The organism is Streptomyces sp. NPDC093984, assembly GCF_044764595.1.
Lineage (GTDB): Bacteria > Actinomycetota > Actinomycetes > Streptomycetales > Streptomycetaceae > Streptomyces > Streptomyces cynarae.
The window spans coordinates 169,815-227,045 of record NZ_JBIWIM010000004.1 but is presented as its reverse complement, the minus strand read 5'-3'; the positions used below and the strand labels follow the sequence as shown (position 1 = coordinate 227,045).

50 protein-coding genes and 1 pseudogene (2 of these 51 running past the window's edge) are annotated in these 57,231 nt (G+C 69.6%); 25 read left to right on the top strand and 26 right to left on the bottom strand.

The window, feature by feature from the left end:
- On the top strand, positions 1-159 hold the final stretch of the coding sequence (locus ACIRC0_RS17060; protein ID WP_403616952.1) for a sigma-70 family RNA polymerase sigma factor. It extends 726 nt beyond the left edge of the window; the window shows 159 of its 885 coding nt (coding positions 727-885); its start codon lies beyond the left edge, outside the window; it ends in the stop codon at positions 157-159.
- On the opposite strand, the gene ACIRC0_RS17055 is transcribed toward ACIRC0_RS17060, so the two are convergent.
- The 6 genes from ACIRC0_RS17055 to ACIRC0_RS17030 all read right to left on the bottom strand — a co-directional run bounded on the left by ACIRC0_RS17055 (position 152) and on the right by ACIRC0_RS17030 (position 3,309).
- Positions 152-817: a TetR/AcrR family transcriptional regulator gene (locus ACIRC0_RS17055; protein ID WP_403616951.1), complete on the bottom strand. Its 666-nt coding sequence runs from the start codon at positions 815-817 to the stop codon at positions 152-154. The two genes, ACIRC0_RS17060 and ACIRC0_RS17055, sit on opposite strands and share 8 nt — an antisense overlap.
- Positions 818-931: 114 nt before the next feature.
- Positions 932-1,306, bottom strand: coding sequence for a peptidase inhibitor family I36 protein (locus tag ACIRC0_RS17050; RefSeq protein WP_403616950.1), 375 nt, complete (start codon positions 1,304-1,306; stop codon positions 932-934).
- A 2-nt stretch (positions 1,307-1,308) separates the two neighbouring features.
- Complete coding sequence (locus ACIRC0_RS17045) at positions 1,309-1,758, bottom strand: hypothetical protein (protein WP_403616949.1); 450 nt, start codon at positions 1,756-1,758, stop codon at positions 1,309-1,311.
- A 77-nt stretch (positions 1,759-1,835) separates the two neighbouring features.
- Positions 1,836-2,195 carry a hypothetical protein gene (locus ACIRC0_RS17040; RefSeq protein WP_403616948.1) on the bottom strand — a complete coding sequence of 120 codons (360 nt, stop codon included), beginning with the start codon at positions 2,193-2,195 and terminating at the stop codon, positions 1,836-1,838.
- A 68-nt stretch (positions 2,196-2,263) separates the two neighbouring features.
- On the bottom strand, positions 2,264-2,467 hold the full coding sequence (locus ACIRC0_RS17035) for a DUF397 domain-containing protein (protein WP_403616946.1): 204 nt from the start codon (positions 2,465-2,467) through the stop codon (positions 2,264-2,266).
- Positions 2,464-3,309: a Scr1 family TA system antitoxin-like transcriptional regulator gene (locus ACIRC0_RS17030; protein WP_403616944.1), complete on the bottom strand. Its 846-nt coding sequence runs from the start codon at positions 3,307-3,309 to the stop codon at positions 2,464-2,466. The genes ACIRC0_RS17035 and ACIRC0_RS17030 overlap by 4 nt, the downstream gene beginning before the upstream one ends.
- 116 nt (positions 3,310-3,425) lie before the next feature.
- On the opposite strand from ACIRC0_RS17030, the gene ACIRC0_RS17025 reads away from it, so the two are divergent.
- Entirely contained in the window at positions 3,426-3,818 is a 393-nt protein-coding gene (locus ACIRC0_RS17025) for a hypothetical protein (RefSeq protein ID WP_403616942.1), read from the top strand.
- Between the two features lie 91 nt (positions 3,819-3,909).
- On the opposite strand, the gene ACIRC0_RS17020 is transcribed toward ACIRC0_RS17025, so the two are convergent.
- On the bottom strand, positions 3,910-4,083 hold the full coding sequence (locus ACIRC0_RS17020) for a hypothetical protein (protein WP_403616939.1): 174 nt from the start codon (positions 4,081-4,083) through the stop codon (positions 3,910-3,912).
- Positions 4,080-4,439 carry a DUF6247 family protein gene (locus tag ACIRC0_RS17015; RefSeq protein WP_403616936.1) on the bottom strand — a complete coding sequence of 120 codons (360 nt, stop codon included), beginning with the start codon at positions 4,437-4,439 and terminating at the stop codon, positions 4,080-4,082. Before ACIRC0_RS17015 ends, ACIRC0_RS17020 begins: the two co-directional genes overlap by 4 nt.
- 275 nt (positions 4,440-4,714) lie before the next feature.
- On the opposite strand from ACIRC0_RS17015, the gene ACIRC0_RS17010 reads away from it, so the two are divergent.
- Together ACIRC0_RS17010 and ACIRC0_RS17005 are read left to right on the top strand one after the other, a co-directional pair.
- Positions 4,715-4,981 (top strand): hypothetical protein, encoded by a 267-nt coding sequence (locus ACIRC0_RS17010; protein WP_403616933.1) that lies wholly within the window; start codon positions 4,715-4,717, stop codon positions 4,979-4,981.
- A complete protein-coding gene (locus tag ACIRC0_RS17005; RefSeq protein WP_403616930.1) occupies positions 4,978-5,427 on the top strand; it encodes a hypothetical protein in 450 nt (149 codons plus the stop codon). The genes ACIRC0_RS17010 and ACIRC0_RS17005 overlap by 4 nt, the downstream gene beginning before the upstream one ends.
- A gap of 45 nt (positions 5,428-5,472) precedes the next feature.
- On the opposite strand, the gene ACIRC0_RS17000 is transcribed toward ACIRC0_RS17005, so the two are convergent.
- From ACIRC0_RS17000 to ACIRC0_RS16990, 3 genes are all read right to left on the bottom strand, one after another.
- Positions 5,473-6,123 (bottom strand): hypothetical protein, encoded by a 651-nt coding sequence (locus ACIRC0_RS17000; RefSeq protein WP_403616928.1) that lies wholly within the window; start codon positions 6,121-6,123, stop codon positions 5,473-5,475.
- A 251-nt stretch (positions 6,124-6,374) separates the two neighbouring features.
- On the bottom strand, positions 6,375-7,082 hold the full coding sequence (locus ACIRC0_RS16995) for a GntR family transcriptional regulator (RefSeq protein WP_403616926.1): 708 nt from the start codon (positions 7,080-7,082) through the stop codon (positions 6,375-6,377).
- 105 nt (positions 7,083-7,187) lie between these two features.
- On the bottom strand, positions 7,188-8,543 hold the full coding sequence (locus ACIRC0_RS16990; RefSeq protein ID WP_403616924.1) for an aspartate aminotransferase family protein: 1,356 nt from the start codon (positions 8,541-8,543) through the stop codon (positions 7,188-7,190).
- Positions 8,544-8,743: 200 nt separating this feature from the next.
- Here ACIRC0_RS16990 and ACIRC0_RS16985 point away from each other — a divergent pair, with 200 nt between their 5' ends.
- Positions 8,744-10,627, top strand: a complete 1,884-nt coding sequence (locus ACIRC0_RS16985; RefSeq protein WP_403616922.1) for a serine/threonine-protein kinase — start codon at positions 8,744-8,746, stop codon at positions 10,625-10,627.
- 12 nt (positions 10,628-10,639) lie between these two features.
- Here the strand turns inward: ACIRC0_RS16985 and ACIRC0_RS16980 are convergent, their stop codons facing one another.
- Positions 10,640-11,404 (bottom strand): SLATT domain-containing protein, encoded by a 765-nt coding sequence (locus ACIRC0_RS16980; protein ID WP_403616920.1) that lies wholly within the window; start codon positions 11,402-11,404, stop codon positions 10,640-10,642.
- A 395-nt stretch (positions 11,405-11,799) separates the two neighbouring features.
- Here ACIRC0_RS16980 and ACIRC0_RS16975 point away from each other — a divergent pair, with 395 nt between their 5' ends.
- The 3 genes from ACIRC0_RS16975 to ACIRC0_RS16965 all read left to right on the top strand — a co-directional run bounded on the left by ACIRC0_RS16975 (position 11,800) and on the right by ACIRC0_RS16965 (position 13,529).
- Positions 11,800-12,138, top strand: coding sequence for a YbaB/EbfC family nucleoid-associated protein (locus tag ACIRC0_RS16975; protein WP_103837908.1), 339 nt, complete (start codon positions 11,800-11,802; stop codon positions 12,136-12,138).
- A gap of 139 nt (positions 12,139-12,277) precedes the next feature.
- Positions 12,278-12,877, top strand: a complete 600-nt coding sequence (gene recR, locus ACIRC0_RS16970) for a recombination mediator RecR (RefSeq protein ID WP_103837909.1) — start codon at positions 12,278-12,280, stop codon at positions 12,875-12,877.
- Complete coding sequence (locus tag ACIRC0_RS16965) at positions 12,870-13,529, top strand: DUF5063 domain-containing protein (protein WP_403616917.1); 660 nt, start codon at positions 12,870-12,872, stop codon at positions 13,527-13,529. Before recR ends, ACIRC0_RS16965 begins: the two co-directional genes overlap by 8 nt.
- Before the next feature lie 25 nt (positions 13,530-13,554).
- Here ACIRC0_RS16965 and ACIRC0_RS16960 read toward each other — a convergent pair whose 3' ends face one another.
- Positions 13,555-14,289 carry a TSUP family transporter gene (locus tag ACIRC0_RS16960; RefSeq protein WP_403616915.1) on the bottom strand — a complete coding sequence of 245 codons (735 nt, stop codon included), beginning with the start codon at positions 14,287-14,289 and terminating at the stop codon, positions 13,555-13,557.
- Positions 14,290-14,626: 337 nt separating this feature from the next.
- On the opposite strand from ACIRC0_RS16960, the gene ACIRC0_RS16955 reads away from it, so the two are divergent.
- The 4 genes from ACIRC0_RS16955 to ACIRC0_RS16940 all read left to right on the top strand — a co-directional run bounded on the left by ACIRC0_RS16955 (position 14,627) and on the right by ACIRC0_RS16940 (position 19,415).
- Positions 14,627-15,919: an aspartate kinase gene (locus ACIRC0_RS16955; protein ID WP_388570282.1), complete on the top strand. Its 1,293-nt coding sequence runs from the start codon at positions 14,627-14,629 to the stop codon at positions 15,917-15,919.
- On the top strand, positions 15,916-16,995 hold the full coding sequence (locus ACIRC0_RS16950) for an aspartate-semialdehyde dehydrogenase (protein WP_403616912.1): 1,080 nt from the start codon (positions 15,916-15,918) through the stop codon (positions 16,993-16,995). The genes ACIRC0_RS16955 and ACIRC0_RS16950 overlap by 4 nt, the downstream gene beginning before the upstream one ends.
- Positions 16,996-17,460: 465 nt before the next feature.
- Positions 17,461-18,057: a SigE family RNA polymerase sigma factor gene (locus ACIRC0_RS16945; protein ID WP_263234852.1), complete on the top strand. Its 597-nt coding sequence runs from the start codon at positions 17,461-17,463 to the stop codon at positions 18,055-18,057.
- Positions 18,054-19,415, top strand: coding sequence for a hypothetical protein (locus ACIRC0_RS16940; RefSeq protein WP_403616909.1), 1,362 nt, complete (start codon positions 18,054-18,056; stop codon positions 19,413-19,415). The genes ACIRC0_RS16945 and ACIRC0_RS16940 overlap by 4 nt, the downstream gene beginning before the upstream one ends.
- Before the next feature lie 59 nt (positions 19,416-19,474).
- On the opposite strand, the gene ACIRC0_RS16935 is transcribed toward ACIRC0_RS16940, so the two are convergent.
- The 3 genes from ACIRC0_RS16935 to ACIRC0_RS16925 form a co-directional block, all read right to left on the bottom strand.
- Positions 19,475-20,422, bottom strand: a complete 948-nt coding sequence (locus ACIRC0_RS16935; protein WP_403616906.1) for an SURF1 family protein — start codon at positions 20,420-20,422, stop codon at positions 19,475-19,477.
- Positions 20,423-20,470: 48 nt separating this feature from the next.
- Positions 20,471-22,321: a prolyl oligopeptidase family serine peptidase gene (locus ACIRC0_RS16930; RefSeq protein ID WP_403616904.1), complete on the bottom strand. Its 1,851-nt coding sequence runs from the start codon at positions 22,319-22,321 to the stop codon at positions 20,471-20,473.
- A 130-nt stretch (positions 22,322-22,451) separates the two neighbouring features.
- A complete protein-coding gene (locus tag ACIRC0_RS16925; protein WP_403617351.1) occupies positions 22,452-24,422 on the bottom strand; it encodes an NAD-binding protein in 1,971 nt (656 codons plus the stop codon).
- A 255-nt stretch (positions 24,423-24,677) separates the two neighbouring features.
- On the opposite strand from ACIRC0_RS16925, the gene ACIRC0_RS16920 reads away from it, so the two are divergent.
- Positions 24,678-25,625, top strand: coding sequence for an MIP/aquaporin family protein (locus ACIRC0_RS16920; protein WP_403616901.1), 948 nt, complete (start codon positions 24,678-24,680; stop codon positions 25,623-25,625).
- A gap of 79 nt (positions 25,626-25,704) precedes the next feature.
- Here ACIRC0_RS16920 and ACIRC0_RS16915 read toward each other — a convergent pair whose 3' ends face one another.
- Complete coding sequence (locus ACIRC0_RS16915; protein WP_403617350.1) at positions 25,705-27,852, bottom strand: SpoIIE family protein phosphatase; 2,148 nt, start codon at positions 27,850-27,852, stop codon at positions 25,705-25,707.
- A 409-nt stretch (positions 27,853-28,261) separates the two neighbouring features.
- Between ACIRC0_RS16915 and ACIRC0_RS16910 the strand changes: the two genes are divergently transcribed.
- From ACIRC0_RS16910 to ACIRC0_RS16900, 3 genes are all read left to right on the top strand, one after another.
- Positions 28,262-28,849 carry an RNA polymerase sigma factor gene (locus tag ACIRC0_RS16910; protein ID WP_403616898.1) on the top strand — a complete coding sequence of 196 codons (588 nt, stop codon included), beginning with the start codon at positions 28,262-28,264 and terminating at the stop codon, positions 28,847-28,849.
- Positions 28,839-29,747: a zf-HC2 domain-containing protein gene (locus ACIRC0_RS16905; protein ID WP_403616896.1), complete on the top strand. Its 909-nt coding sequence runs from the start codon at positions 28,839-28,841 to the stop codon at positions 29,745-29,747. Before ACIRC0_RS16910 ends, ACIRC0_RS16905 begins: the two co-directional genes overlap by 11 nt.
- A gap of 298 nt (positions 29,748-30,045) precedes the next feature.
- Positions 30,046-30,456, top strand: a complete 411-nt coding sequence (locus ACIRC0_RS16900) for a hypothetical protein (RefSeq protein ID WP_403616894.1) — start codon at positions 30,046-30,048, stop codon at positions 30,454-30,456.
- Between the two features lie 7 nt (positions 30,457-30,463).
- On the opposite strand, the pseudogene ACIRC0_RS16895 reads toward ACIRC0_RS16900, so the two are convergent.
- From ACIRC0_RS16895 to ACIRC0_RS16880, 4 genes and pseudogenes are all read right to left on the bottom strand, one after another.
- Positions 30,464-30,649: pseudogene (locus tag ACIRC0_RS16895) on the bottom strand (EamA family transporter); the annotation flags it as partial.
- A gap of 865 nt (positions 30,650-31,514) precedes the next feature.
- Entirely contained in the window at positions 31,515-31,961 is a 447-nt protein-coding gene (locus tag ACIRC0_RS16890; RefSeq protein ID WP_403616891.1) for a hypothetical protein, read from the bottom strand.
- A gap of 75 nt (positions 31,962-32,036) precedes the next feature.
- Complete coding sequence (locus tag ACIRC0_RS16885) at positions 32,037-32,558, bottom strand: hypothetical protein (RefSeq protein WP_403616888.1); 522 nt, start codon at positions 32,556-32,558, stop codon at positions 32,037-32,039.
- A gap of 1,194 nt (positions 32,559-33,752) precedes the next feature.
- Complete coding sequence (locus ACIRC0_RS16880) at positions 33,753-34,769, bottom strand: hypothetical protein (protein WP_403616887.1); 1,017 nt, start codon at positions 34,767-34,769, stop codon at positions 33,753-33,755.
- Positions 34,770-35,440: 671 nt separating this feature from the next.
- Between ACIRC0_RS16880 and ACIRC0_RS16875 the strand changes: the two genes are divergently transcribed.
- The 4 genes from ACIRC0_RS16875 (at position 35,441) to ACIRC0_RS16860 (ending at position 46,686) form a co-directional block, all read left to right on the top strand.
- Positions 35,441-38,665: a helicase-related protein gene (locus tag ACIRC0_RS16875; protein ID WP_403616884.1), complete on the top strand. Its 3,225-nt coding sequence runs from the start codon at positions 35,441-35,443 to the stop codon at positions 38,663-38,665.
- Positions 38,662-41,412 carry a DUF1156 domain-containing protein gene (locus tag ACIRC0_RS16870; RefSeq protein ID WP_403616882.1) on the top strand — a complete coding sequence of 917 codons (2,751 nt, stop codon included), beginning with the start codon at positions 38,662-38,664 and terminating at the stop codon, positions 41,410-41,412. Before ACIRC0_RS16875 ends, ACIRC0_RS16870 begins: the two co-directional genes overlap by 4 nt.
- A gap of 61 nt (positions 41,413-41,473) precedes the next feature.
- The gene (locus ACIRC0_RS16865) at positions 41,474-44,473 is read left to right on the top strand and encodes a DUF499 domain-containing protein (protein WP_403616879.1); all 3,000 of its coding nucleotides are present in this window, start codon (positions 41,474-41,476) and stop codon (positions 44,471-44,473) included.
- 716 nt (positions 44,474-45,189) lie between these two features.
- Positions 45,190-46,686 (top strand): hypothetical protein, encoded by a 1,497-nt coding sequence (locus ACIRC0_RS16860; RefSeq protein WP_403616876.1) that lies wholly within the window; start codon positions 45,190-45,192, stop codon positions 46,684-46,686.
- Between the two features lie 297 nt (positions 46,687-46,983).
- On the opposite strand, the gene ACIRC0_RS16855 is transcribed toward ACIRC0_RS16860, so the two are convergent.
- On the bottom strand, positions 46,984-47,421 hold the full coding sequence (locus tag ACIRC0_RS16855) for a hypothetical protein (protein ID WP_403616873.1): 438 nt from the start codon (positions 47,419-47,421) through the stop codon (positions 46,984-46,986).
- Between the two features lie 216 nt (positions 47,422-47,637).
- Between ACIRC0_RS16855 and ACIRC0_RS16850 the strand changes: the two genes are divergently transcribed.
- From ACIRC0_RS16850 to gltX, 5 genes are all read left to right on the top strand, one after another.
- Entirely contained in the window at positions 47,638-48,642 is a 1,005-nt protein-coding gene (locus ACIRC0_RS16850) for a CBASS oligonucleotide cyclase (protein ID WP_403616871.1), read from the top strand.
- Between the two features lie 2 nt (positions 48,643-48,644).
- Positions 48,645-49,154: a hypothetical protein gene (locus tag ACIRC0_RS16845; RefSeq protein ID WP_403616869.1), complete on the top strand. Its 510-nt coding sequence runs from the start codon at positions 48,645-48,647 to the stop codon at positions 49,152-49,154.
- A gap of 29 nt (positions 49,155-49,183) precedes the next feature.
- A complete protein-coding gene (locus ACIRC0_RS16840) occupies positions 49,184-50,104 on the top strand; it encodes an AAA family ATPase (RefSeq protein WP_403616866.1) in 921 nt (306 codons plus the stop codon).
- Positions 50,104-51,573: an SAVED domain-containing protein gene (locus tag ACIRC0_RS16835; RefSeq protein WP_403616863.1), complete on the top strand. Its 1,470-nt coding sequence runs from the start codon at positions 50,104-50,106 to the stop codon at positions 51,571-51,573. Before ACIRC0_RS16840 ends, ACIRC0_RS16835 begins: the two co-directional genes overlap by 1 nt.
- A gap of 501 nt (positions 51,574-52,074) precedes the next feature.
- The gene (gene gltX / locus ACIRC0_RS16830; RefSeq protein WP_403617349.1) at positions 52,075-53,448 is read left to right on the top strand and encodes a glutamate--tRNA ligase; all 1,374 of its coding nucleotides are present in this window, start codon (positions 52,075-52,077) and stop codon (positions 53,446-53,448) included.
- Positions 53,449-53,455: 7 nt separating this feature from the next.
- On the opposite strand, the gene ACIRC0_RS16825 is transcribed toward gltX, so the two are convergent.
- The 4 genes in view from ACIRC0_RS16825 to ACIRC0_RS16810 are tightly spaced (at most 17 nt apart) and all read right to left on the bottom strand, a layout consistent with a single transcriptional unit that may run on beyond the window.
- On the bottom strand, positions 53,456-54,442 hold the full coding sequence (locus tag ACIRC0_RS16825) for a glycosyltransferase (protein WP_403616861.1): 987 nt from the start codon (positions 54,440-54,442) through the stop codon (positions 53,456-53,458).
- Complete coding sequence (locus tag ACIRC0_RS16820; RefSeq protein ID WP_403616858.1) at positions 54,439-55,062, bottom strand: HD domain-containing protein; 624 nt, start codon at positions 55,060-55,062, stop codon at positions 54,439-54,441. The genes ACIRC0_RS16825 and ACIRC0_RS16820 overlap by 4 nt, the downstream gene beginning before the upstream one ends.
- Positions 55,059-56,774, bottom strand: coding sequence for a carbamoyltransferase (locus ACIRC0_RS16815; RefSeq protein WP_403616855.1), 1,716 nt, complete (start codon positions 56,772-56,774; stop codon positions 55,059-55,061). The genes ACIRC0_RS16820 and ACIRC0_RS16815 overlap by 4 nt, the downstream gene beginning before the upstream one ends.
- Positions 56,775-56,791: 17 nt before the next feature.
- Positions 56,792-57,231, bottom strand: the 3' portion of a protein-coding gene (locus tag ACIRC0_RS16810) for a radical SAM protein (RefSeq protein ID WP_403616853.1). Its footprint extends 352 nt past the window's final position; the window shows 440 of its 792 coding nt (coding positions 353-792); its start codon lies off the right edge, out of view; it ends in the stop codon at positions 56,792-56,794.

The following is a 57,231-nucleotide window of genomic DNA, read 5'->3' as shown; positions in this document are numbered from 1 at the left end:
GGCCGCCCCGGCCTGGCGATGCTGGAGGCGGGCCGGCTGCGGCTGGTGCTGAGCTTCACCTTCGCCGACGGCCTGATCACGGAGATCGACGTGATCGCGGACCGGGAGCGGCTGCGGGAGGTGGAGGTGGCGGTGCTCGACGAGCCGGCGATCAGCTGAGCGTGCTCGCCTGCCCTTCATCCGCCTGCGCCTCACCGACGGGCGGAGGCGCGCAGTCGGGGCAGGCGGGCGGGAGGCCGAGGCAGGAGTGCAGAGCAAGGCTCAGCCTGTGGTCGACGGCCTCGCGCTCGGCGGCGGGATCCGGGTCCTCGGACGGGGGTGTGAGCGCGTAGGGCAGGGCGGTGGTGAGGACGGCGAGTGTGACCGTGTCCTGTGTGGCACCCCTCGGCAGGTGTCCGGTCACGTGCCGGAGCAGCCAGTCGCAGGCCGCCCGGTGCCAGACGGTGGTCGGGCGCAGTACGGCGCCGTGCATCAGGTCCGGGGCGGTCAGCGCCATGGTCCTGGTGGCGGGATGTTCGCGCAGCAGACGCGCCGCGCGCACCACGATGCGGACGGCGAGGCACCGTGGCGGCGGCAGCGGACCGGGTGCCTCGCAGGCCACCTGCAGCAGACGCCGCAGCTCGGCCAGCGTGGCGTCCCGGATCAGGGCCTGATGACAGGGCCAGTTCCGGTAGAGGTAGGAGCGGTTGCAGCGGGCCAGGCGGGCGACGTGGGTCACGCCGACCCGCCGGGGGCCGTACTGGGCCAGCGCGTCCAGGGTCGCGCGGTACACCGTGCCCGTCCCGGGCTGCCAGACGGAGGAGGTCGGTCGGCTCACGTCCGGCAGCATGGCAGGGACGGGGGTGGTACCTGGCTGGAAAAGTGCGACAGATCTGGAGAAAGTGTTGCGGTTTTTCCGGCTATCGGGTGAGGGGTGCGGGCGTCCTCCTGCTCAGCAGCCGGTCGTCCAGGTGTGCGAGGCGCCCTGGTCGTTCGCGGCGGGGTTGTAGCCGACCTCCTGGCCCGGGGCCAGGCAGATCGTCACGTGGCCCAGCAGTTCCCGGCCGGAGTACACCTTGACGTGGTCCTTGACGCCCGGGCCGGAGATGCCGTGGTTCGCCCACGAGGAGTCGTGCCAGGCCATGTCCCCCTCCCACCAGTGGTCGTCGCCGCTGTGCTCGATCTTCAGGCCCGTGAAGTTCACATCCGTCCACACACAGAAGTTGCCGCTGCCGCAGGGCACGGCCTGCGCGGACGCGGAGGTGGCGAGCACGGCCCCGGCGGACAGGGCGGTGGCGGCGAGGAGGGCGGCCAGGCGCTTGTTCATGCTCAGGGATTTCCTTTCGCGGTGAGGAGAGATGTGGCCTCGGCGAGGGCATGGGCACGCAACCGCTGCCACTCGGCGATCTCGGCGCGGTGCCGGGAACGGACCTCGGCCAGGGAACGGTGGGTCTGCTCGGCCTCGGGCTGAAGGTTGTTCACGATCACCGACGTACGGAACCACCGGCGCTGGTCGCCGTAGAGCCGCTGCTGGGCCGCCGCGAGGCAGCCGTCGGTATGGGCGCGGACCACATAGCCCGTGGGCAGGCGAAGCGACAGTTCTGCCTCGCCCGACCCGAACAGGACCTCGGAGACGCGCCGTTGCTCGACGGACGAGGGCGTCGGCTGCCCCGGACGGGGCGGGGTCAGGCCCTGGCGGGCGAGACAGTCGTCGGTGAGCCTCTGAGCGGCGGCCTTGACGACGTCGTCGGAGGAGGGGCCGGCTGGTGCGTTCCCCATCGCTGTACAGGCGGTGAGGAGTAGTCCGGGGGCGAGAAGTGCGGCGACGGTCTTCGTGGGCGGACGCATCTGGAGAATCAGCCCGGCTGGCACCCCATCGTGCTGTCACTGACCCCGTCGAACTTCGTCGCCCACTCCCAGTTGTTGGAGTAGTCGCCGGGGTAGATCGCGCGGTACAGGCAGCCGCCGGGCCGGTAGCTGATCGCGTACACGGTCACGGAGGCATACGAGTCGAAGGAGTACGCGTGCCGCTTCACCCGGGGGTCCGCCTCCCGGTACCCGGGCGGCGCGTAGTCCCAGGCGCCGCCGGGTCCCATCTGGTTCGGGTCCGGCCAGAAGTACACATGCCCGGGAGGCACGGCGACAGCGTGCACGGGCGGGGCGGCAGCCGGGCCGAGGGCCGCCAACAGGGCAGAGGCGATGACGAGGTGACGCATGGCCGGGGCATGCCCTTGGGCTACCGCCCGTATGCGGCACGTGTGTCCGGTTCACCCCTTCCGGGGGATCACGGGGTACGGGCCCTCTTGAGGAACGCGCCCCACGCGCCGGAGGACACCGTGAGGGTGGGGCCGGTGGGGTTCTTCGAGTCGCGGATGCGGATGGCGGCCACGTGTCCGTGGGGTGCCTCGTAGGCGACTTCGACGCAGTTGCCGCCGCCGCCGTCGCTGTAGCTGGACTTGAACCACCGAAGGGTGCCGCTGCCGGTCATCGTTCTTCTCCTGCCAACCTCTCGATGAGGTCCAGCGAGTCGTCGGGACTCAGGGCCTGTGCGCGGATCTTCGCATAGCGGTGCGTCAGTTGGGACACTTCCGGGGGATCGCTGATCAGAATGCCCTGGTCCTCGATCTCCATGTAGACGACGTGCTCGTGCTCCTTGGTCTCCACGAGCTTCATAGCGCCGCGGTCGCCCGCGTGTGTGCCGCGCAGTCCGCGGTCCATCGGGAGCACCTGCACGCAGACATTGTCCCTCCGGGCGTCCTCGGCGAGCGAACGCAATTGCCCGCGCAGCACTGCCCAGGAGCCGAACGGTCGCTTCAGTACGCCCTCTTCGAGGATCAGCTCGACCATGGGGGCCGGGTCCCGCTCGAAGAGCGCCCGGCGGGCCAGGCGCGCCTCGACCAGCTCCTCCCGCTTCTGCTCGGAGACGGGAGGATAACTACCACCGATCAGCGCCCGCGCGTACTCCTCCGTCTGGAACAGGCCGTCCACGACCAGCGTCTCGTACGAGCAGATCGTGACCGCCCCGGCCTCCAACTCGGAGAAGCCGCGGAAGCGTGCCGGGTACTTCTCCAGCAGCATCCACCTGCGGGCCTTCTCGAAGACCCCGAGGCCTCCGCCGAGCGCCTCCTCCAACTTGACGAGCATCTTGTCGCTCGCGGGCTGCGCACACGTCTCCATCGCGCTGACCGCCGACCCGGTGTACCCGATCTTCTTCCCCAACTCCTCCTGCGACAGCTGCCGCTGCTCGCGCAGCGCCTTCGCCAGGGCGGCGACCAGGTGCGCCGTCCCGCTCGCCTCCACCTTGTTCACAGCCCGCGCCATTGCGGTCACCCCCGAACTCAACCGAACTCAACCGGTCACAAGTCGCTTGTGCCGGTTTCCGACCGTTGCTATTGGTCGACACAGAGTTATGGAAGACGCTAACCCCGCCTGTCGAAACTGGCCGCATGAATACGCAAAGTGACCTGGACTGGATCCCCTCCACCGGCATCCAACTCCGCAAGGCCGGCGTCCGGTTCGACGCCCTCCGGATCGACGGCGACCGGGGCCGCGCCCTCGCCGACCGTCTCGCCCGAATGACCGGCGGAGCCCCGGGGCCCGTCATCGAGGAGGACAACGGAAGACGTGCCGTCTACTTCCTCGTCCCGGTCGGCAGCACGTCCCACCGCTCCTGGCCGGACGGGGTCACGCGCCTCACCGCCGGCCCGAACCGCATCTCGTACATCCCGATCCCGGCGCTCGACGGCCTGACCTGGCCCCTGAGTTGGCGCTACCGGCCGACGGCATCCGGCGACCTCGTCCACACGCTGCTCCTGCTCTCGGCGCTGGAATGCGGATGAGGTCACACGTACAGGTCGGGATCGGGGGTGATCTGCCAGATGGTGACCAGCTCCGCGCGTGGGGTGACCATGTAGACGAAGAAGCCGCCGTTCACGAACGCGTGCTTGGCACCCTCGGCGTCCTGGTAAGCGGGTCCTGGAGGTGCAGCGCCTCGGCTGCCCTGACCAGTTCGGCGGCCTTCTTCTCAACTTCGGTGAGGAACGTGCGCGGTGCACCGGCTGTCACCGTCTCCTCGTCCGGAACGTACTCCCACGCCCAGCTCACGCGGCGCGCACCACCTCGGCGGCAGCGCGGTAGATGCTGCTCGCTGTGATCAGGCGTCCCCGGGCCTCGTCCGGCGTGTTCGCGGTCCGGGCGAGGTATTCGGCGCGGTGATAGGCCTTCGCCGTCTCGGGGTGCCGCTCGATCTCGATCAACGCGCCCCAGTGGGTCAGGTAGGCGTGGAGGGGTTTGATCGAGTCGTGCTCCAGCGCCTCGGCGAGTGCCTGTTCCTTGGCCTGGTCGTAGGCGGCGAGGAGGTGAGGTGCCACAACGGCGCAGGCCGCGCGGAGGGCTGCTGGAGTGCGGTCCGGGCGGGGGATCAGGGGAGTGTCACCGTGCTCCGCCTGCCGTGCGCTCACGCTGCTGGCCCCTTCGTGTCTCAGGTGCGGGCCCGGTCCTGAGGGAGGGCCGGGACATACGGGGACTCTAGCGCGCCTTGCGCTGTGGGAGGCCGGTGAATCCGCCGGCGAGGCGGCGCGCTGGCATGGGCGCTGCTGCGGGGCCGGGCCGCGCCCGCGTAAGCGCCCAGACTCCCGGCCGCACGCCCGTGCCGCCGGGTCCTTCAGAGAAACGGAGTCTGATGACCGTCCCACTCGAACGCCCTGAGGCGGTATACCGACGGTATACTCAGCTCATGGCTGACACCACGATCAAGGTCGACCCCGCTGTCCGAGACCGCCTCCAGGAGCTGGCCCGGGATCGAGGGATGAGCATGCGGGACCTCGTGGCGGAGCTGGCCGGGGCCACGCCCACCAAAGAAGAGCTGCGCAAGCGGTACGAGGAGACCAGGGCGTACGTCGAGGAGCACTTCCTCGGCAGGCCCTATACCGAGGACGACGAGAAGGCCGGCGAGAAGCTGTGGGCCGACCTGCAGGCCGGGCGCATCGGGGAGGTCCAGTGAGGGAGGAGGACCAGTACCCGCTGCCGCGTGCCGTCATCTTCGACGACACGGCCGCCCTCGCGCTCGGCGCGGGGAACAGCATGGCCTCCCGGCTCGTCGTCGAGGCCGAGAAGGATCCCGCCCTGCGCGTGTACATCCCGGCGCTCAGCCTGGCCGCCGCCGAGCGGGAGCGGGCGGGGGTCGCCGAGCACCTCGGCGCGCTGCCGTCCGTCGACATCGAGGCGCTCGACTTCGCTGCGGCAACCGCCGTGGGCAAGCGCCTGCGGACGGCGGCCGCCGCAGAAGCAGGGGACGACGGCAAGCTGGAGCCGGACTGGAGCGGTGCGCACGTGCTGCACCTCGCCCTGCCCACGGTGGGGTGGCCTCGCGGCCGTCCCGTCCTGACCAGGACACCCACCCGGTACCGAGGCACGGGCATCCGTACGATCCGCATCGTCGAGAGCTGACGAGGAGCCGGGGAGGGGCACCCGCTCGGGAGCCCCTCCCCGGCCTCAGCTGAAGACGATCATCGAGCCCTGCGCCAGGCTGCGCGTGGCCGCCGCGTGCAGGCCCAGCCACACATGGCGTTCGCGGGCGAACGGGCTCGGGTCGTAAGGAGCCGGAAGCGCGGGTTCCTCCAGGGACGTGGGAGCAAGCGGCGCGTCCGGGGCCGCCGGGGGGTTCGCCGGGTCGATGCCGATCGACGGGGCCACGAACTCCAGCTCCCGCAGCAGCGCCTGCGCCGAGCCCAACGGACCGCCGCCCGCCAGGAGTTCGTCGTTCGACAGGGGCTGCGGGAAGTCCACCGGGACGTAGGCGCCGGCGTGGTCGTAGTGCCACACCAGGTGCGACTGCTGGGCCGTCGACTCGAACATCTCCAGGAGCTGCTCGTAGTCGCCGCCCAGCTCGTCGACCGGGGTCACGGCGAGGCCGCACACCTGGAGCAGATAGGCGCGGCGCAGGAAGTGCAGCGCGTCGTAGTCGAATCCCGCGACCGGGGCCACCTCGCCGGTCAGGCCCGGCATGTACTGGTACACCGGCACCGGCGGCAGTCCGGCCTCGCCCAGCACCTTGTCGTAGAGGGCGAGTTCCTCGGCGAACGGGTTGTCGGGGGTGTGGCACAACACGTCGACGAGCGGGACCAGCCACAGGTCACAGGCCAACAGTAAGCTCCTCGGGTTATCGGTGTGGTGCAGGAAGCGTAATGGGCGTACGGGCGGCCGGTCGCGCTCAGCCGTGCAAGCCGTGCAGGTCCCATACCCACACCCCGCCCACCCACTTACATGGCGGCGGTGAAGGGGGACTTGGCCTCGACGTGGGCCCGAGCCGCTCCTCGTTGTAGGCGGGACGACGACGGACAGGTCGATGCGGATGGCCGGCATGTCCTCCAAGACGTCCGCGGCCTGCGCCGTGCTCAATCAGCAGCGGCCAGCCGCTCCAGCAGCGCGAGGGAGTGCCCGTTGTACGCGGCGACCACGGCGTGCGCGGCGGCCGGGTCGCGGCGGGCGAGGGCGTCGACGAGTTCGGTGTGCCCGGACCAGAGCCGGCCCTTCAGATCGGTGACCCGGCGCAGGTGCTGCACCACGCACACCCAGGACTGCACGCGCAGCCGGTGCAGGAAGTCGGCGAGGTAGGGGTTGCCGTACAGGGCGCTCAGCTCGCGCCAGAAGCGCAGGTCGTAGCCGATGAGGATGTTCAGGTCGCCGGCGGTGGCGGCGCGCTCGGCCTCCTCGCCGCGGCGGCGCACCGCGGCGAGGGCGGCGGTGCGGCGCGGATCGTCAGCGGCGGACCTGCGGTGGCGTGTGCCGGCGCCGTCCTCGACGAGGCGGTGGAAGATGCCGTCCGTGACCAGGCTGCGGGCCTCGATCATGCCGCGGTAGTCGTCCAGGGAGTAGGCGCGGACCTCGAAACCCCGGTGCTGGACGGCGTCCAGCAGACCCTGCGCCGACAGGTCGACCAGCGCCTCGCGGACGGGGGTCGCGGAGACGCCGTACTGCTCGGCGATCTCCTTCACCGTGAACTCCTGCCCCGGCTGCAACCGGCCGGCCAGCACCTCGTCGCGGAGCGCGTCCGCGATCTGCTGCCGCAGGGTGCTACGAGTGACGGCGCCGTTGCCGGGCATCGTTGTCTGGGTCCCCCCATCCGCGTACGGGTGCGTGTTCGTGCCGGAGACACGTCACCTTACGCGGTGGGGGACCCGTGAGCCCCCTATGTGCGGTGGAGCCGGTCAGACCGTGTACTCGTCGGCCACGGACAGTGCCGCGTCCAGGGCCGCGAGGCCCTCCTTCGCCTCCGCCTCGGTGATCGTGCAGGGCGGGACGACATGGGTGCGGTTCATGTTGATGAACGGCCACAGACCGTGCGCCTTGGCGGCGGCGGCGAACGCGGTCATGGGGGCGTTCGCCTCACCGGCCGCGTTGTACGGCACCAGCGGCTGGCGGGTCTCACGGTTCCTGACCAGCTCCAGGGCCCAGAACATGCCGACGCCGCGCACCTCGCCCACCGACGGGTGCCGCTCGGCCAGCGCGCGCAGCCCCGGCTCGATGACCTGCGCGCCGACCACGGCGGCGTTCGCGACGACGCCCTCCTCGGCCATCACGTCGAGCGTGGCGACCGCGGCGGCGCAGGCCAGTGGGTGACCGGAGTAGGTCAGACCGCCCGGGTAGGGCCGCCTGCCGAAGGTCTCGGCGATCCTCGGCGAGATGGCGACGCCACCGAGCGGCACATAGCCGGAGTTGACGCCCTTGGCGAAGGTCATCAGGTCGGGGACCACGTCGAAGAGATCGGCCGCGAACCATGCGCCGGTGCGCCCGAACCCGGCCATCACCTCGTCCAGGACGAAGACGATCCCGTGCTTGTCGCACAGTTCTCGCACGCCCGCCAGGTAGCCGCGGGGCGGGACCATGATCCCGGCGGTCCCCGGGATGGTCTCCAGGACGATCGCGGCGATCGTGCCGGGCCCCTCGAAGGCGATGGTCGTCTCCAGGTGCTCCAGCGCCCGCTCGCACTCCTGCTGCTCGGTCTCGGCGTAGAACCGTGAGCGGTACAGGAACGGCGCCCAGAAGTGCACCACGCCCGCCGCACCGCTGTCGGAGGCCCAGCGGCGCGGGTCGCCGGTGATGTTCACGGCCTGCTGGGTGCCGCCGTGGTACGAGCGGTACGCGGACAGCACCTTGGGCCGGCCGGTGTGCAGGCGCGCCATGCGTACGGCGTGTTCGACCGCGTCGGCGCCGCCGTTGGTGAAGAAGATCTTGTCCAGGTCGCCGGGGGTGCGCCGGGCGATCAGCCGGGCGGCCTCGGAGCGGGCCTCGACGGCGAAGGCGGGCGCGAACGTGGCCAGGGTCGCGGCCTGCTCCTGGATCGCGGCGACGACCTTGGGGTGCTGGTAGCCGATGTTGGTGAAGACGAGGCCGCTGGTGAAGTCGAGGTAGCGGTTGCCGTCGTAGTCCCAGAAGTACGACCCCTCCGCACCGGCGACGGCGAGCGGGTCGATGAGCTCCTGCGCTGACCACGAGTGGAAGACGTGCGCACGGTCCGCGGCCTTGACGGCGGCGCCGGCCTGGGGGTCGGTCTGAGGGATCATGCGGCGAGGCTAGGAGCGGCGGAGTCGGGCGGGACATGGGCGGGATGTCTGCGGTCCGGGGTATTCCGCGACAGGTTGTCGGGTGCCGGGCGCTTCGGCGCGGCCCCGTTACGGAACCGTGCACGCCGCTGCCGCCGACTCCTTCTGGGGCGGCACTATTCTCTGGCTGTCGCACGCACAGGGGGGTAGGTGAGGCGGCGATGGAACGGCTGGGGGCCGGGGATCCACTGGGGGTCCCCCCGGGCTTCAAGCTCCGGGGGAGCGCGGGGGGCTATCGGCTGCTGGCGCGGCTGGGGGCCGGCGGTATGGGCAGCGTGTATCTGGCCCGCTCCGACCGGGGCCGTACGGTCGCGGTGAAACTCGTGCGGCGGGAGTTGGCCGAGCAGGAGGAGTTCCGGGCCCGCTTCCGGCAGGAGGTGCAGGCCGCACGGCGGGTCGGCGGGTACTGGACCGCGCCCGTCCTGGACGCCGACACCGAGGCCGACATCCCCTGGGTCGCCACCGGGTACGTCGCCGGGCCGACCCTGCAGACCGTCGTCTCGCAGGACCACGGTGCGCTGCCGGAGCGGTCCGTGCGCGTGCTGGCCGCCGGGCTCGCCCACGCCCTGCAGGACATCCACGCCGCCGGGCTCATCCACCGCGACCTGAAACCGTCCAACGTCCTCGTGACCATCGACGGCCCCCGGGTCATCGACTTCGGCATCGCCCGCGCGCTGGAGACCCTGACGGGCGCCGGGTTCACGCGCACCGGGGCGCTCGTCGGGTCGCCCGGGTTCATGGCGCCCGAGCAGGTGCGGGGCGACCGCGTCACGCCCGCGTGCGACGTCTTCTGCCTGGGCTCCGTGCTCGCGTACGCCGCCACGGGCACCCTTCCCTTCGGGGGCGCGAACAGCGGGGCGCACGCCCTGATGTTCCGCATCGCACAGGAGGACCCGGACCTGGAGGGCCTGCCGGAGGGGCTGTCGGACCTGGTACGGGACTGCCTGCACAAGGACCCGGCCGCGCGGCCGACCCCGGCGCAGATCCTGGAACGCACGGGCGCCGACGACACGCTCAGCGAGGGCCGGAGCCGCGAGCCGTGGCTGCCGGGCGCCCTGGTCGCCCAGCTGGGGCGCCATGCGGTGCGGTTGCTGGACACGGAGGATCCCGAGGATCCGGAGTATCCGCAGGATCCGGGGGAGCGGGAAGGTCCGGAGGGGCCGCAGGGGCAGGCAGGTTTGGAGGGGCCTCAGGGCCCAAGGGGGCCGGGGGGTCGTTCGGTGGCGCCGGGGGTTCCGGTGGCGGCGGGAGCGGGGGCTCCGGGGGCTGCGGATGCGCCCACGGCTCCGGCACCCCCGGCAGCTCCCACGATCCCGGGGCCGCCCCCTGCCTCGGGCGGCCCCTACGGCGCGGTACCGCCACCGCCCGGCGTCTTCGGGCCTCCGCCGCAGCACCCTCGGCCGCCCGCCCCCGGAGGCTGGGGCACGCCGCCGTACGGTCCGCCCGCGTACGGGGACCCGGCGCCTGCGCGGCGCAGCGGACGTTTCACCGCCGTGCTGATCGCGGTCGCCCTGGTCGTCGCCCTCGGTGCGGGCGGTTCGGTGTACGCGGTGCTGCGCGGGGACGGGACCGGCACCACCGGCGGCCCCACCCCGTCGCGGACCTCCGCCGGGCCCACGACCCCCGGCCCGGGCACGTCCGGGCAGCCGTCCCCGTCGGCCTCGGCGTCCGCGTCGGCCTCGGCCGGTACCGGCTCTCCGGGTGCCGTCCCCGACGCCTACCTCGGCACCTGGACCGCCGCGATCGACAACGAAACCGGGCACAACACCCGGAGCCTGGTCATCCGGCAGGGCGGGGTCGGCGACACGGTGCTGTCGCTGACCGCCGACGGCGACACGTACCACTGCGTCTTCCGGGCCGAGCTGGCCGAGAAGCCCGCCGCGAACGGCCCGCTGAGGATCGGCCCGTCCACGGTCAGCGTCGGCCGGCCGGCGTCGTCCTGCGCCCCGGGCGGCGCGACAGAGCTGACGCTCCTCCCGGACGGCCGCCTCAAGCGCGTGAACACGACCACCGGCGAGGCCCTGACCTACACGAAGGCGGGGTAGACACAGGCCTGGTCACCGGGCCTCCGGCGGCCGCTGCCGGGGCATGTTGGGCCGTGCGCCCGGCGGTGGGAACCGCCCCGGCAAGGTGCCCTCGGGGCGGGGCGCCGCCGCGCCCGACGACTGCATCGCCAGCGGTGCCGAGCCGGTGCGGAACTCCGCCATCCAGTCCGCCGTCTCCGCCCGCATCAGCTCCGTCACGTCCTCGGAGAACCGCCGCAGCACCGAAAGGCAGCGCTCCGCCGCCTCCGCCGCGGTCCCCTCCGTCGGCCCCAGCACCTCCCGCACGCTCTCCGAGGCCCAGTCGAACTGCAGCGCCTGCAGCCGCCGCCCGATCGCCTGTGCCGTCGCCACGTCCCGCATCCATCCGGACGTCACCCCGAAGTACCGGTCCCCGGCCACACACGCCACCCCCACCAGCAGCGACAGATACGCCCACGGCGCCACCCCGTCCGCCACCCCGGTCAGATCCAGCAGTGGCAGCGCGGCCCCGCACACGGCGCCCACCGCCGCGCCCGCGCGCAGCGCCTGCGCCCCTCGCCGTTTCCACACGCGGTTCGCGAGGTACCAGGCCGCCGTCTCCAGCGCCCGCCGCTCCACCCACCGGTACAGCTCGTCGAGCCGCTGCGCGGGCTCCCCCCAGTCGCCGTGCGGGAACGGCCGGCCCATGAGGTCGCCGGGGGCACCGGGGTCGCCCGGGTCGCCCGGCCGCAGCCCCGCCGCTCCGTCGCCCCGCCCGTCCTGGAGCGGACCCTCGGGCTGCATCTCCGGCTGACTCACCCGGCACTCCCTACCTACGGCTATGACGTTCCGCGATGCACAATCCCCTGCACGTTCCGCGGTACGTGCGCTGCTCACTTCGTGCACCCCCGCAGTGTGCTCGTGACGCATGGTGCTGAAGCGCCGCACCCTTCCTACCGCCGGGCGGGTGGCGGGCAACCTGGTTTCGCGGCTTTTCCGCCCGGAAGGGGGCCTTGGTCGGGTATACGACGCTCGGCAAACTCACTCGAAAGAGTGCCGCCATGGGCGGGAACCGAGTCCGGACGGGCTACCCCAGCGCGCACCCCGGTGACCACGTAGGCTCGTGCCGAGGCGGCAAACCCCGCCCTGACATCCGTACGCACATACGCACATACGCACATCCGAAGCCGAACCGTACGAGGCAGGAGCTGATCGTGATTCCCGGTGGTGGGCAGCCGAACATGCAGCAGTTGCTCCAGCAGGCCCAGAAGATGCAGCAGGACCTCGCCAACGCGCAGGAGGAGCTGGCGAGGACCGAGGTCGACGGTCAGGCGGGCGGCGGTCTGGTGAAGGCGACGGTCACCGGTGCCGGCGAGCTGCGCGCCCTGGTCATCGACCCCAAGGCGGTGGACCCGGAGGACACCGAGACCCTCGCCGACCTGATCGTCGCGGCCGTCCAGGCGGCCAACGAGAACGCGCAGGCGCTCCAGCAGCAGAAGCTCGGCCCGCTGGCCCAGGGTCTCGGCGGCGGCATCCCCGGCCTGCCGTTCTGAGCCCACCGGGCGGACCCGCCCGGGGAAGGGTGTCCACCGGACCGTCCCTTCTGCGAAAGGCAAGCGCCAACTACCGTACGTACGAGGAAACCGAGCCCGGCTACCGTACGTACCGAAGCTCTTCAGGAAAGGCAGTCCGTTGTACGAAGGCGTGGTCCAGGACCTCATCGACGAGCTGGGGCGGCTGCCCGGCGTCGGTCCCAAGAGCGCGCAGCGGATCGCCTTCCACATCCTGCAGGCCGAGCCGACGGACGTGCGCCGCCTCGCCCAGGCGCTGCTCGAGGTGAAGGCGAAGGTCCGCTTCTGCGCGACCTGTGGCAACGTCGCGCAGGAGGAGCTGTGCGGCATCTGCCGCGACGCCCGCCGTGACCCGTCCGTCATCTGCGTGGTGGAGGAGCCGAAGGACGTCGTCGCGATCGAGCGGACCCGCGAGTTCCGGGGCCGCTACCACGTGCTCGGCGGCGCGATCAGCCCCATCGAGGGCGTGGGCCCCGACGATCTGCGCATCCGCGAACTGCTCGCGAGACTGGCCGACGGCACGGTCACCGAGCTGATCCTGGCCACGGACCCGAACCTGGAGGGCGAGGCCACGGCCACGTACCTCGCCAGGATGATCAAACCCATGGGCCTGAAGGTCACCCGCCTGGCCAGCGGCCTCCCGGTGGGTGGCGACCTGGAATACGCGGACGAGGTCACCCTCGGCCGCGCCTTCGAGGGGAGACGACTCCTAGATGTCTGACGCCACGCTGCACGCGACGACGCAGGACCCGGACGACTTCGCGGTCCAGATCGCGGACCAGATCGAGAGCTTCCTGGTCGCCGTCACGGAGGTCGCGAAGGGCGACGAGCCGGACTCGGCCGTCCCGTTCCTGCTGCTGGAGGTCTCCCAGCTGCTCCTGGCCGGGGGCCGCCTCGGCGCGCACGAGGACATCGTCCCCGACGAGCGCTACGAGCCGGACCCGGGCCCGGAGCCGGACGTGGACGAGCTGCGCGAACGGCTCGCCGCCATGCTGGACCCGATCGACGTCTACTCCGAGGTCTTCGACCCGTACGAGCCGCGCAAGGCCCCGGTCCCGGCCCGTATCTCCGACGACCTGGCGGACGTCATCACGGACCTGCGCCACGGCATGGTCCACTACCGGGCCGGCCGCACCACGGAGGCCCTGTGGTGGTGGCAGTTCTCGTACTTCTCCAACTGGGGCGCCACCGCCTCCGCCACGCTCCGCGCCCTGCAGTCCGTGGTCGCGCACGTCCGCCTGAACCAGCCCCTGGAGGAACTGGACGGCCTCGACACCGACCAGGACCTCGGCGACGAGATACTCGCGGAGGAGGCCGGCCGGGTCATGGCCAAGGAGATCGCGGACCCGCTGGGGCTGCGGCCGGTGAAGTAGGCCCGCTGGGCCACGGGCCGGGCGCTCACACCAGCCCGGCGACCCCCTTTCCGAGGGTGCTCACACCTCCGGCCAGCGCGAGCAGCAGGACGAGGGCCCGGGCGCGTCGCTCGGGCACGCGTCCGGCGAGCGCCCTGCCGATCAGGGCTCCTGCCGCCAGGGCCAGGACGGCGAGGGCCCAGACGGGCGCGGTGAGCCGGGGCGGACCGTTGGACGCCACGGACACCGCGTTCACGACGACGCCGTAGAACTGCGCGTTCGGCACGAACTCCCGCACGCTCCAGCCGGCGTTCAGGGCGTACAGGGAGACGGGCGGTCCACCGACCCCGGCGGCCGAGTTCATGAACCCGCCCAGGCCCCCGGCGACGACGGCCCCCCGGCCGCCGCGCAGGGCGGGCACCCGCAGGCCCCGTACGACCAGCGTCACCGCCACGGTGACGAGCGCCCCCATGGACGCCAGCAGCAGCGGTTCCGGCAGCTGTCGGGCGACCCACGTCCCGGCGGGCACGGTGATCACGGCGGCGACGCACAACGGCACCATCACCGGGGCCCGCACCCTGCGCCACCCCTCGGCGACCCCGACGACACTGACGGCCCCCGCGGCGCAGTTGGCGAGCACGACGCCCTCGGCGGGACCGAGCAGCAGCACGAGCGCGGGCACGGCGACGAGAGCGAACCCCATCCCGGTCAGCCACTGCACACACCCGCCGAGCAGCACGATCCCGGCCAGCAGCACGTCTCCCGCCCACCCATGCGTCACGGGTCGGCATCCTCGCGCCATTCGGCGTCACGCGTCCATGACACTCATGCCTGAAAGGTGATCACACCTCCGGGCTGTGACTCGCGGCACGTTTCGCGTACCGTCCCGGCCCCGGGGCAGATGCCGTGCTGAGCGGCCTCGGGTGCCGACGGAAAGCGGTGGTGAAAAACCGCCGTACGGCCGTCGCACGCCCGAAGAAAACCGGGATGATCCCCGCGTGAGCGGGACATCTCACCATGCGGTATCCCGGAAGGGAAATTGGGTCGCTCGATAGACTGAGCCGACCGCACCTGCGTCTCGCAGGCGCGGAAAGAGACGGACTGAGCGAGGAGCGCACGTGGGCCTTGTCGTGCAGAAGTACGGAGGCTCCTCCGTAGCCGATGCCGAAGGCATCAAGCGCGTCGCCAAGCGGATCGTGGAAGCGAAGAAGAACGGCAACCAGGTGGTTGTCGTGGTTTCCGCGATGGGCGACACGACGGACGAGCTGATCGATCTCGCCGAGCAGGTTTCCCCGATCCCTGCCGGGCGCGAGCTCGACATGCTGCTGACCGCCGGAGAGCGGATCTCCATGGCACTGCTGGCCATGGCGATCAAAAACCTGGGGCACGAGGCCCAGTCGTTCACCGGCAGCCAGGCAGGTGTCATCACCGACTCGGTCCACAACAAAGCCCGGATCATCGACGTGACGCCCGGCCGCATCCGGACCGCGCTGGACGAGGGCAACATCTGCATCGTCGCCGGCTTCCAGGGCGTCAGTCAGGACAAGAAGGACATCACCACGCTGGGCCGTGGCGGCTCGGACACCACGGCGGTGGCCCTCGCGGCCGCCCTCGACGCCGAGGTGTGCGAGATCTACACCGACGTCGACGGCGTGTTCACCGCCGACCCGCGCGTGGTGAAGAAGGCCCGGAAGATCGACTGGATCTCCTTCGAGGACATGCTGGAGCTGGCCTCGTCCGGTTCCAAGGTGCTGCTCCACCGCTGTGTGGAGTACGCCCGCCGCTACAACATCCCGATCCACGTCCGCTCCTCCTTCAGCGGGCTGCAGGGCACGTGGGTCAGCAGCGAGCCAGTCGTTCAAAAGACACAGCAGCAAGGGGAAACGAAGGTGGAGCAGGCCATCATCTCCGGTGTCGCGCACGACACCTCCGAGGCCAAGATCACGGTCGTCGGCGTGCCGGACAAGCCGGGCGAGGCCGCCTCGATCTTCCGCGCCATCGCGGACGCCGAGATCAACATCGACATGGTCGTGCAGAACGTGTCGGCCGCGTCGACGGGCCTGACGGACATCTCCTTCACGCTGCCGAAGAGCGAGGGGCGCAAGGCGATCGACGCCCTGGAGAAGGCCAAGACCGCGATCGGCTTCGACTCGCTGCGCTACGACGACCAGATCGGCAAGATCTCCCTCGTCGGCGCCGGGATGAAGACGAACCCCGGCGTCACGGCCGACTTCTTCACCGCGCTGTCCGACGCGGGCGTGAACATCGAGCTGATCTCGACCTCCGAGATCCGTATCTCGGTCGTCACGCGCAAGGACGACGTGCCCGAGGCGGTCCGCGCCGTGCACACCGCGTTCGGTCTGGACTCCGAGAGCGACGAGGCGGTCGTCTACGGAGGCACCGGGCGATGACCGGGCTCCCCCGTGGGGGGACGAAGCCGACGCTCGCGGTCGTGGGTGCGACCGGGGCCGTCGGCTCGGTCATGCTCCAGATCCTGTCCCAGCACGCGGACATCTGGGGCGAGATCCGTCTGCTCGCCTCGCCGCGCTCGGCCGGCCGCAAGCTGGCCGTGCGCGGCGAGGAGGTCGAGGTCATGGCGATCTCCGAAGAGGCGTTCGTCGGCGTCGACGTCGCGATGTTCGACGTACCGGACGAGGTCGCGGCGCACTGGGCGCCCATCGCCGCCGCGCTGGGGGCGATCGTGGTGGACAACTCGGGCGCGTTCCGCATGGACCCCGATGTCCCGCTGGTCGTGCCGGAGGTCAACCCGCATGCCGCCCGGGTGCGTCCGCGCGGCATCATCGCCAACCCCAACTGCACGACGCTGTCGATGATCGTGGCCCTCGGCGCCCTGCACGCCGAGTTCGGGCTGCGCGAGCTGGTCGTCTCCTCGTACCAGGCCGTCAGCGGCGCGGGCCGCGCGGGCATCGACACGCTGCGGCAGCAGCTGTCGCTGGTCGCGGGCACGGAGCTGGGGACCAAGCCCGGTGACGTACGGCGCGTGGTGGGCGACAACACCGGGCCCTTCCCGGAGCCCGTCGCGCTCAACGTCGTGCCGTGGGCCGGGTCGCCGCGCGAGGACGGGTGGTCCTCGGAGGAGATGAAGGTCCGCGACGAGTCCCGCAAGATCCTGGGGCTGCCCAAGCTGCGCGTGGCCGTCACCTGTGTCCGCGTGCCGGTGGTCACCACGCACTCGCTGACCGTCCACGCCTGCTTCGAGGGCGAGGTCACGGTGGACCGGGCGCGCGAGATCCTCGCCACAGCGCCCGGTGTCGTCCTGTTCGACAACCCGGAGGCGGGCGAATTCCCCACGCCCGCGGACGTGGTGGGCACCGACCCCACGTGGGTCGGCCGGGTCCGGCGGGCCCTGGACGACCCGACGGCGCTCGAACTCTTCGTCTGCGGCGACAACTTGCGCAAGGGCGCCGCACTGAACACTGCGCAGATCGCCGAGCTGGTGGCAGGGGAGCTGGGCGCCACCGCGTAGAGCCCCGGCAGACGGCCGACGTAGAGCCCCGGCAGACGGCCGACGGCCGGAAACCCCTGGCCGTTGGCTGAAACGTTTGTAGGATCTGTGTGGGTTGCACGGACCATCCCGTGGTCCGGACCTTGAATCGAAGTCTCTCGGCGTTCCAAGATTTCTCTCCCCGCCCTCCGCAACCGTGCGCAGGGCGGGGAGCGTCTTTGCGGTCGCCCTTCGGGGGGCTGAGCACCACCACAAACGGGGCATAGGGGAAGAGCTGGTACGCATGAGGGCACTTGACGCACGGTCCGGTGCGCTGGGGGGCGCAGGAGGGGACGTGCAGACGGATGTGCTGTCCGACGCGAACGTGATGCCTGTCGCGTACAACCCTGGCGGGGGCAGACGTGTCCAACTGGCGTGGCAGAGGTACTCGAATTCACCGCGGTACAGGCGAGGGGCGCGGCCCTTCGTCCGCCCCGCCGCCCCCGGATGCCCGGCGCGCCCGGCGGCATGCCGGTGATCGCCCCCATGCCCGCAGCGCGGCCCACCCGCATACCGAACCAGCGCGAGGGCGCTGAGGAGACGACGGTCGCCGGCACCACGGTCGACCACCTCACCGAGACCTATCGCGCCCACTACCGCTCCCTGCTGGGTCTGGCGGCGCTCCTCCTCGACGACACCGCGTCCTGCGAGGACGTCGTCCAGGAGGCGTTCATCCGCGTGCACTCCGCGCGCAAGCGCGTGCGCGACCCGGAGAAGACGCTCGCGTACCTCCGCCAGACCGTCGTCAACCTGTCGCGCTCCACGCTGCGCCGCCGCATCCTCGGCCTGAAGCTGCTGACGAAGCCGATGCCGGACATGGCGAGCGCGGAGGAGGGCGCGTACGACCAGTTGGAGCGCGACTCGCTGATCAAGGCGATGAAGGGCCTGCAGCGCCGTCAGCGTGAGGTCCTGGTGCTGCGCTACTTCGCCGATATGACCGAGGCTCAGGTGGCTCAGACGCTGGGGATATCGCTGGGCTCGGTGAAGGCGTACGGCTCGCGCGGCATCGCGGCGCTCCGTGTCGCCATGGGGGCATCGGCATGAGCAAGTACGAGGAGCGGCGCACCACCCCCTGGGGGCGCGACTCCCACGAACGACACGAACCGTACGAGTGGCACGAGCCGACGGACCGGCCAGGGCCGCTCGAGGCCGACCACGAGCAGCACGCTGGGAACGGAACCGTGAACCACCGCCCCGACGACCACGTCCGTGCGGACACCGGACGGCACCGCGCCGCCGCGGACCACCCCTCCGAAGCCTTCGGCAGGGACACGGGCGGTGCCGGTGACGGCCTCGGCGCGGGGCGGGACCGGCTCCTGGCGGCGCTCGGGGGCGGCGGGGCCGGGTCGGGCTCCGGCGGCGGTGGCGAAGATCTGCCCCCTGGCGACGACGGGATGCCCGAGGGGCTCGGTTCCGACGAACTGGCGCTGCGGCGGATGCTGCACCAGGCCGTGGGCGACATCGAGCCGCGTGAGGGCAGCCTCGACCATCTGCGGCGCGCGGTACCCGCCCGGCGGGCCCGCAAGCGGCAGGCCGTGGTCGGCATGGCGGCCGCCGCCCTGTTCGTCGGCACCGCGATCCCGGCCCTCGTCCACGTCTCGAACGCCACCGGTTCGAACGCCGACCCGTCCATCGCCGGCCAGGCCTCACAGGCGCAGGGCGGCGCCGACCAGGGCAAGGGCCCGGACGGCGGCTCCAGCGGCTCCGCCGGCTCGGCCGGGACGTCGAAGGAGACGGGCAAGGGGAGCCAGAAGGGCCAGGAGGACAAGGGCAAGGGGACGGCCGACGGAGCCACCGGCGGGACGAACCCGTCGGCCTCCGCGCAGACCGCCCCCGCGTGCACCGCGGCCCAGCTCGGCCAGCCGACCGCCACCGCGGGCGCCCCGGACTCCACCGGCGCGGTCTACGGCACGTTCCGCGTCACCAACGCCTCCACCACGAGCTGTACGGTCTCGGGCAGCGGCACCGTCACCACGACCGCCCAGGGCGCGGCGGACCCCGCCAAGATCACCGTGGTGAACCACGTCACCGGCGACCCTGCCACCGGCCTGCCCGACCCCACGCAGGAAGTCTCCTCCCTGGTGCTCAAGCCCGGTGCGGCGTACGAGGTCAAGTTCGCCTGGGTGCCCTCGGAGACCTGCCCGACCACGGGCAGCGGTACCGGGGGTGGCGGGGGCGCCTCACCCGACCCGAGCCCCTCGGACAGCACGAGCACCAGCGGCGGCGGCTCCAGCCCGGAGAGCAGCGGCACGGCACCGCAGCTCATGACGGAGGACGGCGTGGCCGACGGCAGCGTGACCGTCTCCCTCACCCCGGGCACCGGCTCAGCGAGCTCCTCGACCACCATCGCGAACGCCTGCGCCGGCACGATCTACCACACGGGGATGCTGGCGGGGTCCTGAGCCCGCGGCAGCAGCCGCGCGCCGGCCCGACCTGCCTCAGGGGCCGCCCGGCCCCCGCCTCAGGCCTTGGCGGCCCCTGTCGGGCTTTCGCCTGCGGCCGACTCGCGGGCGGCTTCCTCGCCTGCGGCCGACCTTCCGACGGCTTCCTCGCCTGCGGCCGAGTCACCTGCGGCCGACTCGCGGGCGGCCGACTCCTCGCCGGCCGCCGGTGAGGGCGCGGGCTCGCCGGTCGTGCCGGTGTCCGGCCCTTCCGGTACGAGGCCCAGCTGTGCGTCGCGGGCGTACTCCACCTCGCGGCGCAGCAGGCGGAACCACATGAAGACCGTGAAGCCCGCGAAGACGAACCACTCGCCGGTGTAACCCAGGTTCTGGAACGCCTTCAGGTCGAGTCCGCTCCCCTGGGGCGCCGTCGCCGGTACCGCCTTCATCCCGCTGTCGCCCTTGGTGAGGGTGATCCACGCCTCGTACAGGTCGTAGGGCACCAGGTTCACCAGGGTCGCCGTGCTGATGTCCGCGGTCTGCCCGGCCGGCAGTCCGCCCGCCGCGCCCACCCCGTTCGACCCCGGGCTCTCCGGCGCCTGCAGGGCGCCCGTGACGGTGACCTCGCCGGCCGGCGGCGCCGGTGCCTTCGCGGGGTCGGCGTCACCCGGCAGCCAGCCCCGCACCACCGGCAGCGCCTTGCCGCCGTCGGTCCGCAGCATGGTCAGCACGTAGAACCCGCGCTTGCCGTCCAGCTCCCGATCCGGCACCAGCAACTGCTTGCCGTACCGCCCGCGGACCGTGGCCTGCTTCCCGGACGTCCTCTTGTCCACCGGCAGCAGCTCGGCCAGCGGCCGGGCCGCCTCCTTGCGGTCCGCGGTGACCTGCTCGCTCGCCGCCCGCTGCTCGTGCACCCGCGCCTCGAACCGGCCCAGCTGCCACGACCCCATGAAGACGCAGAAGGGGATGGCCAGCAGCACGAAGACGTTGATCCCCCACCAGCGGGGCGTCAGCAGAAACCGGTACACGCCCTCAACGGTACGGTGCCACCGCCGCGGGCCCGCCCCTGGGGCCCGTTAGCCCACGGCACCACCCCCCAGATGCCGCGCCGCGAAGTCCAGCTCCAGCCGGACCTGCTTGATCCGCTCGTCGACCACCAGCGAGCCGTGCCCCGCGTCGTACCGGTAGACCTCGTGCACCGCATCTCGCGCGGCGAGCCGGTTCACATAGTTCTCGACCTGGCGGATCGGGCAGCGCGGGTCGTTCACCCCCGCCGAGATGTACACCGGTGCCTTCACCGCGTCGACGTAGGTGAGGGGCGAGGACGCCTCGAACCGCTCCGGCACCTCCTCGGGCGTGCCCCCGAGCAGCGTCCGGTCCATCGCCTTCAGGGCCTCCATCTCGTCGTGGTACGCCGTGACGTAGTCCGCGACCGGCACCGCCGCGATCCCGATCGTCCACAGCTCGGGCTGGGTGCCGAGCCCGAGCAGCGTCAGGTAGCCGCCCCACGAGCCGCCCGTCAGCACCAGCCGCTCCGGGTCCGCGAGCCCGGACGACACCGCCCACTCCCGGACCGCCGCGATGTCCTCGAGCTCGATCAGCCCGACCCGGTGCTTGAGCGCGTCCGTCCACTCGCGCCCGTACCCCGTCGAACCGCGGTAGTTGACCCGTACCACCGCGTACCCGTGGTCCACCCAGGCCGCCGGGCCCGCGGCGAACGAGTCGCTGTCGTGCCAGGTCGGGCCGCCGTGGATGTCGAACACCGTCGGCAGCGGTCCTGAAGCCCCCGCCGGCCTCTGCACCAGCGCGTGGATGCGGCCGCCCGGCCCGTCCACCCACACGTCCTCCACCGGCACCGACCCCGGCGCCTTGATCCCGGGAGGATCCAGCACCACCCTGCCCGAGGTGGACCGGACGACCGGGGGCTCGGCCGCGGACGACCACAGGTACTCCACGGTCCCGTCGGGCCGTGCCGTCGCTCCGGACACCGTGCCCGGCGGTGTCGGCACCCGCACCAGCTCGCGGGTGGCCAGGTCGTAGCGGAACAGCTCGCTGCGGGCCTCGAAACCGTGCACGATCAGCAGCGCGGAGCCGTCCGGATACCATTCCGCGGCCACGTCACCCGGCAGGTCCAGCTGCAGGTCCGTCTCCTCGCCGGAGGCGACGTCCCACACCAGCGGCTCCCACCGGCCGCGCCGCTGGTGCCCGATGAGCAACCGGGTGTCCCCGGCGACCGGCGCGAAGCCCAGGACCTCCAGGCCCAGCTCGACCGTGCCGCCCTTGGTGTCGTCCAGCTCCGCCACCGTCGAACCGTCCGGCCGCAGCACACGCAGCGCCGAGTGCATCGCGTCACCGTGCTCGGTGTGCTCGATCGCGATCAGCGAGCCGTCGTGGGAGAGGTCGCCCACCCCGGCCGACTCGCGGTGCCGGTAGATCTCCACCGGATCCCGGCCGGCCCGCACGAGATGGATCGTGGAACCGTCCTGGTCGGTCGAGCGGCCCACGACCGCCGTCCGCCCGTCCCGCCCGATGGCGAGCCCCGCCGGGTACGACGGCTCGAGTCCGGGAGCCGCCGGCTCGTCGGGCCCGGCACCCGCACCCAAGGCACCGGGCACGAACCGCTGGCGTCTCCAGATCCCGAACTCGTCGCCGTCCGTGTCGTCGAACCACCAGATCCACTCGCCGTCCGGCGAGAGCACGCCCTCCGTCGTGCCGGTCGCCCGGTCCGTGACCTGGCGCTGCTCGCCCGTGACGCGGTCCCAGGCGTACAGCTCGTACGTCCCCGTCGCGTTGGAGACGAACAGCGAGCGGTGCGGCGCGTCCTCCGCCCAGTCCGGCAGTGACACCCGCGGCGCCCGGAAGCGCTTCTCCCAGTCCGGCATGTCCCCGCCGCGCTCGGGCGAGGTGGACCCGTTGCTCTCAGTCATGGCCCCATAGTGCCTGGCCGGACCGACTTCCCGCGGGCGAGGTCCGCAGCCTGTGGACAACTCGCCCGCAGACGAGGTCCCCAGCCTGTGGACAACCCGGCTCCGCCCCTCGGCACGCCCGCGGGCGGGATCAGGCCCCGGCCGGCTCCGGGCGCCTGCGCCCCAGCAGGTCCGCGAGGCCGCGCCGCGTCGCCGCCAGGACCACCCGGTCCTGCGTGCGCAGGACGTAGGTGGGCGGCAGGTCCCAGACCAGGCCCGAGGCGCGGTCGGGTGTGCGCGTCTGCGGGTCCGGTGTCTGCCCGCGTTCCCCCGGCGCCGCGGTGTCCAGGGCGAGCACCCGCCACGCCCCGGCGCGGAACGCCTGGGCGACCGTCTTCCCCTCCAGCTGCGGATGCCCGGCGACGTCCACGGCGGCGAACAGCAGCACCCGCCGCTCCACCGGGATCGCCCCCAGGATCTGCCGGCCCAGCATGGCCCCGGCGAACGCGGGCGCGGCCAGGTGGGACACGCTGCGGCTGCGCGTCTGCGCGTGCGGGTGCGCGGCGCGCAGGGTGCGGTAGACGGCGGTCGCGAAGTCGTCGTCGTACAGGCGCAGGACGACCCGCAGGTCGGGCCGTACCGAGCGGGCGTACAGGACGGCCTCGAGGTTCGTCGTGTCGGAGCTGGTCAGGGCGAGCAGCGCGTGCGCCCGGTGGATCTTGGCGGCTTCCAGCACGCCTTCCTGTGTGACGTCCCCGAGCACGACCGGCACCCGCAGCCGCCGGGCCGTCGCCAGGCCGCGCGCCTCCGGGTCGCCCTCCACGCACACCACCGGGATCTTCAGCTCCCGCAGCCGGGTCATGACCCGGGTGCCGATCTTGCCGACGCCCAGCAGCACCACGTGTCCGGACAGCCCGCGCGGCGGTCTGCGCAGCGCGGTCCCGCTGCGGAAGGTGCCGAGGGCCTCGAGCACGGCCGCCAGCAGCACGGGCAGGAGCAGCAACCCGACCAACGAGGACAGCAGTTGCAGGATCTGCCGCCCGACGGGCTCTCCGATGGCCGGGTTGTCGATGGCGAACAGGTCCAGCAGCGTCAAGTAGGTGGCGCGCAGCGGAGGTTCGCCGGTGACCGCCATCGACGCGATCGCGAGCCCGACGACACAGCCCACCAGCCCGGCGACCGACCAGCGCAGCCGCCGCGAGAACAGCGAGCCGAGCGGTACGACACTGCGCCCGGCGGGCAGCGCCGGACCGGTGTAGGAGACGGTCTCCAGGACGATGGTGCCGCGTCCGGTGGCCTCCGCCACAGCGCTTTCGTCCGGCAGGAGCTCGGGACCCTGCTCGCCGCTGAAACCGTCGGCCCCGGCAGGGTCGTTGGTCGTCGCGGACAGCAACGCCAGTGTGCACAGCCCGGGGTCGGCGACCTGACCCGGCCGTGGCGGCGGGCGCTCGACGGCCCGCAGCATCAGCCCGTCGGTCTGCACCACCTTGGTGGTGCCGGCGACGGCGGTCGCGGCCAGGGCGGGCGCGGCGGTGTCGGCGTCGGACAGCACGGTCGTGGACGCGTCGAACGCCTCGGCGTCGCCGGTCCCGCCGGACGCGAGGGCCGCCGCCTGGTCGAGGAGTGCCTCTATGTGCTGCCCGAGGCGCCGGTTGTACAGGCGCAGGACGAGCCGCAGCCGCGGGTTGAGGCGGCGGGCGGTGAGCGCGGCGCGGATGTTGGTCTCGTCGTCGTCATAGACGAGCGCCAGCGCCGCCGCCCGGTCCACGCCGGCCTCCGCGAGCACGGCCTCGGACGCCTCGGGGGCCTCCATCACGCGTACCGAACCGGCGGGTTCGGCGCTGCGGCCGCCGCCGCGGGATCCGGTGGCGCGCCCGTCCGTACTGCTGCCGTTCCCGTTCCCGTTCCCGTTGCCATGGCCATTGCCGTTTCCGTTCCCCGCCGCGCGCGTGACCGCGGCGGAGACCCGGTCGAGCAGCGTCGAGGCGCGGGCACGGCCCACCACCGGCTGCCGGGCGACCCGGACGGCGGGCGGGACGACGAGCGTCACTTGCTCGCCGTACACCCCGCGCAACTCGGCGGCCAGCCGGTGCGCGAGCCCGTCGTCCCCGCACACCACCATGTGCGGGACGCCGTCACCCGACCCGTTCTGCTGCGGAACCCCTGCCCCCACGAGCAGAAAGACTGCCGTATCGGGGGTGCTGGTTCCACAGAGGCCCGTGGGACATCGGGCCTCGCCCGCACGGGTGACGGCGACGGCGGTGAAGAGCGGGGCTGCTGTCGTTGAGTCATACTCGTGGTGAGCTCGACCGGCGTCCTCGACCGCGGCCGGGGAACGAGCCCGTCACCGGCCGGAACAGTCCCTGAGGGGGCCATCATGGCTGTGGAAAACGCGCCTTTGCTCACGCCCTCCCGCCTCAGGCGCCGAGGGGGCCTGCTGGGCGAATGCCTCGCCGAGTTCCTCGGGACGTTCGTCCTCATCGCGTTCGGATGCGGTTCGGTCGCGACGGCGGTCGCCGCGCTGCCGGGATCCGGCCGTACCGCGGGACCCACCACCTTCTTCATCAGCGCCGGCGACTGGCTCCTGATCACCTGGGGCTGGGCCCTCGCCGTGACGTTCGGCATCTATGTCGCGGGCGGCGTCAGCGGCGCCCACATCAATCCGGCGGTCACGCTGGCGTTCGCGGTGCGCCGCCGGTTCCCCTGGACCAAGGTCCTCCCGTACTGGTTCGCGCAGCTGGCCGGCGGGTTCGGTGGGGCAGCGCTGGTGTACGCCGTCTACCACGACGCGATCAACACCTTCGATCACGCCATGACGGGGCCGAAGACGAACGGGCACACGCTTGCCAGCTTCTCGATCTTCGGTACGTTCCCCGCGCCGTTCTTCCACGGTGGCACCTGGGGTCCGCTCGTGGACCAGATCGTCGGCACGGCCTTCCTGGTCATGTTCGTCGTCGCGGTCATCGACCTGCGCAACACGGGGGTACGGGCCAATCTCGGGCCCTTCGTGATCGGCCTCGCGGTCGCCGCCATCGGCATGTCGTACGGCGCGAACGCCGGGTACGCCATCAACCCCGCCCGTGACTTCGGCCCCCGCCTGTTCACCTGGGTGGCGGGCTGGCAGGGCCTCGCGCTGCCCGGCACACTCCCCGGCTCCTTCAGCGACTACTGGTGGATCCCGATCGTCGGCCCACTCGTCGGCGGTGTGGTCGGGGTCCTGGTCTACGACCTGTTCATCGGCGACGTCCTGCACATCCGGGCACAGCGCGGCGAGCCGTCGGAACCCGGCCGGGCCCGTCCGGCGGAGACCCCGGACGAGGAATGACGGCGGCGCACCTGAACCGGCGGCCCACCTGAACCGGCGGCCCACCCGAACCGGACGCCCGCATTTCAGCCGGAGGGGGTCAACCGGAGACCGGATGCCCTCCGGGCGCGCGCAGCAGCAGGACGGCGATGTCGTCGGTGTGCCGGCCGGTGGGCCAGACGTGGCGGACCAGGCCGTCGATCAGGTCCTCCAGCGCATGATCGCGGACGCCGGCCAGATACCGCGCCAGGTCGTCGGTGGCCCGGCTGGTGTCGCTGCCGGGGACTTCGACGAGGCCGTCGGTGTAGAAGGCCAGCAGGGCGTCCGCGGGGAGCGGCACCCGGGTGACGGGGTACCGGAAGTCGACGTCGACACCGAGCAGCGGCCCGGGCTCCACCTCCAGCAGGCCGACCTCGTGGGAGCCGTGGCACATCAGCGGCGGAACATGGCCGGCGCTGGCGAGGGCGATCTCCCGGCCGGCCAGGTCGAGCTGTGCGTAGAGGCAGGAGACGAGCAGGCCGGAGTTCAGGTCGATGAGGAGCCGGTTGGTGCAGGCCAGGACCTGGTCCGGGGGTGCGCCGGCGGTGGCGTGGGCGTGGATGGCGGTCCGCACCTGGCCCATGAGGGCGGCCGCGGCGATGCTGTGGCCCTCGACGTCGCCGATGACGGCGGCCGCGGTGGTGGCGCTGAGGCGCAGCAGGTCGTAGAAGTCGCCGCCGACCTCGACGCCGCGGCTCGCGGGCAGGTAGCGGGCGGCCACGTCGAGTCCGGCCACGGTGGGCAGCTCGCGCGGCAGGAGCGCCTGCTGGAGGTCGTGCGCGAGCCCGTGCTGGGCGTCGTACAGGCGGGCGCGGTCCAGGGCCTGCGCGATCAGCCCGGCCAGTGAGGTCATGACGGCCCGCTCGTCGGCGGAGAAGGTGTGGGGCCGGACGTAGGACAGGACGCAGCAGCCCACCGGCCGTCCCGTGATCAGCAGGGGCAGGAAGGCCCAGGCCTGTTTGCCGCTCAGCAGGGGCGCCTCGGGGTAGCAGCGGGCCAGTTCGGTGGGGGTGGCGAAGAAGGCGGGGGTGCCGGTGGCGAGGACCTGCCCGGCGGGGGTGGCGTCGGTGTCCAGCGTGAGCCCGTCCAGGCGGTCGACGATCTCGGGCGGGTAGCCGTACGAGCCGAGGATCTTCAGACGGCCGGCTTCGGCGGCCGACAGCACCAGGCCCTGGGCGCGGAAGGCGGGCAGGATCTGGTCCGCAATCAGGTCGAACAGGTCGCGCACGCTGACCGTCTCCGTGAGTGCGGCGGCCAGGTGGACGAGCTGGTACAGACGGCCGGTCGGGGTCACCATGACCGGCCGGGGACGTGTACTCGGCGTGGGCTGCTCCCCGGCAGGGGTGATGCGGACGCTGATGCCGCTGGTGTCCGGGTGGAGCTCGAAGGTCAGCCACTGGTCCGGTGGACGCAGGGCGGTGAAGGACAGGGGAGCGCGGCTGACCACGGCCGTGCGGTAGTGGTCCTCGATCACGGGGTCGTCCATCCACGGCAGCGACTGCCAGGGCCGGGTCCCCAGCAGCCGGCCGCCGTCGCGGCCCAGCAGGCGGGCGGCGTTCTTGGTGACGAAGGTGATCCTGCCCTCGAGGTCGAGGGCCAGGGCGCCCTCGGGGAGGCGTTCGGCGTAGTCGACGGCGACGAGGCCGGCGTAGGCGGGGTGGTGCGGGGCGTCGAGGGGGACGAGGCGCGGCTGGTCGGGCAGGGTGGGCGGGCGTGACGCGTGGTCCAGGAAACGGGCCAGTCGGCGGGCGCTGGAGGTGATGTGGTGGCGTTCGCGGGAGGTGGGCCTCCGGGCGTGGTCGGCGGGCCACATCAGCACCAGTCCGCCCCAGCAGCGGCGCGTCCCGGTCACGGCGTGCGCGGCGAGCGGGAACCTGTACGGCAGGACCGCGGCGACACGCGGGTACCGGCGGGCCATGTCGCTCTGGTCCCCGACCCACACCAGCCGTTCCTCGCGGATCGCGTCGGCGACCGGGACGGGAGCGGTGAGCGGCAGCCGCCGCCATGGGACGGTGAACTCCAGAGGCATGCCGCACACGGCCACCAGCCGCAGCACCGGCTCCGCCTCCTCGATCAGGTAGATCCCGCCGATGGAGGCCCCGGTGCGGCGCACCGTCGTGGCCAGGACCGTGTCGAGGGCATCGTCCAGTCCGTCGGGTGCATCGCCCAGCGCCGGAGCCGTGCCCTTCGGCTCATCGCCGCCACCCATGGCCATATCGGGACAATACGCCCTTCGAGAGCCGCTGACACCGGAAGCGTGGCTGCTCGGGCAGGCTGCCGGACCGTCCTCGCGACTCCTCCCGGCGCGGCCGGTGCCCGGCGGTCTGAAGGCGAAGACCATGCCGGCCGCGCACCGCCGATTTCACCCAAAGTGTTGGGCGATAGTATGGAATTGTGGGACTGGATTCCCATCTGAGGCAGGTGTCACCTGCGGGTGGTGATCCGGGGATGCCGTACAAAAGCCCAGCCGGAGTCGCCATGAACTCCAACCGAGCCGTCGGCACCGCCCTCCGGCTTCCGTTGCTGACACGGACACGGTCATGACCTTCCGGGGCGGGCGGGCGGTCCCCTGGCGCGGCCGGGCAATCCCTCGGCGCGAGCGGGCCGTATATACCGGTATGCAGAGGTTCCGGTTCCCCGTGGGCCGCCTCCCGGACGAGGCTCTGCTGTCCGGTCTGGCCACCGGCGATCCGGAGCTCGCCGTCACCTTCGTACGGAGGTTCCAGCACAAGGTCTTCGGTGTCGCCGTCGCCGTCACCGGGGACCCGCAGCTCGCCGAGGACATCGCCCAGCAGACGTTCGAACGGGCGTGGCGCCATGCGCAGATCTACGACTCGCGCCGGGGTTCCGTGACGACCTGGCTCACCACCATCGCCCACAACCTCGCCATCGACGCCGTCCGGTCACGGCGGCCGGAGCCGCTGGCACCCGACGACCTCGAGGCGATCCTGGGCGTCGTCAGCGAGACCCCCGAGCAGTACGCCCTGGCCGACGAGGCGTCCTCGCGGCTGCGGGCCGCGGTGGCGCAGCTCCCGCGCGAGCAGGGCCGTGCCCTGGTGATGGCGGGCATCTACGGAATGACCGCCCAGCAGATCGCCGACTGGGAGCACATCCCGCTGGGCACCGCCAAGACACGCATCAGGACGGCGATGGGCAAGTTGCGCACCACCCTCGCCCCTCCCCAGGGGAGCGACCATGCCCAGTGACGTCACCTGCGAGCAGCTGCGGGAGATCGGCCCCGAGCTGGCCCTCGGCGTGCTTCCCGGCCGGGAACGCGCCGGGGCGGTCGCCCATCTGGACCAGTGCGCGGACTGCCGGGAGTACGTCGCGCAGCTCACCCTCGTCGGCGACCGGCTGATCGGGCTGCTGCCGTGCGGTGAGCCGCCGGTCGGGTTCGAGACCCGGGTGGCGCAGGCGCTGACACGCGGCGTGCAGGGGCAGGGCGCGCAGGCCGAGGATGTACAGGCAGAGGACGTGCAGGCAGCGGACGTGCAGGCCCGGGGTGTGCAGGTCGAGGGTGTGCCGGTCGAGGGCGCGCAGGTCGAGGGTGTGCAGACGAACGGGGCGCGGGCGCGGAGGGCGCCGGCGCACGAAGGGCGTTCGCGCGCCCGTGAGGCCGGCGTCCCGCCGCAGGACCGGCGCGGCCGCCGGGTGCGGCTGCGGGTCGCCTCCGCCGTGGCCGCGCTCGCCCTCGCCTTCGGGTTCGGCGGCTGGGCGGTCGGCACGGCGATCGAGGAGCTCGCGGCCGGACCCTCCAACCCCGCCGGGGCACCCACGGGCATGCTGAGGGCCGCACTGGTCTCGGCCCGGGCTTTCGGGAAGTCGGCGGGCGAGATCTACGCCCATCCCGGGCCCACGGGCTGGCTCTACATGTCCGTCGATCTGGCCGACGCCGGGACGCCGTACGACGGCAAGGTCTCCTGCCTGCTGGTGCGGCACGACGGCAGCACGGTCCGCGTCGGCGAGTTGGCCCTGCACAAGGGCTACGGCTACTGGGCGGGCCCGGCCCCCGTCGACGCCTCGACAGTGGCGGGCGCCCGGCTGACGGCGCCCGACGGGACGGTCCTGGCCACGGCTCAGTTCAGCGCGTCCGGTCTGGCGTAGGCGAGCGTCTCATGGGCGGGCGCCCTGGCCGGTCGTGTGCCCTGTTCGGTCGTGTGCGCTGCGCGGTCGTATGCCCTGCGCGCCCTGTCCGGCCGTGCGTCCTGCACGCTTCCTGCCCGGTCGTGCGTCCTGCGCCCCCTGCCCCGTCGTGCGTCCCGCCCGGTCGTGTGCAAGCCCTGATTCACCCCAAAGAGTGAACAAGTGGATGGATGTCCGGACTGCCCCCCTTCGGTGGGGTGTCCTGAGGCACGCAGGCCGTGCCCGGACCGGCGAAGAGGGGAAGAAGAGGGGGAAGCGTATGCGGGTCTTCGTGCTGTGCGCGTGGCTGCTGACCGCCGGTTTGGGCGGTTACCTCGCCACCGTGTGGATCCGTCACGGCGGGCTGCGGCAACGCACGCCCGGCGTGACGCGACTGCCGCTGTGGCTGATCGTGGGCCATGTGGCACTCGCCGTGGCAGGGCTCGCGGCCTGGACCGTGTACCTCGTGGGCGGGACCGGGGCCGCGGCCTGGACGGCGTGCGCGGTCGTCCTGGTCGTGGCCGCCTTCGGCTTCATGATGCTGCTGCGCTGGCTGCCCAGCTCCGGACGGCACTCCCAGGGCGGCACCACCGCGGAACGGCACTTCCCCCTCGCGGCCGTGGTGGCGCACGGCACGAGCGCCGGCGCCACCGTGCTCCTGGTCGTGCTCGTGGCGCTGCGCCGGGCGTGAATCCGCCTCACCCCAGGGTGAGCAGAACGATGGCAACGGCCGAGCCCACCAGGCCGATCACCTGCGTCCGGGTGGCCCGCTCGTGCAGGACCGCAAGCCCGAGGACCGTGGGAATCGCCGGATACAGGGAGGCCAGGACGACGGCGATGGCCATCATCTGCCGACGGGCCGCCCACAGATAGAGGATGAGGCCGAAGCTCGCACCCGCCCCGACGACGACCGAGGAGCCGGCGCAGCGGCCGTCGCGGAATGGTTAAGCTGGCGGAGCCGTCACGGGATCCGGTCACGGGGTCCTGGGCGTCGTTCGCACCGAAGAAGACGCCGTCGTTCATCCACTGCGACTGGACGAACTCGAACTGCCGCCCCAGATGCGCGCCGATGAACGCGAAGATCAGACCGCGGTCGGCTCCGTCGTCCTCCAGCACTCCCTCGGGCAGCGGCGGGCCGTAGACGGCGCCGCGCCGGATCATGCGGTGCAACCGCACCTCTCTCGCCACGGCCGCGTCACGTGGGTTGGCGCGGCGGATGTGGCAGCCGCCGGGTGTCGTGAACCCCGCCGGGTCGTCGCTCTCGTACAGGAAGGTGTTACGGCGGTGCGGGTCGGCGCCGAGCGCGGGATCGTCGTGGTCCGGGGCCAGCGCCAGGGGAGCGCCGCTGCGCCACCGCCCCATGATCTTCGCGACGCTCCAGTTCGGCCGCTTTGCGACCGGCCTCCGCCGGATAGCTCCACGAGACGTAGATGCTCACCCGCCGCCCGCCAGGGGTGTACTCCCGCGGAATGTGCCGCTGGTTGTACGTGCGCGCTGTCCTGACCTCGCTCATTTCGTCCAGCCTCATTGCACGTGGCTGATTGCATATGGCTCACTGCTCTGGTCGAGCGTCTCTGAAAGGGCGCTCTTGACCCGCAGAGCCTTCTTGATCTCGTTTCCGCCGTCACGTACGGATACTCCCCGTACTCGATGAAGCTCGGGCACTGGTGTTCTCGTACGAAGCGCACGAACGCTTCGGGTTCGTCCGCCAGTCCTCGGGAAACCCTTCGAGATTCTCGAACACGGTGCTCACGCCCGCCTTTGTGAAAAGGGCGATGGCGTCCTCGGTGTACTTGTCGAAGTCGGTGTCGAAGATCCCGTGATACATGAAGCAGTGTCGTCGTCGGAGAGAACCCAGCGCAGATAGTGCAGCTTCAACGGCGCGAGAAGGTACGGGTCCTCCTCCAACGCCTTGGCCAGGGTGTGGCCGTACTCCCGCACGGCGTCGGCCGTGCCCGGTTTGACCTTCGCGATGACGGTGAAGCCGTAGCAGGCCGGAGTGGCCCCCAGGTGCGCACCCTCGGTAAGCACGTCCCTCCACCAGTCTTCGCTGGCTGTCGGTCCCTGCCACACATGCGGTGCCATCCCGTCAAGGATCTGCATCGGGTCAGCGCACGTCGCGGCCATCGCCTTCGCGTCACCGCGGTTGAAGGCAGCGACGTACTGGACCACCGCCGCGATGGGATCGTTCGGCACCACAGGTCTCCTCTCCTCGCGTGCTCGGAGCGTTCTTCTCGTGGAGCCCTTTCTCAGCCCCTGCGGAAGACGGCATCAGTGATGGATGGTCGACTTGGCGCCAACGATGATCAGGCCGAGCGCCAGGTTCACCAGACCGGAGACCACGACCAGTCGGCGAGAGGCCCCGGCGCGAACGGCGGCAACGGTCGACCACGCGACCTGCTCGATCAGGGCGACCCCCAGTGCGAACCATGCCGTTCCGGCAAGTCCCAGCCCCAGCAGGGGACTGATCGCCACCGCAACGGCCGGGGGAACGGCGGCCTGGACCATCGGCCACTCGTGCCGGGCCACATGGCGTACCTCGCTCCAGCTCAGGAACTGCCCGTGCACCCGCTCCCCGGCCAGACGGGCGTAGACATGCGCGGCCCAGAACACGATGCCGGTGACGAGGAGGAACAGTACGAGGTCGAGGCGGGGGAACGGCCCGAATGCTCCGGTCCCGGCTATGACGGACGCGGCTAGGAGCGCGCCGTAGATCGCACCCGCGTAGTCGGTTCGCGCCCGGTCCGGACGGTGCTGCGCGGTGCCGCCGTTCGGGGAGGGGACGCTGGGCACATCTCCAGGATTGCCGGGACCACCGCACAGTGCACGACGGAGGCCACCCGCTTACAGCAGTCGGCCGATCGCGGCCCCCGTGGCCGAGGCGAACATTGCGTACGGTTCGACCGCGCCGACGGGCCGGTGTACCCGGCGGTGACGTCGGCCTCGGGACCCGGCACCGCCTGCCCGCCGGGCAACTTCTCGTCCGCCGCAACACCACGTGCCTTCGTCGGAGACCCGGCGGGCCCTCCGGAAGCTGGGGAAGGCGCTGGGCGGCGGCAAGCAGAAGGATGGCAAGAAGAGGGGGAAGCGCAAGCAGGAAGAGCCGTCGGACATGGACGGTCAGCAAGATTCATAGCGGTTGCTGTACTCCGCTGCTGCACATACGTCAGAGGCCCATTCACGATCACGTGAATGGGCCTCTGACCAGCGTCGGGGTGGCGGGATTTGAACCCACGACCTCTTCGTCCCGAATGAGGTTCGGTTGGTGATCCTGCCAGCCGCGATGGCGTTCCCGCAGGTCAGATGGGTGGGCTCGGTTGGTGTGGCGTGGCTTGGAAGGGGCTCGGGGAGCGGCTTGGCTCCCAGGTGGCTCCCAGCAGGAAGCGGTCAGCGTGTGCCGTCGAGCTTGCGCATTAGCTCGGTGACCAGCGCGTGGTCGCGAGCGGCGTCGAAAGGCTCGGACGGATCACGCAAGATGCGGCCTTTCCGGGACCACTCGTTTCGTTCGGTCTCCCTGGCTGCGAACGCGCTCGGCCCTGCGGTACACGACAGAGAACACCTCCGGGAGGTCCTGCGGGGCCGGTGCGATGGCCTGCGGCTGCTCCGTGATTACGTCCTGCGAGCTCGGTCGCATTTTGACAGCCAAGCCTCGCACCCAATCCATCCTGAGACGATCAATCAGGCGACTGGGAATAATCATTCTTCAACGTCGAGGGGAGTGGTGCCGCCGGGCGGCCGGGCTGATCGGTGACCGCCGCGTAGCGCCGCTCCAGCAGGACGATTCGGTTGGCCAGTCTTCTCGGAGCTTCCAGCCTCGCGGCGGCACTCTGTCACTTGCCAACGCTGACGTCGGTGTTCGAGGACGGCCTTCCAGAGCTCCAGGCGGTGGCGAGAGTCCTTCGGGAACGTGAAGCGGAGGACCCCCAAGACAACGGCAGCCACCAGCACGGGTGCGGACCCCGGGTGGTCGGTGAGGAACGGCATGGATCAGCCCTTCCCATCGCACAGGTCGAGCGAGGCGGTGCCCAGCACCACTCGGTAGGTGTCACCGTGGCGGGTAAATCCGGCACCCTTGACCCCGGCTTCCCGGTGGGTCAGGGCCAGAGCCAGGTCGCGAGGTTCGGGATAGCCGGTCCAGCGGTACTCCCATGAGTCGCCGGCGCCCCAGAGTCGACGTACGGGACCGTGCCGGATCACTTCTGGTTCCTTCCGGCGCTCGACTCCGGAGCGCTCCAGAGGATCCCAGGACAGACTGGTCGCCCAGTGGCCACGCCGATCAACCAGGTTGTAGCGGGAAACGAGACCTGCCAGCAGAGTGGTGGCCTCTCCCGAGATCGGGGGGACCGCTGCCAGTGCGCGGCGCTCCTGCGTGGTGAGGTCGTTGTCCAGCGTGAGATAGGGGTGCCGGGGCACGAGGCTGCGCCTGTTGCCGCGCCGACATCCGGCCGGGTCACCGGTGATGGTCAGCAGTGCACCGGTGGGCAGATGGCGCAGACAGACGGAGCGCTGCCCATGGCACGTGTAGCTGACCTCGTGCCGTAGTCCGGGGACGCCGCGTGAGTCGGCCCCCTCGTTGGCCAGCAGCCGGGTGGCCACGTTCTCCGGGGCGCGCTCCGCCACCATCACCAACTGGTCCCTGCGGGGCGACATCACTGGGTCGTACGAGGCGACAACCGAGTAGTTCCACTTCGCAGTCGGACCGGTGTACACGTTGCCGTTGAAAAGCGCGAGCGCTAGTAGGGCCCGGAAGGCGCGCTGGTCGTCCGAGCAGTCGTCCAGGCCCAGTCCGCGGGTGTCGCTGCTGATCGCGGATCGGGCAGCGGCTTTGCTCTCCCCGGTGTACTGGACGCGAAGTGAGATCCGCTCCTTGGGTGCCATGGTGTGGACGGGGAGTCCGCCCAACTCGCGCGCGGCGGTCAACCGTGCCTGCTGGAAGGGGATGACGTCCCCGGACTCGCGCCGGATACGGCGTGCGAGTGCGGCGATGTCCCTGTCGAGCGTCATGTCCGGCTCCCGGTGGGCGCGTATCAGTGCTCCCGCCCACTGCGCCCCATAGGAGGAACGGCAGTTTTCAATCACGCGCGCCCGGCGGCACTTTGCGCCCTCAACCCTGGGTAGTTGCGGGAGGAACCCAGGTCCGACGTAACGGCGAGCGTGGTCGCCTGAGACCGGAGCATAGCGCCTTGAGGGCGTGTGGGCGAGGTATGAATCGGAGACCCCAACCGCACCGTCATAGGCGGCCCACCTGCGCGCAAGGGCGTCAAGTGAGGAGATCCGGCTGAAAGCCTGCTATCGCTGAACTCAGTTACGTGCGTTCAGTGGCAGCGGGGGCGCCTGCGCCGGACTGGAGGCGGAACGCGAGGCGGCCGTCAGGGAAGGCTGCCGCCTGGCTGTCGCTCGTGCTGCCCTGACCGACCGACCCGCATCTGTTCCAACCGCCCCTTGCGCCCGTGGCTACGGGGGGCGGAGTCGCGCCCGCGCGACCCCCTTCGTGCTCTTCGTATTGGAAGTAGCAACGAAATACAGTAATTTGACATTCCATTAGTAAGTCGCAGGTGGGGGAACCGCGGCTGGCCGAGGGGGAGGGACCAGGGCATGGCTTATCCACGTGCGGTGGGTTGGCTCCTGGCCAGTCTCGGCTGGGTTCCGGCGAGTCTTGAGGCTGACGCATAAGCATGCAGGCCCCAGACACGTTTGAGCGTGGTCAGAGAGTAAGGGTCCAGGCCGCTGGCGTACCGGAGTTCGCCACGGTCAGGTTCGCCCTGCCCGGAGATCAACCGGGGTCATGGGACCTCATCCTGGTCGACGACGAAGACCGTCGTCACGAAGTGAATCTGGCAGCTGGAGACACGGAGACCGTGCGGCCTCTCGTCAGCGACGGGAAGGCTGACTCCGCACGTGTGCTGGCGGCCATGTGGACACAGTGGATGAACGCCGCGGCGACCAACGCCGAGTCCAGCGCGATGGCAGCCACACCGCTGAAGCCGTACGCGCACCAGACGACGGCCGTCTACGGGGCAATGCTTCCCCAGCCCCTGCTGCGTTTCCTCCTGGCCGACGAGCCGGGTACCGGGAAAACGATCATGGCCGGTCTGTACCTGCGTGAGATGCAGAGGCTCGGCCTGATCAAGCGGGCGATCATCGTGTGCCCGGCGAACCTCGCCACGAAGTGGGTGGACGACTTCCAGCGGCTGCTGGGGGGCGGTCTGCGCCAGTTGACCTCAGCCACGGTGCGTGAGGACGCCCTGAACTCCAACGACCTGTGGGTGGTTTCGCTCGAGTTAGCAGCGGTGAATCCCGCGGTACAGGACGCCATCCGGCCGGACAAGGCTGGCTGGGATTTGGTCGTCTTCGACGAAGCGCACCGGCTGACTCCGACTGCCGCCGGATTCCACCAGGTCGGACGGCTGCTGGCCAAGAACACACCGCGGGCGTTGCTGATGACGGCAACGCCCCACCGAGGCAAGGAGTGGCTCTTCCGGCACCTGCTGCACCTGGTCGACCCGGAGATCTACCCGGATCCGGGCAGCGACCCTAACGTCGAGCTCAGTGCCCTGCGCCCTGGCCCTATCCACTTCTTGCGGCGGATGAAGGAGGACTTGGTCGACTACGACGGCACGACCCGGTTGTTCAAGGGCCGCACGGCCCACAACCACAGCGTCCCGCTGTCGCAGACCGAGTACGGCTTCTACAAGGCCGCCCTGGAAATGGTCGACCGGTTCTTCCCTCCGGTGGCGCAGCCGCTTGCCCGCATGGTCTACGGCAAGCGAGCAGCCTCCAGCCTCTACGCTCTGGCCCAGACGCTGCGCCGGCGGCATGAGCACATGGGGGCGATGAGCGAGGCTGAGGCGGCGCTCATCGCCGACCGCGAGGACCACGGTGACGAGGCCGAGGTCGACGAGGCGAAGGTGATCCATACGGTCTCGGCCTCTACAAGGGCGGAGCGAGCTGCGATCAACAGCCTCGTGCAGCAGATCGAGGCAACGCTCAACGACGCACGCTGGCAGCCGTCGAAGTGGAAGCGGCTCACCGACGACTGCCTGGCCCCCCACGGGATTCACCCTGGAAACGTTGATCAGGCCGTGGTCTTCACCGAGTATGCCGACTCGGCCGAGTGGATCGCCCGGCGGCTCCAGGACCAGGGATATACCGCCCAGCTCTACTCCGGCCGCCAGAGCAAGACCGAACGTGACGAGGCGCGCAAGGCATTCATGCGCGGCGAGTTCCAGATCATCGTCACCACCGATGCCGGCAACGAGGGCATCGACCTGCAGGCCGCGCACGTGCTCGTGAACTACGACATCCCATGGTCCTTGGTCCGCCTCGAACAGCGGATGGGCCGCATCCACCGCGTGGGTCAGCAGCGCGACGTCTACCTCTACAACCTGGTCGCCACCGACACCCGGGAAGGCGTGACCTTGCTGCGCCTCCTGGACAACTTCGTCACGGCCGCGAACGAACTGCGCGGCCAGATGTTCGATAGCCTGTCGGTGGTCGCCGAAATGACCGGCGTTGACTACGACAAGTGGCTGTCGGACCTCTACGGCAACGACGAGCTGAAGAAACAGCAGGCCATCGACGCCGTCCAGGCGGTCCAGGCCCAGGAACTCATCCGGGCGGCCCGGAAAGTACGGGACAACGAGCGGCGCCTTGCCAGCCAGGTGGACGCGGTGGCTGCGCTGACGCTGCTCCAGCGTGACTTATTCGCACGCATCAACCCTGCCATTGTCGAGGCATATCTCGATCGGCTCGCAGCGGCCGGTGTGCTGAAGTCCACGCCCACCGCGGCCGGGCCCGGGTTCCGGCGGCTCTCCCGGAGCGGCAAGGCAAGATTTCCGGCCACGTTGGGCGGACGGAACGAGGTTCACGTTGCCACCAGCGGGGACGTGGTGCGCGAAGCCTCGGAGAGCATCGATGTCGGCGACACCGTCACCCTCGGGCCCGGGGAGCCCGGCTTCAGCGACCTGATTGACATAGCCGAGCACACCCTGGCCGAGGACCTCTACCAGTCCGGCGCCGCGGCAGATCCCACCAGCCTCACCCCGTACGACCTGTACGCGTACGAGGCCACGATGACGGAGAGCAACGGCAAGCGCGCCAGCGTATGGGCCACCTTGATCAAGGTTGACGACAGCGGCACCGCCCGCCCGGTGAGGTGGGAGTCCCTGGCCAACCTCGTGCCCACCGACCAGAACGGCAGCGCACCGCATCCGGCCCGGGAGGGACACGCGCTCACAGCTGCCCGACGAGTGGCCGCCGCGACCGTCGCAGAGCACCGGAAGGTGCGCGCCGACTGGTTCGCTCAAGCCCGCCGTGACCTGACCAACCTGCCACTGAGCCTCACCGACCGCATCGATGATCGCGCTGCCCGGCTGGAGCTGAGGCACCGGCTTCAGGCCCAGACCGCTCAGCGCCTCGAAGAGCTCGAGCGGCTCGCAGACGTGCAGCTGACCGAACCGAAGCAGGTGGGTCGGATCCGGGTCCTGGCCACTGCCGACATCAGTGTCCAGGCCGAGATCGGCGCCGAACTGGTCTCCATGCGACGCGTGCAGCAACTCCTTGAGGATGACGGCTGGACAGTGGCCGATGTCCATACCGAGGGCCGCGGTTACGACCTGGAGGCCCGCCGCCACAGCCAGGTCCGCCATGTCGAGGTCAAGGGCGTGCTCGGCAGCGCGGCCAGCGACGGCATTCGGATGACTGGCAACGAAGTCCTCATCGCTACCCAGCACCGCAAGGAGTACTGGCTGTACGTCATCGACCAGTGTGCCGACGGCAAGGGCCGATTCTTCGGCGCCTATCAGGACCCCGCCACCCTCTTCGCGAACGTCATGACCGGGAACGCGGTGTTCCGCGTCCCGGGCAGCAGTCTCAAGAACGCCCCCGGGAGCAACGCATGACCCGCATGATCGAACGCTGGTTCCCCTGTGCCGAGGTTTCGGTGAACAGTTCAGCGGGGTGGGGAAGCGGTGCGACCGAGATCGGGCTGTTTCCGTGGTTCGCAAAGCGTCCTGTCGCACAGGCCAAGGCAGCGGTGCTCTGCTCGCTGCTGCCCTGGCCAGAGGATCAGGCCGAGCAACAGCGTCTTCAAGGGCTGGTGCACACAGCCATGTCCGGGCGCTACACCGCCTGGCAGTCACTCCACGACGAGATTCTCAAGGCGAACCCTGAGGGCGCATCGGTCCTGGACCCGTTCAGTGGGCGCGGAATGATCCCGCTCGAGGCGGGGCGGCTTGGGCTTGAAGCCCACGGTGTCGACTACAGCCCGGTCGCGGTGCTGGCCAGCTCACTTCTCACCGACTTCCCCTTCCGGGACTGGTCTCAGGAGCCGAGCCTGCCGTTCGCCGAGGAGAGCGACGCTCTCTACGACGACCGGCCCCGGCTGCTTGTTGACGTTCGCGCCACTCTCGATGAGGTGGGACGCCGGTGGACGGCAGCCATGGCGGACTACTACCCCGAGGTCAACGGCAAACGACCGTGGGGGTATCTGTGGGCCATCGCCATACCGTGCCAGGAGTGCGGCAACCGGTTCCCTCTGGTCGGCTCGTACGAGCTGCGACGGCCGAGTCAGAAACGTGGCCGCAAGGGCGCCCCGCCTGTCAATGATCCCGGCCAGTCGTTCTACATCGAAGCCGACCCGGCTGCTGGAACCTGCGCACCGGTGGTGCACGAGGGACCTCCAAGGCGTACCCCAACGCTGACACGCGCTCGTACGGCTGAGGGTCGGACGCTGCCGGGGAAGTCGGCGATCTGTCCGTTCTGCAGCCATGTACACCCACTCGATGTGCATCGCCGACTCACCGACGAGGGGCGCGCCACGGACATGCTCCTAGTGGTGGCCGACCACTCGGACGACTTCGGCAAGGAGTATCGGGAGCCCACCGAGGCGGAGCTCGAGGCTGTCGCCGCAACGCCGGCGGCACTACGTGAGCTGTCCGACCCGAGCCCCTTTCTGAGTGCCGTACCCGACGAACGGATCGCACCGGGCAACAACAACATCATCGGGCCTTCCATCTATGGGGCGCGCACCTACGGCGACTTCATGTGTGATCGGCAGACCCTGGCCTTCGTCATGCTCACCCGGTCCATTGCCGAGGTGGCCAACGAACTCATGTACAAGGCGGGGGTGAGCGCTGACTACGCACGAGCTCTGAGTGGTTACGCAGGGGCGGTCGTCGCGCGGAAGCTCCGGAGGGCTACACGTGGTTGTGCTCTCGATCCAAAGCTCAACAAGGTTCACGATATTTACGCGAACCAGGGGTCGATTGTGTTCTCCCAGGACTTCTTCGAGGTGGGGATTGGGACGGGTCCGGGATCGTGGTCGTCACTGTGCAAGAGCAGCATGTCGACGCTCTCCAACCTGATGGCGGATATCCAGGGGACGCCGGTCAACGTGACGCGGGGGTCGGCTACCTCAATGAACCTGCGGGACACATCCGTCACCGCTGTGGTGACCGACCCGCCGTACGACGAGATGATCGCGTATGCCGACTCCTCCGATCTGATCTACGCATGGCTGAAGCGCGCCCTGCACAGCACCTGGCCCGAGCTCGTCGTCACTTCCGACGAGCACGGCTGCCAGGAGAAGTCGGAAGAGATCATCGTCAAGCGGGTCCGTGGAGAGGCGCCCAACGAGCATCGAACTCGCGAGCACTACGACACGAAGATCGCCCAGGCGTTCGGCGAGATGCGTCGCGTGGTCCGCGACGACGGACTGGTGACTATCGTGTTCGGATCCGGAGACCCGGAGGTCTGGCAGCGCCTGCTCGCGGCCATCGAGAAGGCCGGCCTGGTGATGACGGGGTCCTGGCCCGCGAACACCGAGGCCAGCAACCACCAGGGCAAGGCGAACATCGAGACCACCCTGACCATGTCGTGCCGCCCCATGGCGCCCGGACGATCCCCCGGGCGCAAGGGCGCGGTCGAGGCCGAGATCAAGGCCGAGATCAAGCGGCGTTACCCGGACTGGGAGCGGTGGGGCTTGGCGCCGGCGGACATGCTGATGGCCGCTGCCGGACCCGCCATGGAGGTCGTCGGCCGTTACAGCGAGATCCTCGACGCCAAGGGCGAACCCGTCGACATCTACACGTTTCTTCCGCTGGCGCGAGCTGCAGTTCAGGAGGCCATGGCTGTCGAGATCAACCACCAGCCGCTGGAGACCTTTGACGCTCGAACGCGGTTCGCGTTGTGGTGGATCACGCTCTACAACCGCCAGATCCGGGCGAAGTCCGAACTGCGCTGGCAGGCTCTGGCTTCCTCACTCGACCTGGCAGCGATACGCGACCTGGTCCCTGATGCCGACAAGGGCGTGCGGTTCATCGCTTCACGGGACTACAAGGGCAAGATCGACGGCGATTCGACCGTGATCGACATCGCCCTCGCGCTCGCAGCTGCCTCGGAGGAGGGCCTACAGGCCATGGGGCAGGTACTGGCGGCCGCAGAGCACGCGGCCGACGACACCTTCCTGTGGGCCGCCGTCCAGTTCCTCGCAGACCGGCTTCCCGACAACGACCCGGACTCCGTCCGCTTCACCCGCGTGTTGCGCAACCGGCCCGGCGTGGTCAGTGCCGCTGAGGCCGTTGCTGCGAGCGACTACGAAAAGGCCCAGCTCCAACTGATCGACGACGTCCAGTTGCGGCTCATGTGATGACGACCAACACCACCCTCACCCCCGTGATCCTCATATCCACCAGCCCAGGAGAGCAGCCATGACGACCAGCGTGACGCCGTGGTGGAAGGCGCTCAAGCTCCGCCAGGAGATCCGCAGTGCCTCCGGGCAGATCGATGACGTACAGATGTCGCTGTTCCGGGCCGTTCACGCCACAGGAGCCGACCGGCCACCCTATGCCGACGCCGACTACTACGGGGACATCACGCACCCGACCGAACGGCTCATCGACCTGCTCAGCGAAATCGCCGTCCGCATCGGTGGTGGCAACGACTACTTGAAAGCCCGAGCAGTCACTCGACTCGACCAGGGCATGGGTGGCGGTAAGTCGCACGCGTGCATCGGCGCCTACCATCTGGCCGCCAATCCAGGGGCCCTGCTGGGAACCGAGCTCGGTCAAAAGGTGATCGAGCGCGCGAGGGCCAGGGTGGGGCACCCGCTTACCAGTGACCTCGGACGTCCGCATGTCGTCGTGCTGCCCTGCGACAACATGACCCCGGGGGCCGGGGTACAGGAGCTCGACGGGCCTGCGGTCAACCTCTATGAGCGTTTCCTGTGGCGTCTGTTCTCCAAGGACTACACCCTCTTCGAGCGCTACCGGCGGTTCTGGAGCGACAAGCACAAGATCGCTGAGGCCATCAGCGCGGTGAACCGACCCGTTCTGATCATCATCGACGAGGTGCTCGACTACATCGGCAACGGGCTCGATGGCGCGAACCAGACCGACCTGGCGGCCCAGGACATGGCGTTCCTACGAGCACTGCTCGATGCCGTCAACGATGTCCCCCACGTCTCGATGCTGGTCGTGATGATCGCCTCAGACATCGACAAGACTGCGCTCTCGCCCGCCGCTCAGGCCCGCCGCGACGACCTGAACAGCCAGCTCGACCGCAACGGCCTGCCGACCACCGTGACCGGCGTGGGTGACTTCGCCGACATCCTCCGCCGCCGGCTGTTCGACGCCGAGCCCGCCGGTGAGGTGCTCGCCGCGACTGCTGCGCTCTACGAGGACGTGCTGACGGACAAGACGTGGAGCAAGCAGGTCTGGGATCCGATCGGAGCCGCGTGGCGCCGCAACTGGCCCACGCAGATGACAGCTTGCTACCCGTTCCACCCCATGCTGATCAGCCTGGCGCAGGAAGAGTGGAGCAAGGTCGCCGGTTTCCAGCGGGTCCGGTCCACGATCCGCATCTTCGCCGCCACGGTCTATGCCCTGCAGCAGCGCGGCAAGGCAGGCGAGTGGGTGCCGGCACTCATAGGGCCCGGAGACCTGCCACTGTCGGACAGCACCGTGCGGGAGGCGCTCCTGGGCAGCGGCCTGGTGGAGGACGACCGCACCATCGCGAACTACCGGAGCCTGGCCGAGATCGAAGTTATCAACCACGACGGCTCGTCAGGTGCAGCGCGCCGCCAGGACCTTGAACGGCCACCCAGCACTTGGGGCACGAACAATCCACGCGCAGCTGAACGTGCGGCCACCTTTATCTTCCTGGCGAGTGTTGTCGGCACCCTGCGCCCGGGGCGGGGCCGCGGAGCCAGTGCTCCTGAGGTCAAGGCGGCCACCAGCGTGCCGGAGACCACGTACACCGTCACCGACGCCGACGGCGTCGTCGATGAGCTGGTCAACCCGAACCGAGGGATGAGCGCTCTCGACATCACTCCCGGCCAGGGCAACAACAAGCCGGCCCGTTACTTCCTGTCCACCCGTCTCACCCACCGCATGCTGGTCAAGAACATCCGGCGCACCATCACCGAAGCCGAGCGTGATCAGGTCATCGCCGCCATCTCGAAGCGACTGGCCAGCAACGGCCCCTTCCGGGAGGTGCAGTTCGTCTCGGCGGACCCTCAACGCAGTCCTGCCGACGTCCTTGCCACCGCAGGCTTGGACACCGCCTACACCACCCGGCTCATCGTGCTGGACCCCGCGCAGTACAGCCTGCGCAACGGCATGGAGAAGCCGACCCTTGAGGCTCTCACCGTCGCCATGGGGCTCGGGCAAGGTGCCCAGCAGCTCCCCGTCCAGTGGGCCAGCAGTGCGGTATACGCAGTGGTGAACACCCAGCAGCGAGCCCTGGCACGCAACCTGGCGGTGGAGTACCTAGCGAGGCAGAAGGCTCTACAGGCTCCCGAGATCCAGAACGACGACGAGCTCAAGACCATCGGCGCCAAGGAGCTTGCCGAGGCCAAGACTCAGTTGGAGAAGGCGCTCAAGCGGGCGTACCAGCATGTCGCCTACCTTGCCCAGCCCGATCCGGACGGGGAGCGGTACCTCGACCAGCTCACGTTCGACAAGGACAACATCACCGCCCTCGACGGCATGCTCGTCTGGAAGGGCCTCGCTGCTCGGGACAAGGTTTTCGACACTGGCCAGTTCAGCGCCAAGGCTCTCCTGCACAACCTTCGCGACCACGACTACGGCAAGACCCTCTCCGACATCCGAGCCGCCTTCTACAGCGCCCCACGATTGCCGCTGCTGTACGGCGGTGACCGCGACCTTCAGCAGGCGATCTACGATGCTGTCAGCCAGGGCCTGCTGAGCATCGTCGACGGAGCGGGCACCGAGGTGGAGGTCACAGCACCGGGGCAGGTCAACCTCGCGAGCACGGGCCTGCGCCTCGCCAAGCCACAACCCAAGACGTGCGCCGACTGCGACCAGCCGGTTCACGAAGGTCCATGCTTCGTGAGCGCCGACGGCACCGTCGACAATGGCTCGCCGCGCAAGCCCGGCAGCTCAGGGGTCGACACACCAAGCGTGCCCCGGCAGCGGGAGACCGACAGGCCGAGTCCGGACCAATCTCCGAAAACGGAACAGGTTAGGGACCGGCAGGTCGCCTTCTCGTTCACCAAGAACCTCCTGGCCAACGCCGACAGTGCCGACGGTTTCGCCGCACTCTTCCGGGCGTTCTACGTGGCCCTAGACGAACGGCAGATCAGCTATCTGCAGGGAACACTCCAGTTGGTGATACAGGCCGATGAGGCTGAGCAGATCCAGCAGCGCCTAGAAGAACTCGGCATAAACGGGACGTTTAAGGAGATCTAACGGGATAGTCAGCATGCCGGTGACGGCATTCCCCGGTTGTGTGGATAGGCAGTCATCCGTTGGTGCAGTGTGCGGCACCGGGTGAACGGTCTGGAGCAGTATCTGGAGGTGCTGGCTGGGGCGGACGTGCTCTGCGGCTGTCGCCTGACAGACGGCCTCGAAGCCGGCGGCCATAGGGGTCGGCCTTCGGTGGCTTCGGTCGTCTGGGCGGCGGCCCCGTCCAGCGCCTCATGCCCGCATCCGACTGAGACGGAAGATCGCGGAAGCCCAGGCTGCTGAGCAGCCTGGGCTTCCGTGTGCCCAGGTCGGCGATGCGGCGGATCCGAGATTCGAACTGGTGAGAGGGTTGCCCTCAACGTGCTTTCCAAATGTTCGTCCGGGGGTTCGGCGCTGGTCGGGGGAGTCTTGGACTGCGGCGGAGCGTTCGGGGTGGCCCCAGCCGGACGGGGCCGAACGGGGGCGAATGAGACCAGAACTGAGACCAGCACCGTTGGCTGCCCCTGTGGCGTGAGTTCGGCGGGCTGTTCACGGTGACCAGTTCGCCGTTGGCCCTGGGGTGGAAGTTCGCTCCTCCGTGGCCGCTACGAGCGGCCTTGCCTTGCGTCAGGTCGGCAGCCTTCGGGACGTGCTGAACACCCTTTGTGCGTAAGGCAGATGGTGTTTACTGCCTGTCAGGTGGGTTGATCACGCGGCGTGAGAAGGAGCGGGAGGCAGTAGTGGAGCAAGTAGGGGGCGGAGAAGGCGCCTCCCCGGGGCCGTCTGATGTCAGAAACGAGCTCTCTGGGCAGGTGGCGGGCCCGGCCATCCAAGCAGGGGCGATCCACGGCGACGTGAATATCAAAATGACGGGCCCGCTGTCGGTAGCCATGAATACCGACGAGGCCCTCGCTGAGGAATTGCGCAGGTCGTCACAGATCTGGCGAGCCCGGTTCGCCAGTGTCGACTTGGTCAACCTGCCACGGGTGGTGATGCTCACGCAGGGCAACGCGGTGGCGGCTGCGGCACGGAGAGCTGGACTCGACAGCACGAGACCGTTTGGCGGGCAGGGGATGGCGCCTGGGGAGTTCGTCGGGATCGTTCGCCCCTTGTTTGAAACATGGGACGCGGAGGCGGTGACGCTCTGCGAGCGTACGGCAGAGAAGGTGCATCGTGGCCTTCTGGTCTCCTTCGAAAGTGCTATGCGCTGCAGCAACCCGCCAGAGGTTCCGCTGAAAGAGCCGACTGGAGTCCTGACCAAGGATCCTCACCTCGTCTTCCGTGCCGGAGAAAGAAAGGTGGTCATCACCTTCGACCCGCGTTGGCTGACGACGGCGACGGCGAATACAACGCTCCATGAAGCTGCTCGGGAGCCGCTGGTCTTCTCGGGTATCGGAACTGTGGCGTCGGTATCGGAAGAGGGGCACATTCGGATCTCCGCGCTTGTGTTCGGGCAGCCGGAGACCTTGATGCAGGCTCAGTTTGATTATATGAAGCAATCTGTTCTTCCGGAGCCACCTGGTTTGACGTTGGCGGACTTTCGTAACGAACTGTCAAGTTTGGAGCCATCGCAGCCCTACGGGGTTCAATTGCAGGGGAGGGAAACCATGAGCCGCAGAAGTGTCGCTCTACTATTGGATGAAGATGAGGTGCTGCTGCCTGGGCAGATCGACCGAGATGTGCTGACCCAGGTCTCGCGAGTCGTCCCCGAGTATCGGCGTGATCTGGGTGTGGCCGTCGCGAGTCTACTCTTCGACGGTAATGGTGTTGCGGCCGCTGACCTCGCTGCTCATTTCCTTGCTCGGGAACCCGCACTCTGGAAATCCCTCACGGTGCCTGGGCTTACTACTCTGATCCGGTCCTGCAATCTCGCTGTCGCTACCGTTTCTGGGCTCAGTGAGGAGCAGGCGGCGGATCTGCACGAGGCGATGCGTGAAGCTGTTACCAGTTACCTCGGATACGTCGAGGTAGACAGAAATTTGCCCCTGCATGAGCGGTTTCTTCCGGAACACGATGACTACCATGTCGTCGGTGCCGAATTGCGGTTGGTCTACAGCGCGGCAAAGCGCGCTCTCGACGAGGCTAATGGTGAGGACCTCGAAGCGCCGTTGGATGAATGGCGGCAGAGGGGATTGTTTAGCCGCGTGGCATGGGAAGAAGATCTGGAACAGTCTGCGTCCGAGCAAAAGGAGGCGTCGATGATTATGGAGGCTTGGTTGAACGCGCAGTCTGAGTGATTCCCCCGGGTCGATCGATCAGGAACCCCCTGCTAAGACGCTCGGATTCCGGGATCTGAGGGGAGCTGGCATCGGCACCAGTTTCAAGAAGGGCCCCCTCGTGCTCCTGGCGACATCTGCTAGGCAAGTCGAGCGTGTGATCACGGCCGCCGTGGCAGCCCCCGGACAAGGACGGGGCCGATTCAGGCAGAAGCTGACTGACACGCTCATGGCGTTCCGGGCGGCGTGTGCTGGCTGACCCGCCCAGGTTGCCCGACGGGTGCCACGCTGTTGCGGGCTCCGCCCAGCCTCCCCCGATCAGTCCCTGTCGGAGGAGGCTGTGGTGTGCGTCATGTTGAAGGTGAGGCTTGAGAAGTCCCGGCCTTGGAGCACTGGGCCATTCTGAATGCCGCCGCTGACGCTGTTGTGCACTTCGCCGCCCGAGGAACTGGCCTGTGCCCGCTGCCACCACTCATCGAGAAGTACGCGGAACTCGCCATCCAGGGCTGCTCGTACGCCGAGAGCGGTGGCTAGGGCCTGCGCACGCATCGGGTCGGAAGGGTCTCCTGCCAGCGCGGCAACTTCCAACTCGCCGGAGCTGACCTGGGGTGTCATGTCGTCTTGTGTTCCCTGTGTCGCGGCTCGTTCGAACGGGCGCCGGACCAGCGCGGTGAGTCCTTGCCATGTCTGACGCCCAGCTTCGCTGCCGAGGCTGCTGGCCAGCGCGGTGAGGGCTGTTGCGGTGATTGGGTCCACGCTGGAACTCCCTCGTTCGACGATGCACTCCACCTTAGCTTCCTCAATGTCGTTGTGCGGTCAGCGTGTTCGCGGTCCTGATGGCCGGCCCTGTGCCAAGTGATGGGTGGAAACTCGCACAAAAATTCGATCACCTTCTGTGGCGTCTCGACTGTCAGTGCCGGGTGATAGAGATGATTCGCGGGGGTTAGCCCGCATGGACGAAGGGTGGGCGGTATGGCCGGCGAGCGCCATGTTGATCACAAGGTCTTGGCAGGCTTCGCGGAAAGCAACGTGAACGTGCCTGGTGGGGATGCGAAGGGGCGCCGCCGGCAGGTGAGGCATCTTCGGGAGCGGTTGGAGACATACATCGCCGAACACCCTGACTACGACCTCGTCAAGCTCCGGGCCTCAGGCAGCACGGCGAAGCACACGGCAATCCGGCGGCGTCGGGGCGAAGGTTCCGACGCGGACGTCGCGGCGTACGTGCGCGTGGCGGACACGGACGTGGACGAGGCCGGTCTGCTGGAGTGGCTGCGAGACCGGTGTATTGAGGTATACGGAAAGACGAAGGTCGCAGAGGACTTTGTCATCTCCCAGCATGCGGTGGGGATCACCCTGCGGGGCTCCGGCCTGAAGATTGACGTGGCGCCGGTCCTCTACACCGGAGAACCCGACGACCGGGGTCATCTGATCACTCGTCAAGGCGAGAAGGTGTTGACCTCAGTCACTCTGCACCTGAGGTTCATCGAGAAACGCAAGCATCCGGACGCTGCAGGGCCCGGTTACACCGAGCTGATCCGGCTGCTCAAGGCATGGATCCGTGAGGGCAAGCGGAACGACCCCGACCTGCGCTGTAAGAGCTTCCTTCTCGAACTGTTGGTCGCTCACCTGTGGGAGCACGGGTGGAACGGCGAGCCGCTACAGGTGAACGACTACCCGCGCGCCATCGAGCAGGTTCTGTCCTACATCGCGGTCACCGGCCTGAAGACCCCGATCGCGTTCACGGACTACTACGAGGCAGACGCCGTCGCCTCGTCCTCGGATCCCATCCAGGTCTGGGACCCCGTCAACCCTGAGAACAACGTCGCCTCCAGCTACACCGAGTACCACCGCCAGCGACTCGTCGACTACGCCAACACGGCACTCGAAGCCGTCGCATGGGCCGCTGGCGCACCGACCAAGGGTGAGGCGAACGACGCGTGGCGTGAGCTGTTCGGCCCGTCTTTCCAAGGGGCGTGACGATGACCGGGACGTACGCCAGATCGGCGTCCTTCACCATCACCGATGCCCGGTACGTCGGAGCGAAGGTCGGTGCCGACCTTCGTCTGCTCCATAACTACTACGGCAAGCCCAGCCTCGACGACATCGAAGAGTACGTCGAGGAGGTCGCCCTGCTATTGCGTGACGGCTACCTGGACACGGTCGACTACGGGTTCCGGGACGCCGCGAGTAACGCGTGGAAGCTGCGCCTTCGTTACAAGGCGACCCTCGGTGGGCAGCTCACGGACGGCCGGCCGGGCAGCTTGCCCCGGGCGGCTGAGGTCAGTGGCCACAACTTCTACAGCTACCTCACGTACAGCCAGAAGTTCCTGACCCTCTCTAGCACCGAGCAGACCAAGGTCAAGGAGGCCCTGCCGTTTCCTCGGCAAGGGGCCCCCGCTCCGAGTGCCCTTTCCGGTACCTCCACGGCCGGCCAGGGCTATGCCCGCAATGGTGCGGGTGTCACCCGTGACGTCTACGCGGCTTTCTGAATTCGATTGAACAGCAGGAGGAAGACCGAGTGACCAGCCAGGACGACCTGTTCCACCCCGTGATCGAACTACCCGAGCCTGTTCGCCGAGCTCGGTATAACCGCCTGGTCGGCCTCGACAGCATGAAGGCGCGCTTGCGGAAGGAAGCCGCCTTGCTCGCAGACCCACGGTTGCTGAGTATGTGGGCCGACAGGCACCACGGTGGGGACGTCGCTGCGCTCACGCTGTTCGCCGATCGTGCCCCTCTGTTCGTCTTCGCTGGTGATGTCGGTTCCGGCAAGTCCGCACTCGCCGAGTCGTTCGGCTGCGACCTTGCTGACCAGCTAGATCTGCCCGTCTTCCTCTACCGGCTCAAGCTTGCCACCCGCGGCAGCGGCCTGGTCGGCGAGATGACCGCCCTTATCGGCGACGCCTTCACGCACCTGCATGCTGAGGGGCGCCGCGCACAGGGGACACGCGGGGTGAACTCGGTTCTGATCCTTGTCGTGGACGAAGCCGACGCCCTCGTCCAGTCCCGCGAGGCACAACAGATGCACCACGAGGATCGCGCCGGAGTCGATGCATTCCTTGCCGGAATCGACAGCCTTGCCAGCGCCAAGATCCCGGTCATCGTCGTGCTGTGCACCAACCGCGTCGGCGCCCTCGACCCAGCAGTCATGCGCCGCGCGGCCGCCACCTTTACCTTCACCCGCCCCGACGCTCAGCAGCGCCACGCTGTCCTTGCCCAGGCCCTGGACGGTCTCGGCATCCGGCCCGAGACCGTCGACAAGCTCGTCGCTGTCACCGGCCCCAGCACCGGCCGACCCGGCTATACCTTCTCCGATCTCACCCAGCGGCTGGTCCCGGCCGCCGTCCTACATGCCTTCCCCGACCGCCCTGTGCGCGACGAAGACCTACTCGCGCTCGCCGAACAGCTGAAGCCCAGCCCCGTCTTTACCGAGGAGTGTTGATGGAACCTCTGCCGGCCCCGAGCCCCACCAGCGTCAGGATCGCCGGAGACCACTACCAATGGCTCGTTGCGTGGGAAGGCTGCCTGGCACTTCTGCGCGAAAACGCGGCCCGATCCGAGAACCCTGTCGTCTCGGTGGGAGTGGAGCTGGACGGCGTTGGAAACCTTGATGACGTCGTCCTTCTGCGCCGCAGACCACCGCACACGTACACCCAGGTCAAGTACACCGTCGACAGTGCCACCCCCGTCAACGAGGAGTACCTGACCAAACCCAGTAAGGACGGCGGCCCATCTGTCCTGAAGAAAATCGCCAAGGCGTGGCGGACGCTGACGGCAGATGGCATGCCCGCCGACCTCGTTCTGTCCACCAACCGCGCGCCCGACCCGGCCGATCCACTCGTTGCCGTTCGAGACTCCCGCAGCCAGCTCCTGATGCCCAAAGTGGGCCTCCAGGGGCCTCGATCTGCGCTTGGTGCCGCCCGTATTCGCTGCGCAGAGGCAGCTGGCCTGAGTGAAGAAGAACTCCGCGAGCTGCTTTCCGTCCTCCGCTTCGATCTGGCCCGCGACCAGACCCACGTCCAGGAACGCCTGCAACTACTCATGGCGGTAGCCGGCTTGCGCCACGATGAACACGCAGTGACCAGTGGAGCCGATTGGGTCGCCAAGCAGGTCCGTGCAGGACACCGCACTCTCACCCTGGACATGGTCAAGGCGGCCGTTGACACTCTCGGCCTCAGGGCTGGCCCGGCTCGGGCCGTCCTGTCGATCGCCACACTCAAGCCGGACCCGGTGGCCGACGATGCCGACTACGCAATCGACTGGGTCGACCGTTTCGATGGACCAGACGATTTCACCAAGCGTCGCCCCTTGTCCCCTGCCACGTGGACGCAGCTTCAGGCGGACATCGAGGCTGCCCCCGCACGCCTCCCACTCGGGACCGCCGCGATCTCTATCACCGGCAGTATCCGCTTGGCCCCCGCCTTCCTGACCGGCGCCGCTTTCCGTATGGTCACGGGCGCCGACCTAGCTGTCCTCCAACGGGGTCAGCTCTGGTCCACCAGCGAGCCGTACGACGCCCCACAACCCCCGACGATCCAGGAGCACATCCTGGACCAAGGTGAGGAGCTCGCCGTCGCGATCGCGGTCGCTACGGACCCCACCGAAGACGTCTTGGAGTACCTGCGTGAACAGCAGGCCCCTGTCGCCAAGCTCCTCGTCCTCACCCCGCCCGGCGGGGCCAAAGATCGCTCCATTTCCGACTCTGCAGCTGCCAATGCCCTCGCTATCGGCATCCGCGACGTCGTTCGCCGCGCCACCCGTACAACTCCACGTATCCACCTCTTTATTGCGGGCCCAATGGGGCTCGCTCTCCTCCTTGGACACCGCTGGAACAGGCTGCGACCAACCGTCGTGTACGAGGACGTTCGCACAGCTCAGGGTTACGAAGTCGCCTTCACTGTCCGGGCATAACGACATACTTCGAGGCCATGACCGCAACAGTAAGGACAAGGCAACCGTCGTCTTCGCGCCGCAGGGCATCTATGTACGCTGGCCAGGCTGGCAGGACGATCCTCGAATCCGCGTCGCCGTTTCGTCCTCTGAGGCGGCTTGCGGCCCTGGGCTGCACCGCGTGCGACGGCGACGGCGAAAACGGGAAGTAATGCGCGCCAGGTAACTGAACTGTCGCAGAGAGTGGTCAAGCGTCGTTGCGATCGTCCGGAACTCCTTCCAACGGGTGACGCAGACCCTCAGTCCATCGTGCGTCCCACCCTCCGCTCTTCGCACGTCTGCGGCCTCATCGCGCTGTGGGAGGCAACACAAGGCCAGCCGAGCGTTCGAGGGACAAGGACGGCCGAAAAACGTTGGCGCGGGGGCGCGGCGAGTGGTCCGAGGCGTAGGTCCAGCGTCGGTACCCTGGAGCGCATGTCTACTGCCCCGGTTCGCGTTCGTTTCGCCCCGTCCCCGACCGGCATGTTCCATGTCGGTGGTGCACGGTCCGCTCTCTACAACTGGGCGGTGGCGCGACAGTCCGGCGGCAGGTTCGTCCTGCGGATCGAGGACACCGACGCGGCCCGGAACAAGCCGGAGTGGACCGAGGGCATCATCAGCGCGCTGGCGGCGATCGGCATCCATGGCGAGGACCCGGCCTTCGAGGGGCCGTACTTCCAGTCGCACAACGCCGACCGGCACCGGGAAGCGGCTCAGCAGCTCTTCGCGGCCGGCCGGGCGTACTACTGCGACTGCACCCGGGAGCAGCTGAAGGAGCGCACGGGGTCGGAGCACCTCGGGTACGACGGGTTCTGCCGGGACCGGGGGCTGGCCTTCGAGGAGGGGCGGGCGCTGCGGTTCCGGACGCCGGACGAGGGTGAGACCGTCGTGGTCGACCTGGTCCGCGGGGAGCCGGCGTTCCCGAACAGCGCGATCGAGGACTTCGTTATCGCCCGTGGCGACGGGTCACCGGTCTTTCTGATCGCCAACGTCGTGGACGACCTGGATGAGGGAATCACGCAGGTCATCCGAGGCGATGAGCACCTGTCGAACACGCCGAAGCAGCAGCTGCTGTGGGAGGCGCTCGGTGCCAAGCCGCCCGTGTGGGCGCATCTGCCGGTGATCGTGAACGAGAAGCGGCAGAAGCTGTCCAAGCGCCGGGACAAGGTGGCGCTGGAGGACTACCTCGCCGAGGGCTTCCTGCCCGAGGCGATGGTGAACTACCTCATGCTGCTCGGCTGGGGCCCGGGTGACGACCGGGAGATCAGGCCGTACGAGGAGCTGGAGCAGCTCTTCCGGATCGAGGACGTCAACACCGCGCCGGCCTTCTTCGACGTGAAGAAGCTGACGGCGTTCAACGGCGAGTACATCCGCGCTCTGTCGCCGGAGCGGTTCGCCGCCGCCTGCGCGCCGTGGCTCGTGGCCCCGTACGCGCGGTGGCGGCCGGAGGCGTTCGACAAGGATGTCTTCGAGGCTGCGGCTTCCCTGGCCCAGACCCGGCTGGCGCTGCTTTCCGAGATCACCAGCTATGTGGACTTCCTGTTCCTCGACGAGCCGGTCGAGGACGAGGCGTCGTGGAACAAGGCGATGAAGGCAGGCGCCGGCGACATCCTGTCGGATGTCCGCGCCGAGCTGGCTGACGTCGCGGACTGGAAGGCGGACGACCTGAAGGCCGTCCTGCTCGCCGTAGGCGAGAAGCACGGGCTGAAGCTGGGCAAGGCCCAGGCGCCCATCCGGGTCGCGGCCACCGGCCGGACGATCGGACTCCCGCTGTTCGAGTCCATGGAGTTGCTCGGCCGGGACCGCGTGCTGGCCCGTCTGGACGCCGCCAGCAAGAAGCTGGCCGCGCAGGCTTAGCCGCTGGTCAGGCGACCTGCGCCAGGAGGTTGCCCCAGGCGTTGCCGAAGTAGTTCAGGTCGAACCGGGCCAGGGCGTCGTACGCCGCCTTGGCCTCGGTGTGGCGTGTCGCCGCGCGCTGCCGAACCTGTGTAGGGAGGCGGCGGAGGTCCGGGGCCGGCTGGCCAGCCAGCGCGGCGAGGTCGCCCAGGCCGGCCACCGGGCGGATGAGGCAGGGCAGGCCGAGGAGTAAAGCCTCGGCGGCGCAGCGGCTCCAGCCCTCCCGCATCCGCGGGAGGAAGACACCGACGTCACAAGCGAGCAGCAGACGCAGGTACCGCTCGCGCTCGACGTCGTAGTGCGCGCCGTCGAGGCCGATGGTGTTGCTGCCGCTGGTGATCACCCGCAGGCCGGGAACGCCGGCCAGGGCTGCCGAGACCTTCTCGGTTCCCTTCCAGTGCACGGCCTTGCCCGCGTAGACGCCGATCACGTCAGGTGGCAGGCCGAACTCGGCGCGGCACTCGGCCCGGTCGTAACCGCGTACCTGCTCTACTTCGGCCATGTCGAAGGCGTTGTAGATCACCCGTACGTTGCGGACGCCTCGGGCACGGAGCTGGTCGGCCCAGTACGGGGCGACGCACACCACGGCGGCGCACTGCGGCAGAACGTGGAACAGCCGCTCCCAGAGCATGGCCTCGATGGGGGCGGAGTCATGTTGGAGCGGTTCGTAGTGGTGCAGGAGGAACACCGTGCGGGCGCGCATCTCGGGTGTGAACAGCAGCAGGCTGAGGTCGTCCCACACGAAGGTGCCGGTGGTTCCGTGCAGCGCCCGTATGGAAGGGGCCAGGCGGGCGAGGTGGCGGAGCTTGCGCCAGCGGCGGACCCGGTAGGTCCGCTTGTGGTCCGGGACGGTGCGCCATTCCACGTCGTCGGCCGTCACCTCGTGGAGCATTCGTAGGTAGACCCGGCCGCCGGTCCGGCCGACCGGCTCCATCGAGTAGACGACCCGTTTCACGGACGTACCTCCTGTATGTGGTGGACGTACTCGGCGTGCAGTCGCGCGTGCATGGTCTCCAGATGGGGGCCGAGGTCGCGGGCGGCGTCGGCGAGGGGGAGGTGGAAATCGCCCAGGGTCTGGAGGAACCGTCGGCGCCGGTCGAGGTTCGGGGACGCGGCGAGGTCGCGCAGGTTGTGCAGGCGGTCGGCGAGCCGGACGAGGAGGTCCTCGGGCGGGAGGGCGGCCTGCTTGGCGCGCCAGCGGGTTTCGTCGCCGACGGACTTGGGGCGCTGTTCGAGGCGGTGGTCGGCCGTCATGGCACGCAGGCGGGCGGTGAACGGGCCGCCGAGGTGATGGACGAGCAGTGCCTCCGACTCAGGGGCCACCTCCAAGGCGTCATGAAGGAGGGCGAGGAGGAGGGTCACCGGGCGGCGGACGCCGATCTCCGTTCGCAGGAGCCTGACGACGGCCAGCGGGTGCTCCAGGTATGGCGTGCCCTGGTCGCGGGTGTGGCCGTCGTACACCGTGAGCGCGAGGCCGGCGGCCACGCGGGCGCGGGGCTGCTCGTCCGGGCTCCACGCGGCGGCACCGAGCTCGGTCAGGACGTGGTCGAGATCGATGGGGTTCGTCTGCCTCACCTCGTACGAAGGGACGCGGCACGAGGGTCGGGGACGTGGCCGGCGAGCAGCAGGGTGTCCCCGACGGCGAGGGCGTCGAGGCGTAGGTCCACCGTTGCTGCCACGGCTTGCTCAGCGGTCCGCAGGATCGGGGTGCCTTTGCGGTTGAAGGATGTGTTCAGCAGCAGTGGCAGTCCGGTGAGGTCGCGGAACTGCTCAAGGAGATCGCGTAGGCCCTGGTGGTCGGCGGCGACGGACTGGACGCGGGCGGTGCCGTCGTGGTGGGTGACTGCGGCGATGTGGTCGGCTCGGCACCGTCGGACTGTGGCGACGCGGTTCATGAAGGGGTCGCCAGCTGACATGAACCATTCCGTGGCGTGCTCGGCGAGGACGGCCGGCGCGAACGGGCGGTACGCGGCTCGCTTCTTGATCGCGTTGAGTCGGTCCCTCGTGGCGGCGTGACCGGGGTGGGCGAGGATCGAGCGATGGCCGAGGGCACGCGGGCCGAATTCGAGCTGTCCCTGCACCCAGCCGACGATGCGGTGCTCGGCGAGCAGTGCCGCCACTGTGGGTGCCAGTTCGGGCCCGAGGTGGGGCAAGGCGTGGTAGCCGGTCGGCACCGTTGTCGTCGGCAGCGCGCCCGGGTCGGGGCCCCAGGCAGCGTCGGTGGGAACCGGCAGGCGTTTCTGCCCGAGCTGGTAGTGCCAGCCGTAGAGCGCGGCGCCCACGGCTGTGCCGGCGTCGTGCGGGGCTGGTGCGACGAAGAGGGTGTCGAAGCCGCTGTCGGCGGCCAGCTGGCCGTTGAGGTGGGAGTTCAGGGCGCATCCGCCGGAGAACACCAACGTTGAGGCCCGAGTGAGTCGTTGCAGGTGGCGGGCGATGTGGACGACCGATTCGGCGAAGACCTCCTGGACGGCGGCGGCCAGGTCGGCACGCTTGTGTTCCGGCTGTTCCGCGACGTTGTCGGTGATCCAGGCCCGTCCATCCAGGAGCAGCGGTGTGCTGCTGTCCGCGGAACCCCACGGGTGGTCGATGCGGACCTCGCCGTCGTCGCCGAGCCGGATCAGTTGGCGGATGTGTGTTCCGAAGCGCTGGGGATCGCCGAAGGCCGCGAGCGCCATCATGCTGCCTTCGGGCTCGTCGCCGGGTGGGATCACCCGCCGGGCGAGGTTCCGATAGAAGTGCCCGAGGGATGAGTGGACGCGCCTGGGGCCGACCGGGCCCGGCACGATGGCGGGCATGCCCTGGTGGAGGCGGTCGATGCGATCGGGCCACAGGTCGTATCCCGTGATGCGCTCCCGGCCGGGGCCGAAGTCGGAGCCCAGGGAGGAGCCGCCGGCGTCGATGACGAGGCCCGCGGCGTGCTCGTGCCCGGAGAGCAGGTAGCCGGAGAGCACGTGGGACGTGTGGTGGGAGAGGAGGCGGAGGTGTTCACCGAGCGGGGCGGGCAGGAGGGCGGCGAGTTCCTCCTGCTCCTCGGCCAACCACCAGCCGGCCGCAGGGTTGGGACGCATGGAGGCGGCCCAGACGGCGTCCACGTCCTCCGGTTCGATGCCGGCGGCCTCCAGGCACCACTGGAGCGCGCGGTTCGGGGCCGTGAGTGTGCCCTTGCGGGTGGGGTGGTTGTGCTTGACGCCGCTCCAGCGCTCCTCTTCGGCCGCGTAGATGCGGCCGTCGACGACTAACGCGGCGGCCGTGTCGTGGTGGAAGTTCAGTCCGAGGACTGCGGGCATGGTGGTGTACCTCCCGATCAGACGGTGAGGGCGGGGACGAGTGCGGCGCCGGAGTCGGTGTACTCGTGGCAGCGCAGGCAGAACCGGAAGTGGTGCCCGCGGGGCGCGAACACCTTGGCCGCGAAGTCCTCGTCCCAGATGCTGAACTCGCTGTCGTCCTTCGCCATGGCGTTGAAGCAGCGGTAGCAGGACCCGTCCATCTCGATCATCAGGTGCTGGTCGAGGTAACGGTCGCAGAGGCCACGCAGCTCGTTCGCGGGCTGGCCGACGTCGACGTGGTGCACGTGGTTGGTGACGTGGACGGCGCCGTACTTCTCGCACAGCGTCCCGAGCTGCGTGAGCCGGGTGGAACTGATGCCTTCCAGGACGCTGTTGACGACCACGGTCTTGCCGGCTTCGCGGAGGCGGGGCACGACGGCGTGCACCTCGTCGTAGTTGCCGTGTTCGTCGTCGCAGC

Excerpts from the sequence above, each read along its gene's own strand:
- ACIRC0_RS17050 (WP_403616950.1), bottom strand. The coding sequence starts at position 1,306 with ATGAACAAGCGCCTGGCCGCCCTCCTCGCCGCCACCGCCCTGTCCGCC.
- ACIRC0_RS17045 (WP_403616949.1), bottom strand. The coding sequence starts at position 1,758 with ATGGGGAACGCACCAGCCGGCCCCTCCTCCGACGACGTCGTCAAGGCC.
- ACIRC0_RS17040 (WP_403616948.1), bottom strand. The coding sequence starts at position 2,195 with ATGCGTCACCTCGTCATCGCCTCTGCCCTGTTGGCGGCCCTCGGCCCG.
- ACIRC0_RS17035 (WP_403616946.1), bottom strand. The coding sequence starts at position 2,467 with ATGACCGGCAGCGGCACCCTTCGGTGGTTCAAGTCCAGCTACAGCGAC.
- ACIRC0_RS17025 (WP_403616942.1), top strand. The coding sequence starts at position 3,426 with ATGAATACGCAAAGTGACCTGGACTGGATCCCCTCCACCGGCATCCAA.
- ACIRC0_RS17010 (WP_403616933.1), top strand. The coding sequence starts at position 4,715 with ATGGCTGACACCACGATCAAGGTCGACCCCGCTGTCCGAGACCGCCTC.
- ACIRC0_RS16995 (WP_403616926.1), bottom strand. The coding sequence starts at position 7,082 with ATGCCCGGCAACGGCGCCGTCACTCGTAGCACCCTGCGGCAGCAGATC.
- ACIRC0_RS16990 (WP_403616924.1), bottom strand. The coding sequence starts at position 8,543 with ATGATCCCTCAGACCGACCCCCAGGCCGGCGCCGCCGTCAAGGCCGCG.
- ACIRC0_RS16985 (WP_403616922.1), top strand. The coding sequence starts at position 8,744 with ATGGAACGGCTGGGGGCCGGGGATCCACTGGGGGTCCCCCCGGGCTTC.
- ACIRC0_RS16965 (WP_403616917.1), top strand. The coding sequence starts at position 12,870 with ATGTCTGACGCCACGCTGCACGCGACGACGCAGGACCCGGACGACTTC.
- ACIRC0_RS16950 (WP_403616912.1), top strand. The coding sequence starts at position 15,916 with ATGACCGGGCTCCCCCGTGGGGGGACGAAGCCGACGCTCGCGGTCGTG.
- ACIRC0_RS16945 (WP_263234852.1), top strand. The coding sequence starts at position 17,461 with ATGCCCGGCGCGCCCGGCGGCATGCCGGTGATCGCCCCCATGCCCGCA.
- ACIRC0_RS16940 (WP_403616909.1), top strand. The coding sequence starts at position 18,054 with ATGAGCAAGTACGAGGAGCGGCGCACCACCCCCTGGGGGCGCGACTCC.
- ACIRC0_RS16930 (WP_403616904.1), bottom strand. The coding sequence starts at position 22,321 with ATGACTGAGAGCAACGGGTCCACCTCGCCCGAGCGCGGCGGGGACATG.
- ACIRC0_RS16925 (WP_403617351.1), bottom strand. The coding sequence starts at position 24,422 with ATGGTGGTGTGCGGGGACGACGGGCTCGCGCACCGGCTGGCCGCCGAG.
- ACIRC0_RS16920 (WP_403616901.1), top strand. The coding sequence starts at position 24,678 with ATGGCTGTGGAAAACGCGCCTTTGCTCACGCCCTCCCGCCTCAGGCGC.
- ACIRC0_RS16915 (WP_403617350.1), bottom strand. The coding sequence starts at position 27,852 with ATGGGTGGCGGCGATGAGCCGAAGGGCACGGCTCCGGCGCTGGGCGAT.
- ACIRC0_RS16910 (WP_403616898.1), top strand. The coding sequence starts at position 28,262 with ATGCAGAGGTTCCGGTTCCCCGTGGGCCGCCTCCCGGACGAGGCTCTG.
- ACIRC0_RS16905 (WP_403616896.1), top strand. The coding sequence starts at position 28,839 with ATGCCCAGTGACGTCACCTGCGAGCAGCTGCGGGAGATCGGCCCCGAG.
- ACIRC0_RS16900 (WP_403616894.1), top strand. The coding sequence starts at position 30,046 with ATGCGGGTCTTCGTGCTGTGCGCGTGGCTGCTGACCGCCGGTTTGGGC.
- ACIRC0_RS16880 (WP_403616887.1), bottom strand. The coding sequence starts at position 34,769 with ATGACGCTCGACAGGGACATCGCCGCACTCGCACGCCGTATCCGGCGC.
- ACIRC0_RS16875 (WP_403616884.1), top strand. The coding sequence starts at position 35,441 with ATGCAGGCCCCAGACACGTTTGAGCGTGGTCAGAGAGTAAGGGTCCAG.
- ACIRC0_RS16870 (WP_403616882.1), top strand. The coding sequence starts at position 38,662 with ATGACCCGCATGATCGAACGCTGGTTCCCCTGTGCCGAGGTTTCGGTG.
- ACIRC0_RS16865 (WP_403616879.1), top strand. The coding sequence starts at position 41,474 with ATGACGACCAGCGTGACGCCGTGGTGGAAGGCGCTCAAGCTCCGCCAG.
- ACIRC0_RS16850 (WP_403616871.1), top strand. The coding sequence starts at position 47,638 with ATGGCCGGCGAGCGCCATGTTGATCACAAGGTCTTGGCAGGCTTCGCG.
- ACIRC0_RS16845 (WP_403616869.1), top strand. The coding sequence starts at position 48,645 with ATGACCGGGACGTACGCCAGATCGGCGTCCTTCACCATCACCGATGCC.
- ACIRC0_RS16835 (WP_403616863.1), top strand. The coding sequence starts at position 50,104 with ATGGAACCTCTGCCGGCCCCGAGCCCCACCAGCGTCAGGATCGCCGGA.
- gltX (WP_403617349.1), top strand. The coding sequence starts at position 52,075 with ATGTTCCATGTCGGTGGTGCACGGTCCGCTCTCTACAACTGGGCGGTG.
- ACIRC0_RS16815 (WP_403616855.1), bottom strand. The coding sequence starts at position 56,774 with ATGCCCGCAGTCCTCGGACTGAACTTCCACCACGACACGGCCGCCGCG.